55 protein-coding genes and 1 riboswitch (1 of these 56 running past the window's edge) are annotated in these 57,671 nt (G+C 67.7%); of the genes, 47 read left to right on the top strand and 8 right to left on the bottom strand.

Going from position 1 to position 57,671, the window contains the following annotated elements:
• From tig to clpX, 4 genes are all read left to right on the top strand, one after another.
• Positions 1-1,066: the 3' portion of a trigger factor gene (tig, locus tag ACFW3F_RS01435; protein WP_388053557.1), read on the top strand. 302 nt of this gene lie to the left of the window's left edge; only the last 1,066 of its 1,368 coding nucleotides appear in the window; the start codon falls outside the window, past its left edge; the stop codon is at positions 1,064-1,066.
• Between the two features lie 275 nt (positions 1,067-1,341).
• Positions 1,342-1,941 (top strand): ATP-dependent Clp protease proteolytic subunit, encoded by a 600-nt coding sequence (locus tag ACFW3F_RS01430; protein WP_388053555.1) that lies wholly within the window; start codon positions 1,342-1,344, stop codon positions 1,939-1,941.
• A 65-nt stretch (positions 1,942-2,006) separates the two neighbouring features.
• The gene (locus tag ACFW3F_RS01425; RefSeq protein ID WP_388053553.1) at positions 2,007-2,702 is read left to right on the top strand and encodes an ATP-dependent Clp protease proteolytic subunit; all 696 of its coding nucleotides are present in this window, start codon (positions 2,007-2,009) and stop codon (positions 2,700-2,702) included.
• A 209-nt stretch (positions 2,703-2,911) separates the two neighbouring features.
• Entirely contained in the window at positions 2,912-4,192 is a 1,281-nt protein-coding gene (gene clpX, locus ACFW3F_RS01420; protein ID WP_388053551.1) for an ATP-dependent Clp protease ATP-binding subunit ClpX, read from the top strand.
• Positions 4,193-4,267: 75 nt separating this feature from the next.
• Here clpX and ACFW3F_RS01415 read toward each other — a convergent pair whose 3' ends face one another.
• Positions 4,268-6,598 carry an FdhF/YdeP family oxidoreductase gene (locus tag ACFW3F_RS01415; protein ID WP_388053549.1) on the bottom strand — a complete coding sequence of 777 codons (2,331 nt, stop codon included), beginning with the start codon at positions 6,596-6,598 and terminating at the stop codon, positions 4,268-4,270.
• Between the two features lie 76 nt (positions 6,599-6,674).
• On the opposite strand from ACFW3F_RS01415, the gene ACFW3F_RS01410 reads away from it, so the two are divergent.
• Positions 6,675-7,292: a molybdenum cofactor guanylyltransferase gene (locus tag ACFW3F_RS01410; protein ID WP_388053694.1), complete on the top strand. Its 618-nt coding sequence runs from the start codon at positions 6,675-6,677 to the stop codon at positions 7,290-7,292.
• Here ACFW3F_RS01410 and ACFW3F_RS01405 read toward each other — a convergent pair.
• The gene (locus tag ACFW3F_RS01405) at positions 7,289-8,575 is read right to left on the bottom strand and encodes a VWA domain-containing protein (RefSeq protein ID WP_388053547.1); all 1,287 of its coding nucleotides are present in this window, start codon (positions 8,573-8,575) and stop codon (positions 7,289-7,291) included. The two genes, ACFW3F_RS01410 and ACFW3F_RS01405, sit on opposite strands and share 4 nt — an antisense overlap.
• A gap of 74 nt (positions 8,576-8,649) precedes the next feature.
• On the opposite strand from ACFW3F_RS01405, the gene ACFW3F_RS01400 reads away from it, so the two are divergent.
• The 14 genes from ACFW3F_RS01400 to ACFW3F_RS01335 all read left to right on the top strand — a co-directional run bounded on the left by ACFW3F_RS01400 (position 8,650) and on the right by ACFW3F_RS01335 (position 26,092).
• Entirely contained in the window at positions 8,650-11,340 is a 2,691-nt protein-coding gene (locus ACFW3F_RS01400) for a valine--tRNA ligase (protein WP_388053545.1), read from the top strand.
• Positions 11,337-12,884, top strand: a complete 1,548-nt coding sequence (locus ACFW3F_RS01395) for a bifunctional folylpolyglutamate synthase/dihydrofolate synthase (RefSeq protein WP_388053543.1) — start codon at positions 11,337-11,339, stop codon at positions 12,882-12,884. The genes ACFW3F_RS01400 and ACFW3F_RS01395 overlap by 4 nt, the downstream gene beginning before the upstream one ends.
• Positions 12,881-13,273: a DUF4233 domain-containing protein gene (locus ACFW3F_RS01390; RefSeq protein ID WP_388053541.1), complete on the top strand. Its 393-nt coding sequence runs from the start codon at positions 12,881-12,883 to the stop codon at positions 13,271-13,273. Before ACFW3F_RS01395 ends, ACFW3F_RS01390 begins: the two co-directional genes overlap by 4 nt.
• A 221-nt stretch (positions 13,274-13,494) precedes the next feature.
• Complete coding sequence (locus ACFW3F_RS01385; protein ID WP_388053539.1) at positions 13,495-13,956, top strand: hypothetical protein; 462 nt, start codon at positions 13,495-13,497, stop codon at positions 13,954-13,956.
• A gap of 38 nt (positions 13,957-13,994) precedes the next feature.
• Positions 13,995-14,411, top strand: coding sequence for a nucleoside-diphosphate kinase (gene ndk / locus ACFW3F_RS01380; protein WP_388053538.1), 417 nt, complete (start codon positions 13,995-13,997; stop codon positions 14,409-14,411).
• Between the two features lie 428 nt (positions 14,412-14,839).
• On the top strand, positions 14,840-18,409 hold the full coding sequence (locus tag ACFW3F_RS01375; RefSeq protein ID WP_388053536.1) for a translation initiation factor IF-2 N-terminal domain-containing protein: 3,570 nt from the start codon (positions 14,840-14,842) through the stop codon (positions 18,407-18,409).
• A gap of 275 nt (positions 18,410-18,684) precedes the next feature.
• Positions 18,685-18,996 carry a 50S ribosomal protein L21 gene (gene rplU, locus ACFW3F_RS01370; RefSeq protein WP_388053534.1) on the top strand — a complete coding sequence of 104 codons (312 nt, stop codon included), beginning with the start codon at positions 18,685-18,687 and terminating at the stop codon, positions 18,994-18,996.
• 37 nt (positions 18,997-19,033) lie between these two features.
• Positions 19,034-19,297 (top strand): 50S ribosomal protein L27, encoded by a 264-nt coding sequence (rpmA, locus tag ACFW3F_RS01365; RefSeq protein WP_004019626.1) that lies wholly within the window; start codon positions 19,034-19,036, stop codon positions 19,295-19,297.
• A gap of 98 nt (positions 19,298-19,395) precedes the next feature.
• Positions 19,396-20,865, top strand: a complete 1,470-nt coding sequence (obgE, locus tag ACFW3F_RS01360) for a GTPase ObgE (RefSeq protein WP_388053532.1) — start codon at positions 19,396-19,398, stop codon at positions 20,863-20,865.
• On the top strand, positions 20,862-22,013 hold the full coding sequence (gene proB, locus ACFW3F_RS01355; protein ID WP_388053530.1) for a glutamate 5-kinase: 1,152 nt from the start codon (positions 20,862-20,864) through the stop codon (positions 22,011-22,013). Before obgE ends, proB begins: the two co-directional genes overlap by 4 nt.
• A gap of 85 nt (positions 22,014-22,098) precedes the next feature.
• Positions 22,099-22,320, top strand: a riboswitch (cobalamin riboswitch).
• Positions 22,321-22,355: 35 nt separating this feature from the next.
• Complete coding sequence (locus ACFW3F_RS01350) at positions 22,356-23,462, top strand: ABC transporter substrate-binding protein (RefSeq protein WP_388053528.1); 1,107 nt, start codon at positions 22,356-22,358, stop codon at positions 23,460-23,462.
• Between the two features lie 59 nt (positions 23,463-23,521).
• The gene (locus tag ACFW3F_RS01345) at positions 23,522-24,523 is read left to right on the top strand and encodes a FecCD family ABC transporter permease (RefSeq protein WP_388053526.1); all 1,002 of its coding nucleotides are present in this window, start codon (positions 23,522-23,524) and stop codon (positions 24,521-24,523) included.
• A complete protein-coding gene (locus ACFW3F_RS01340; RefSeq protein ID WP_388053524.1) occupies positions 24,520-25,323 on the top strand; it encodes an ABC transporter ATP-binding protein in 804 nt (267 codons plus the stop codon). Before ACFW3F_RS01345 ends, ACFW3F_RS01340 begins: the two co-directional genes overlap by 4 nt.
• Positions 25,316-26,092 carry a hypothetical protein gene (locus tag ACFW3F_RS01335; protein WP_388053522.1) on the top strand — a complete coding sequence of 259 codons (777 nt, stop codon included), beginning with the start codon at positions 25,316-25,318 and terminating at the stop codon, positions 26,090-26,092. Before ACFW3F_RS01340 ends, ACFW3F_RS01335 begins: the two co-directional genes overlap by 8 nt.
• Before the next feature lie 35 nt (positions 26,093-26,127).
• Here ACFW3F_RS01335 and ACFW3F_RS01330 read toward each other — a convergent pair whose 3' ends face one another.
• Together ACFW3F_RS01330 and ACFW3F_RS01325 are read right to left on the bottom strand one after the other, a co-directional pair.
• Positions 26,128-27,006, bottom strand: a complete 879-nt coding sequence (locus tag ACFW3F_RS01330; protein WP_388053520.1) for a Sir2 family NAD-dependent protein deacetylase — start codon at positions 27,004-27,006, stop codon at positions 26,128-26,130.
• A 21-nt stretch (positions 27,007-27,027) separates the two neighbouring features.
• Complete coding sequence (locus tag ACFW3F_RS01325) at positions 27,028-27,645, bottom strand: TetR/AcrR family transcriptional regulator (RefSeq protein WP_388053518.1); 618 nt, start codon at positions 27,643-27,645, stop codon at positions 27,028-27,030.
• Positions 27,646-27,737: 92 nt separating this feature from the next.
• Between ACFW3F_RS01325 and ACFW3F_RS01320 the strand changes: the two genes are divergently transcribed.
• Positions 27,738-28,592, top strand: a complete 855-nt coding sequence (locus tag ACFW3F_RS01320) for an alpha/beta fold hydrolase (RefSeq protein WP_388053516.1) — start codon at positions 27,738-27,740, stop codon at positions 28,590-28,592.
• Between the two features lie 44 nt (positions 28,593-28,636).
• Here ACFW3F_RS01320 and ACFW3F_RS01315 read toward each other — a convergent pair whose 3' ends face one another.
• From ACFW3F_RS01315 to ectA, 3 genes are all read right to left on the bottom strand, one after another.
• Complete coding sequence (locus ACFW3F_RS01315) at positions 28,637-29,071, bottom strand: ectoine synthase (protein WP_388053514.1); 435 nt, start codon at positions 29,069-29,071, stop codon at positions 28,637-28,639.
• Positions 29,068-30,339 (bottom strand): diaminobutyrate--2-oxoglutarate transaminase, encoded by a 1,272-nt coding sequence (gene ectB, locus ACFW3F_RS01310; protein WP_388053512.1) that lies wholly within the window; start codon positions 30,337-30,339, stop codon positions 29,068-29,070. Before ectB ends, ACFW3F_RS01315 begins: the two co-directional genes overlap by 4 nt.
• A 237-nt stretch (positions 30,340-30,576) precedes the next feature.
• On the bottom strand, positions 30,577-31,104 hold the full coding sequence (ectA, locus tag ACFW3F_RS01305) for a diaminobutyrate acetyltransferase (protein WP_388053510.1): 528 nt from the start codon (positions 31,102-31,104) through the stop codon (positions 30,577-30,579).
• 164 nt (positions 31,105-31,268) lie between these two features.
• Here ectA and rsmD point away from each other — a divergent pair, with 164 nt between their 5' ends.
• From rsmD to ACFW3F_RS01170, 27 genes are all read left to right on the top strand, one after another.
• On the top strand, positions 31,269-31,820 hold the full coding sequence (gene rsmD, locus ACFW3F_RS01300) for a 16S rRNA (guanine(966)-N(2))-methyltransferase RsmD (RefSeq protein WP_388053508.1): 552 nt from the start codon (positions 31,269-31,271) through the stop codon (positions 31,818-31,820).
• A gap of 16 nt (positions 31,821-31,836) precedes the next feature.
• Positions 31,837-32,325 carry a pantetheine-phosphate adenylyltransferase gene (gene coaD, locus ACFW3F_RS01295; protein WP_388053506.1) on the top strand — a complete coding sequence of 163 codons (489 nt, stop codon included), beginning with the start codon at positions 31,837-31,839 and terminating at the stop codon, positions 32,323-32,325.
• 119 nt (positions 32,326-32,444) lie between these two features.
• Entirely contained in the window at positions 32,445-33,296 is an 852-nt protein-coding gene (locus ACFW3F_RS01290; RefSeq protein WP_388053504.1) for a DivIVA domain-containing protein, read from the top strand.
• A 93-nt stretch (positions 33,297-33,389) separates the two neighbouring features.
• Positions 33,390-34,031 (top strand): YceD family protein, encoded by a 642-nt coding sequence (locus tag ACFW3F_RS01285; protein ID WP_388053692.1) that lies wholly within the window; start codon positions 33,390-33,392, stop codon positions 34,029-34,031.
• Positions 34,024-34,749 carry a ribonuclease III gene (gene rnc / locus ACFW3F_RS01280; protein ID WP_388053502.1) on the top strand — a complete coding sequence of 242 codons (726 nt, stop codon included), beginning with the start codon at positions 34,024-34,026 and terminating at the stop codon, positions 34,747-34,749. Before ACFW3F_RS01285 ends, rnc begins: the two co-directional genes overlap by 8 nt.
• A 36-nt stretch (positions 34,750-34,785) precedes the next feature.
• A complete protein-coding gene (gene mutM / locus ACFW3F_RS01275; protein ID WP_388053500.1) occupies positions 34,786-35,703 on the top strand; it encodes a bifunctional DNA-formamidopyrimidine glycosylase/DNA-(apurinic or apyrimidinic site) lyase in 918 nt (305 codons plus the stop codon).
• Between the two features lie 171 nt (positions 35,704-35,874).
• Positions 35,875-36,333: an OsmC family protein gene (locus tag ACFW3F_RS01270; RefSeq protein WP_388053498.1), complete on the top strand. Its 459-nt coding sequence runs from the start codon at positions 35,875-35,877 to the stop codon at positions 36,331-36,333.
• Between the two features lie 4 nt (positions 36,334-36,337).
• Positions 36,338-36,640: an acylphosphatase gene (locus tag ACFW3F_RS01265; RefSeq protein WP_388053497.1), complete on the top strand. Its 303-nt coding sequence runs from the start codon at positions 36,338-36,340 to the stop codon at positions 36,638-36,640.
• Between the two features lie 45 nt (positions 36,641-36,685).
• Positions 36,686-40,294: a chromosome segregation protein SMC gene (gene smc / locus ACFW3F_RS01260; protein ID WP_388053495.1), complete on the top strand. Its 3,609-nt coding sequence runs from the start codon at positions 36,686-36,688 to the stop codon at positions 40,292-40,294.
• Positions 40,291-41,871, top strand: a complete 1,581-nt coding sequence (gene ftsY, locus ACFW3F_RS01255; RefSeq protein ID WP_388053493.1) for a signal recognition particle-docking protein FtsY — start codon at positions 40,291-40,293, stop codon at positions 41,869-41,871. Before smc ends, ftsY begins: the two co-directional genes overlap by 4 nt.
• Before the next feature lie 233 nt (positions 41,872-42,104).
• Complete coding sequence (locus ACFW3F_RS01250) at positions 42,105-43,454, top strand: ammonium transporter (RefSeq protein WP_388053491.1); 1,350 nt, start codon at positions 42,105-42,107, stop codon at positions 43,452-43,454.
• 49 nt (positions 43,455-43,503) lie between these two features.
• Positions 43,504-43,842 (top strand): P-II family nitrogen regulator, encoded by a 339-nt coding sequence (locus tag ACFW3F_RS01245; protein WP_004572306.1) that lies wholly within the window; start codon positions 43,504-43,506, stop codon positions 43,840-43,842.
• A gap of 29 nt (positions 43,843-43,871) precedes the next feature.
• Positions 43,872-46,493 carry a [protein-PII] uridylyltransferase gene (locus tag ACFW3F_RS01240; RefSeq protein ID WP_388053489.1) on the top strand — a complete coding sequence of 874 codons (2,622 nt, stop codon included), beginning with the start codon at positions 43,872-43,874 and terminating at the stop codon, positions 46,491-46,493.
• Positions 46,494-46,530: 37 nt separating this feature from the next.
• Positions 46,531-48,096 (top strand): signal recognition particle protein, encoded by a 1,566-nt coding sequence (ffh, locus tag ACFW3F_RS01235; protein WP_388053487.1) that lies wholly within the window; start codon positions 46,531-46,533, stop codon positions 48,094-48,096.
• A gap of 4 nt (positions 48,097-48,100) precedes the next feature.
• On the top strand, positions 48,101-49,198 hold the full coding sequence (locus tag ACFW3F_RS01230) for an amidohydrolase family protein (protein WP_388053485.1): 1,098 nt from the start codon (positions 48,101-48,103) through the stop codon (positions 49,196-49,198).
• A 505-nt stretch (positions 49,199-49,703) separates the two neighbouring features.
• Complete coding sequence (gene rpsP, locus ACFW3F_RS01225) at positions 49,704-50,141, top strand: 30S ribosomal protein S16 (RefSeq protein WP_388053483.1); 438 nt, start codon at positions 49,704-49,706, stop codon at positions 50,139-50,141.
• Positions 50,138-50,380: an RNA-binding protein gene (locus ACFW3F_RS01220; RefSeq protein WP_188329004.1), complete on the top strand. Its 243-nt coding sequence runs from the start codon at positions 50,138-50,140 to the stop codon at positions 50,378-50,380. Before rpsP ends, ACFW3F_RS01220 begins: the two co-directional genes overlap by 4 nt.
• 26 nt (positions 50,381-50,406) lie before the next feature.
• Complete coding sequence (gene rimM, locus ACFW3F_RS01215; RefSeq protein WP_388053481.1) at positions 50,407-50,940, top strand: ribosome maturation factor RimM; 534 nt, start codon at positions 50,407-50,409, stop codon at positions 50,938-50,940.
• A complete protein-coding gene (gene trmD, locus ACFW3F_RS01210) occupies positions 50,940-51,659 on the top strand; it encodes a tRNA (guanosine(37)-N1)-methyltransferase TrmD (RefSeq protein ID WP_388053479.1) in 720 nt (239 codons plus the stop codon). Before rimM ends, trmD begins: the two co-directional genes overlap by 1 nt.
• A 42-nt stretch (positions 51,660-51,701) precedes the next feature.
• Entirely contained in the window at positions 51,702-52,046 is a 345-nt protein-coding gene (locus ACFW3F_RS01205) for a YbaB/EbfC family nucleoid-associated protein (protein ID WP_388053477.1), read from the top strand.
• Positions 52,033-52,386 carry a hypothetical protein gene (locus ACFW3F_RS01200; RefSeq protein ID WP_388053475.1) on the top strand — a complete coding sequence of 118 codons (354 nt, stop codon included), beginning with the start codon at positions 52,033-52,035 and terminating at the stop codon, positions 52,384-52,386. Before ACFW3F_RS01205 ends, ACFW3F_RS01200 begins: the two co-directional genes overlap by 14 nt.
• Positions 52,386-53,357: a hypothetical protein gene (locus tag ACFW3F_RS01195; RefSeq protein WP_388053473.1), complete on the top strand. Its 972-nt coding sequence runs from the start codon at positions 52,386-52,388 to the stop codon at positions 53,355-53,357. Before ACFW3F_RS01200 ends, ACFW3F_RS01195 begins: the two co-directional genes overlap by 1 nt.
• A 192-nt stretch (positions 53,358-53,549) precedes the next feature.
• Positions 53,550-53,891, top strand: a complete 342-nt coding sequence (gene rplS / locus ACFW3F_RS01190; protein WP_388053471.1) for a 50S ribosomal protein L19 — start codon at positions 53,550-53,552, stop codon at positions 53,889-53,891.
• A gap of 18 nt (positions 53,892-53,909) precedes the next feature.
• Complete coding sequence (gene lepB, locus ACFW3F_RS01185) at positions 53,910-54,764, top strand: signal peptidase I (RefSeq protein ID WP_388053469.1); 855 nt, start codon at positions 53,910-53,912, stop codon at positions 54,762-54,764.
• 10 nt (positions 54,765-54,774) lie between these two features.
• Complete coding sequence (locus tag ACFW3F_RS01180; protein ID WP_388053467.1) at positions 54,775-55,464, top strand: ribonuclease HII; 690 nt, start codon at positions 54,775-54,777, stop codon at positions 55,462-55,464.
• Complete coding sequence (locus tag ACFW3F_RS01175) at positions 55,461-55,772, top strand: DUF2469 domain-containing protein (RefSeq protein ID WP_388053465.1); 312 nt, start codon at positions 55,461-55,463, stop codon at positions 55,770-55,772. Before ACFW3F_RS01180 ends, ACFW3F_RS01175 begins: the two co-directional genes overlap by 4 nt.
• Before the next feature lie 103 nt (positions 55,773-55,875).
• Positions 55,876-56,280: a YraN family protein gene (locus ACFW3F_RS01170; RefSeq protein WP_388053463.1), complete on the top strand. Its 405-nt coding sequence runs from the start codon at positions 55,876-55,878 to the stop codon at positions 56,278-56,280.
• A 6-nt stretch (positions 56,281-56,286) separates the two neighbouring features.
• On the opposite strand, the gene ACFW3F_RS01165 is transcribed toward ACFW3F_RS01170, so the two are convergent.
• Entirely contained in the window at positions 56,287-57,618 is a 1,332-nt protein-coding gene (locus tag ACFW3F_RS01165) for a DUF4185 domain-containing protein (protein WP_388053461.1), read from the bottom strand.
• Positions 57,619-57,671: the final 53 nt, after the last annotated feature.

Raw genomic sequence — 57,671 nt, 5'->3', positions numbered from 1 at the left:
CGAGTCGGTGACCTTCACCGCCGAGGTCGACGTCCGTCCCGAGATCAGCCTGCCCGACTACTCGACCCTGTCGGTCGAGGTCGACGCGATCGAGGTCGACGAGGCCGCGGTCGACGAGCAGCTCGAGGGGCTGCGCGCCCGGTTCGGCACCCTCAAGGGCGTCGAGCGCGGCGTGCAGGACGGCGATTTCGTCTCGATCGACCTGGCCGCGACCGTCGACGGCGAGCCCGTCGAGGAGGCCACCACCGAGGGTCTGTCCCACGAGGTCGGCTCCGGTCAGCTCATCGACGGACTCGACGAGGCACTCATCGGTCTGAAGGCCGGCGAGGACAAGGAGTTCACGACCAAGCTCGTCGCCGGCGATCACGCCGGTGAGGAAGCGCTCGTCAAGGTCACCGTGCAGTCGGTCAAGGAGCGCGAGCTGCCCGAGGTCGACGACGACTTCGCGCAGATGGCCAGCGAGTTCGACACCGTCGAGGAGCTGCGTGCCAGCCTCGCCGAGCGGGCCGAGCAGTCGGCGAAGCTGGAGCAGGCCAACAAGATCCGCGACGCAGTGCTCGAGAAGCTGCTCGAGACCGTCGAGATCCCGGTGCCCGAGAAGGTCGTCGACGAAGAGGTCGAGGGTCAGCAGCACCAGGTCATCCACGCCCTCGGTCACGATGACGAGCAGGTCGCCAAGTTCCTCGAGGCGCAGGGCAAGACGCGCGAGGAATGGGATGCGGAGTCCCGTGACGAGGCGGAGAAGTCGGTCAAGCAGCAGCTGCTGCTCGACGCGATCGCCGATCAGCAGGACACCGAGGTCAGCCAGGACGAGCTGACCCAGCAGATCATCTTCACCGCCCAGCGGTACGGCATGCAGCCGCAGGAGTTCATCCAGCAGCTGACCCAGGCCAACCAGGTCGGGGCCGTCTACGCCGACGTCCGTCGCGGTAAGTCGCTGGCGAGCATCGTCGGTGATGTGACCGTCACCGACACCAACGGCGCAGCCGTCGACACCGCCGAGTACTTCGGTGGGAAAGACGACGCCGAGGAGTCCGCGCCCGAGGAATCCGATTCCGACAACTGATCGGTCCACCGCGGCCCTGAGCGCCCCACCAGTTCGACGCACATCGCCGGTCCTCACGCACGAGGGCCGGCGATTGCCGTCGGTCCACCATGGCGCATGGACCGTTCACGGTGCCGAACGTGGTTCTGCTCTCAGCGAAGAGGCGTGTCCTCGGGAGTGTCCGCGGGTGTCGATTGGTTAGTGTCGGTGAGGACGTCATCAGACAGATCGGAACGTGTGCGACACCCGTTGCGGGTGACGCGCAGGACATGACAACAAGGCAAAGGTAGGAACCTGTGAGCGAGCCGACCATCCACACACCCACGATGAGCTCGGGTGTGGCTGGGTTGAACCTGTCCGATTCGGTATTCGAGCGTCTGCTGCGCGAACGCATCATCTTCCTGGGAACCCAGGTCGACGACGACATCGCCAACCGACTGTGCGCGCAGATCCTGCTGCTCGCCGCCGAGGATCCGCAGAAGGACATCCACCTCTACATCAACTCGCCCGGTGGCTCGGTCACAGCGGGTATGGCCATCTTCGACACCATGCAGCTCGCCCAGTGCGACGTCGCGACCTACGCGATGGGCATGGCGGCGTCGATGGGGCAGTTCCTGCTCGCAGCCGGCGCCAAGGGCAAGCGTCACGCGCTCCCGCACGCGCGGATCATGATGCACCAGCCGTCTGCCGGAATCGGTGGCACCGCCTCCGACATCGCCATCCAGGCCGAGCAGTTCGCGCTCACCAAGAAGGAGATGAACCGGCTCAACGCCGAGTTCAGTGGTCAGCCGCTCGAGAAGATCGAGGCCGACGCCGACCGCGACAAGTGGTTCACCGCGGAGCAGGCCCTGGAGTACGGCTTCGTCGACAAGGTGATCTCGCGTCCGGGTCAGTGACCGGCAGATCCGACGATCGCGCGATCCAGCCACCTTCGAGCCATACCTACTCATTGGAGCAACAGATGACCAATTCCCTTTCTCTGGACGGCATGTCGGCCGAGGTCGCCGCCGGTATCCCCGCGTCGGCGCTCGCGCTCAAGAACATCGAGGCGCGTTACATCCTGCCGTCGTTCATCGAGCACACCCCGAACGGCCAGCGTCAGTACGACCCGTACGCCAAGCTGTTCGAGGAGCGGATCGTGTTCGTCGGGACCCCGATCGACCAGGTGGTGTCCAACGACGTCATGGCGCAGCTGCTCGTGCTCGAGTCGCAGGATCCCGACCGCGACATCACGATGTACATCAACTCGCCCGGCGGCAGCGTGCCGGACATGCTGGCCATCTACGACACGATGCAGTACGTGCACTGCGACATCGTCACCGTCTGCCTCGGTGAGGCCGCATCGGCCGCGGCGATCCTGCTCGCCGGCGGAACGCCCGGCAAGCGTGCCGCGTTGCCGAACGCCACTGTCCTCATCCACCAGCCGCGCACCGGCGGCGCCTACCAGGGTCAGGTCTCCGATCTCGAGATCCAGGCCGCCGAGATCGAGCGCATCCGCGAACGTCTCGACGAGATCCTCGCCGGCCACACCGGCCAGGACAAAGACAAGATCCGCAAGGACACCGACCGCGACAACATCCTGACCGCCGCGGCGGCCAAGGAGTACGGAATCATCGACGAGGTCTTCGAGTACCGCAAGAAGTCCATGAAGAAGTAGTCGTGGTGAAGAAGTAGTTGTGGCAGTACACAAGTCCTGGTGATTTTCTGCCGCGACATTTGGCCTTATCGGTCGAAGTTCGGGCGGCACGCGGGTACCGTCGGGTTACTGGGCATTCGAGTGTCGATCAAATGACCCACGCCCGGCTGCGTGCGACGCGACGGACCAAACACGACAGTCCGGCAACGAGGAAGTAGGTACAGCGCGAGATGGCACGAATCGGAGACGGCGGCGATCTGCTCAAGTGCTCTTTCTGCGGCAAGAGCCAGAAGCAGGTGAAGAAGCTCATCGCCGGCCCCGGCGTGTATATCTGCGATGAGTGCATCGATCTGTGCAACGAGATCATCGAAGAGGAATTGGCGGAGAACGGCGACGTCAAGCTCGACGAGCTGCCCAAGCCGGCGGAGATCCGCGACTTCCTCGAGAAGTACGTCATCGGCCAGGACACGGCCAAGCGGACGCTGGCAGTTGCTGTGTACAACCACTACAAGCGCATCCAGGCTGGCGAGAAGAAGGACGCCCGGACGGGTGAGACCGTCGAGCTGATGAAGTCGAACATCCTCATGCTCGGCCCCACCGGATGTGGCAAGACGTATCTGGCACAGACGCTGGCGAAGATGCTGAACGTGCCGTTCGCGATCGCCGACGCGACCGCCCTCACCGAGGCCGGGTATGTCGGCGAAGACGTCGAGAACATCCTGCTGAAGCTGATCCAGGCCGCCGACTACGACGTGAAGCGCGCCGAGACCGGCATCATCTACATCGACGAGGTCGACAAGATCGCCCGCAAGAGCGAGAACCCGTCGATCACCCGCGATGTGTCGGGTGAGGGAGTCCAGCAGGCGCTCCTCAAGATCCTCGAGGGCACGCAGGCTTCGGTGCCGCCGCAGGGCGGCCGCAAGCACCCGCATCAGGAGTTCATCCAGATCGACACGACGAACGTGCTCTTCATCGTGGCCGGTGCCTTCGCCGGCCTGGAGAAGATCGTGTCCGAGCGAATCGGTAAGCGCGGCCTCGGTTTCGGCAACGAGGTGGCGAGCAAGGACGAGGCCGACACGTCGGATCAGTTCGCCGATGTCATGCCGGAGGACTTGATCAAGTTCGGCCTGATCCCGGAGTTCATCGGACGTCTACCGGTCGTCGCGTCGGTGACGAACCTGGACAAGGAATCGCTGGTCAGCATCCTCTCGGAGCCGAAGAACGCGCTGGTGAAGCAGTACACCCGGTTGTTCGACATGGACAACGTCGAGCTCGAGTTCACCAAGGACGCGCTCGAGGCCGTCGCCGACCAGGCAATCCACCGTGGCACGGGCGCTCGTGGTCTCCGGGCCATCATGGAAGAGGTCCTGCTGCCGGTGATGTACGACATCCCGAGCCGGGACGACGTCGAGAAGGTCGTCGTGACCGGGGAGACCGTCCGGGACAACGTGCTGCCGACGATCGTGCCTCGTAAGGCCTCCAGCGACGAGCGTCGCGACAAGAGCGCCTGATTCGCGAACACACCCCACACCCACGAGACCAGAGAGCCCCGCCCGGCCAGACCGGGCGGGGCTCTCTGCTGTTGTCTACCGGTCGGATCGGGTCGGTTCGAACCGGATGACCACGGCCTTGGACACCGGTGTGTTCGACTCTTTGGCCACCGAACCCAGCGGGACGAGCGGATTCGTCTCCGGGTAGTACGCGGCCGCGTTGCCGCGGGGTGTGTCGTAGGGAACGACCTCGAAGCCGCGGACCCGGCGCTCCTCGACGCCGTTGCCGCCGTCGAACTCGGAGACGATGTCGACGAGTTGTCCGGCGCGTAGACCGAGCGTGGTGATGTCGTCGGGATTGACCATCACGATGTGCCGGTTGCCGGAGATGCCGCGGTAGCGGTCGTCGTGCCCGTAGATGGTGGTGTTGTACTGATCGTGGCTGCGGAGCGTCTGCAGGATCAGACGGTCGCGCGGGATGGTCACCGACTCGAGCGGGTACGCCGCGAAGTTGGCCTTGCCGTTGGGGGTGTCGAACGATCGGGTGTCGCGCGGCGGGTGCGGCAGCACGAATCCGTCGCTGCGCCGGACGCGGATGTTGAAGTCGTCGAAGCCGGGAATCACCCGCTCGATCCGGTCGCGGATCAGGTCGTAGTCGCGCTTGAGTTCCTGCCAGGGAACCGGATGGCCGGTGCCGAGAACTCGGGTTGCCAGGTCACAGATGATCGCGACCTCGCTGCGCAGATGCGACGACACCGGTGGCAGGGATCCACGCGAGAGGTGCACGGCGGACATCGAGTCCTCGACCGAGACACGTTGCGCCACACCGTCGATCACGTCCCGGTCGGTGCGGCCCAGGGTCGGGAGGATGAGTGCGCCGCGGCCGGTGACCAGGTGGGACTCGTTGAGTTTGGTGGACACGTGCACGGTGAGTGCGCAGCGCCGGAGAGCGTCGGCCGTGGCGTCGGTGTCGGGCGAGGCCGACACGAAGTTGCCACCCATCCCGACGAAGACGCGAACCCTGCCCGCAGCCATCGCGGTGATGGCGGCGACGGTGTCGTACCCGTGCTCACGTGGGGACGTGATCCCGAATTCGGCGTCCTGCGCGGCGAGGAAGGACTCCGGCATCTTCTCGAAGATGCCCATCGTGCGGTCGCCCTGCACGTTGGAATGACCACGAACCGGGCAGAGCCCGGCGCCGACACGGCCGATCATGCCGCGCAGCAGCAACACGTTGGTGCCCTCGGCGATGGTTGCCACCCCGTGCCGGTGCTGGGTGAGTCCCATCGCCCAGCACAGGACGATGCGTTGGGAGGTCCGTACCGCGTCGGCGAGGTCGTGGATCTGCCCGGTGGACAGACCGGTGATCTCGGCGATGTGGTCGAGATCGACTTCGTCGAGGAGGTCGAGATACTCGTCGACGCCGGCACACGACTCGTCGAGGAACTCGTGATCGAAGACGGTTCCGGGGGCGGCTCGTTCGGCGTCGCGGAGCAGACGGGCGACGCCGCGGAAGAGCGCCATGTCCGAACCGAGCCTGACCTGGAGGAAATCGTCGGCGAGCTTGGTGCCCGCACCGACCACCCCGCCGACCTTCTGGGGGTCCTTGAAGCGCATCAGGCCCGCCTCGGGAAGCGGATTGATCGCGACGATCCTGGCGCCGTTGTGCTTGGCCTTCTCCAGGGTCGCGAGCATTCGCGGGTGGTTGGTGCCGGGATTCTGGCCGGCGATGAGGATCAGGTCGGCGGCCTCGAGATCGGGGACGGTCACCGAGCCCTTGCCGATACCGATCGATGCGCCGAGCGCGGCACCGGACGACTCATGGCACATGTTCGAGCAGTCGGGCAGGTTGTTCGTACCGAGGCTGCGAGCGAAGAGCTGGTACAGGAACGCGGCTTCGTTGCTCGTACGACCCGAGGTGTAGAAGACGGCTTCGTCGGGCGAATCCATCGCGGCGAACTCGTCGGCGATGATCGCGTTGGCCTGATCCCAACTCAGCGGGCGGTAGTGCGTGTCGCCGGGTGCGAGATACATCGGGTGGGCCAGGCGGCCCTGCTGGGAAAGCCAGTAACCGCTGCGTGAGCGGAGGTCCTCGACGCTGTGCGCGGCGAAGAAGTCGGGGGTCACCGCGCGCTTCGTGGCTTCCTCGGCGACGGCCTTGGCGCCGTTCTCACAGAACTCGGCGTGCTTGCGGTGCCCCGGTGTCTCGGGCCAGGCGCATCCGGGACAGTCGAAACCGTCGCGCTGATTGAGCTTGATCAGGGTCTGCGCGGTCCGAACCGCGCCCATCTGCTCGAGTCCGCGTTTGAGGGCGACCGCGACTGCGGGGACCCCGGCGGCATAGGACTTGGGGTGTGCGCGCCGGACCTCGCGTGGCTCGTCCACCGAGTGCGTCGTCGAGGAGTCGCCGTCGTGAGTGTTGCTCATGATGTCCATCTTGCCCCGCGGGTGTGCCGTATCGCGCACACTGGGCGATGTGACTCACGACGAACTGGATACATCGGTGCTCGCCGCTCTGGTGCTGGCGGGCGGGCGGTCCCGGCGGATGGGCAGCGACAAGGCAGCGCTGGACTGGGAGGGCGAACCGATGCTCGCCCGGGTGGTGCGGGTGGTGTCGCAGCGATGCGACCCGGTGCTGGTGGTCGCGGGTGAATCGTCTGCGGCGTTCCGCGGGGTCGAGGACATCCGCGACCGTGCGGCACCGGGGATCGATTCGTCGAAGGTGCGGTGGGTGACCGACGAGCAGGAGGGGACCGGCCCCCTGGGCGGGCTCGTCGCCGGACTGTCCGCCGCCGCCGCCGCGGGCGCCGAGCTCGCCTTCGTGTGCGCGACGGATATGCCCCTCATCGCGCCGGAGCTGATCGACGAGCTGCGACTGGGCATGACCGGCTCGACTCAGGCGGTCATCGCGCACGACGCACAGCGCGATCATCCGATGGCGGGGATCTACCGCACGGATGCGGCCGCGGTGATCGCCGACATCGTCGCGAGCGGCGAACGACGCATGCTGGGCGCGATCGAAGCGCTCAACACCCATCGGGTGGGGATCTCCGACCCGGACTGGCTCGTCAACGTCAACGCACCCGAGGACCTGCACAGATTGCGCGTGTCGGCGGGTTAACGGCGGGCCACGATGCCGAGGTCCATCGCGACCGCGATCCAGTCGGCGAACTCGCCGAGGAGTTCGACGTACAGCTGATCGTCCGAACGCTCGTCGATGTCGTCGACCTGAAAGAACCCGGCGTTGTCGATCACACGACCGGTCATAGTGTCCAGTGAGGCGAGCGTCCCGAAGTTGTTGTCGCCCAGACCGATGAATTGCCAGAACACGGGTTGCGCAGCGGCCTCGGCCATCAGCGCGCGAATGGCGGCGACCTTGGAGTGGAAACCGCCGTCGGTGAAGAACAGCACCAGCACGGGCTGGTCATCGTGCAGATCATCGAGGACGGCCTGCATGATGGGCAGTTCCTCGTTGGCACCGCCGATGTGCTTGTCGTAGTCGATCTCTTGGCACAGCGGCGGACCGTGGCGTCCCCGCAGATGCACGAAGGTCTCGATCCACAATTCGGCATTCGCCACGGTCACATCGGGAAGTTTCGCGAAACTGCGGGCGTACAAATAGGTTTCGAGATTGCCATCGCTGTCGAGCTGGGTGGCGACGGGGATCATGCGCTCGATGACCCGGTGTACGGTACGGCGGCGGTACAGCGCGCTCATCGAGAGCGTCTTGTCGATCACGACGATCACCCGGGCGTCTCGGCCCGCGACCCCCTTGGTGAGCAAGACCCGATGGACCGCCTTCTTGCGCAGGTCCAGGGTCTGGCGCTTGTGCAAGGAGAGCTTGTCCTCGCCGTCGACGGTTCGGATCGACGGACTCCGGTCGGGGCTGCCCGCCGGAACAGAGGTGGCGCCGGACGCGGGGTCGGAGTCCACGGTGACCCCGAGCGATCGCACGAGCGCCGGGAATCCGGCGTCCCAACCGGACGACTCGCTGCGCGCCTTCCACCAGCCGTTCCGCCGATAGATCTCGACCAGGACGGCGGCGTGTTCGGTGATGAGGCCATGGGCGGGGGAGTCGATCACGACGTCGCCCGCCCGGATTCGTGCGGTGAGCCCTGCCGAGCCGAGCGGCTGATCTGACGTGACGGCGACGGCGATCCGCTCGACGTCGTCGGGCACGGCATGCAGGTTGATCGTGATCTCGCCGCCGTCGACGAGAGTCACCGCACCCTCGGGCGATGAGGGCTGGTTGTAGAAGACGAAGTCACCGTCGTCGCGGACCCGGTTGCCGGTCGTGAGCTGGAACGCGAGCAGGTCGAGGCCGGTGTCGGAGACCGTGATCGTGACGACGTCCGTCGCGGGCAGGCCGGTGTTCTGGCCACGTGCCAGGGTGAGGGTCGCCACAACGTCCTTCGATGCCGCCGGGGAGGGAGGACCGCCGGCGAGGTCCGGCCCGGCGAAAACATAGAATAGCGCCCGTGACATCACCCGACCAGACATCCGCGTTGCCCGAGACGGCGTCGCCCCGGACTGCCGTACCCGAGACCGGGTTGCCCAAGTCGTGGGACCCCGCTGAGCACGAGGCGTCGCTCTACCAGGGCTGGGTGGACGCCGGGTACTTCACCGCGGACGCGACGAGCGACAAACCGCCGTTCTCCATCGTGATCCCGCCGCCGAACGTCAACGGTTCGCTGCACATGGGCCACGCCTACGAGCATGTGCTGATGGATGCGCTCTCGCGCCGGCGTCGTATGCAGGGCTACGAGGTGCTGTGGCTGCCCGGCATGGATCATGCGGCGATCGCGATGCAGACGATGGTCGAGCGCAAGCTCGCCGCCGAGGGCAAGACGCGCGACGACCTCGGCCGGGATGCGTTCATCGAACGCGTGTGGGCGGAGAAGGCCGAGATCAGCGGCAACATCGGCGAGCAGATGCGCCGGCTCGGCGACAGCGTCGACTGGACGCGCGAACGATTCACGATGGACGAGGGCCTCTCGCGCGCTGTGCACACGGTCTTCAAGAAGATGTTCGACGACGGGCTGATCTACCAGGCCGAGCGCCTGGTCAACTGGTCGCCGGTCCTCAAGACCGCCGTCAGCGACATCGAGGTGAGCTACGCCGACGTCGAGGGTGAGCTCGTCAGCTTCCGCTACGGGTCGCTCGACGACGCCGAACCCCACATCGTCGTCGCGACGACGCGGCTCGAGACGATGCTCGGCGACACCGCGATCGCGGTGCATCCCGACGACGAACGGTATGCCCGCCTCGTCGGCACCGAACTGCCGCATCCGTTTGTCGACCGGATGATCCCTATCGTCGCCGACGACTATGTCGACCCCGAATTCGGCAGCGGCGCAGTGAAGATCACCCCGGCGCACGATCCCAACGACTTCGCGCTCGGGCAACGGCACAATCTGCCGATGCCGACGATCATGGACGAATCGGCTCGGATCGCGGACACCGGAACGCAATTCGACGGCATGGATCGGTTCGAGGCGCGTGTCAAGGTGCGTGAGGCGCTGGCCGCGCAGGGTCGGATCGTCAAGGAGGTGCGTCCGTACCTGCACAGCGTCGGTCATTCCGAACGAACCGGTGAGCCGATCGAACCGCGACTGTCGATGCAATGGTGGGTGGCGGTCTCCACGCTCGCCGCGACAGCCGGCGACGCGGTGCGCGACGGGTCGACGGTGATCCACCCGAAGTCGATGGAACCGCGCTGGTTCAGCTGGGTCGACGACATGCACGACTGGTGCATCTCGCGACAGCTGTGGTGGGGTCACCGCATCCCGATCTGGTACGGACCCGACGGGGACGTGGTGTGCGTCGGACCGGACGAGCAGGCCCCCGAGGGGTATGTGCAGGAGACCGACGTCCTCGACACCTGGTTCTCCTCCGGGCTGTGGCCGTTCTCCACCATGGGGTGGCCCGATCAGACGGCGGACCTCGAAAAGTTCTATCCCACTTCGGTTCTCGTCACCGGGTACGACATCCTGTTCTTCTGGGTCGCGCGCATGATGATGTTCGGCACCTACGTCGGCAAGGACCTGGGGCCGGGCAACGAGATCCCGTTCCACAACCTGTTCCTGCACGGTCTGGTGCGCGACGAACACGGTCGCAAGATGTCGAAATCCAAGGGCAACGGCATCGACCCGCTCGACTGGGTGGAACGCTTCGGTGCCGACGCACTTCGCTTCACGCTCGCCCGCGGCGCCAACCCCGGGTCGGACATCTCGGTCGGCGAGGATCACGCCCAGTCGTCGCGCAACTTCGCGACCAAGCTCTACAACGCCACGAAGTTCGCGCTCATGAACGGCGCCAAGGTCGGCCGGCTGCCCGACGCGGAGACGCTCACCGACGCCGACCGATGGATACTCGGACGTCTCGACGAGGTGCTCGCCGAGATCGACGCCGGGTTCGAGTCCTACGAGTTCTCGAAGGCCTGCGAGGCGCTCTACCACTTCGCGTGGGATGAGGTCTGTGACTGGTACCTCGAACTGGCCAAGGTGCAGATCGCGGAGAACGACGAGAAGCGTTCGGAGACAACTGCACTCGTGCTCGGCGCGGTCCTCGACCCGCTGCTACGAGCGCTGTCGCCGGTGATGCCGTTCGTCACCGAGGTGCTGTGGAAGACGCTCACCGGTGGCGAATCCCTCGTGGTCGCCCCGTGGCCGACCACCTCCGGGCGCGAGTGGTCGTCGGATTCGGCGGCCCGCATCGACGACCTGCAGCGGCTGATCACCGAGGTGCGACGTTTCCGCAGCGATCAGGGTCTGCGTCCGGGGCAGCGCGTCGCCGTCCAGTTCGACGGACTCGGCGAGGCGGGGCTCGAACCGCTTCTGCCGTACGTGACCTCGCTCGCGCGCCTCGATCCGGCCGGACCCGACTTCGGTGCCACCGCAACCGTCGAGGTCCGTCTCAGCGTGGCGACCGTGGTCGTCGCGATCGACACCTCGGGCACCGTCGACGTCGCAGCCGAGCGCAAGCGCCTCACGAAGGACCTGGCAGTCGCCGAGAAGGAACTGTCGACGACCTCGGCGAAGCTCGGCAACGAGCAGTTCTTGGCCAAGGCGCCCGACCAGGTGGTCGCGAAGATCAGGGACCGTCAGCGCATCGCGACCGAAGAGGTCGAGCGGCTGAACGCGAAGCTGGCGAGTCTGGCCGGCGCGTGAGCGACGAGACGGGTTTCCCCGAAGAAGATCCCGCGGTCCTGGGCATGGATGCGGCGGGTGACCCCCTGGGTCTGGGGGCGATCCTGAACGAGGACGAACCCGACCCCGACGCCGAGCCGGCGTCGCTGCGTGTGACAGACAGTGCCGACGACCTCGCCGAACTCGCCGAGGTCGAGGCCGAGCTGGACACCCGGTGGCCCGAGACGAAGATCGAGCCGTCGCTGACCCGGATCTCCACACTGGTGGACCTGCTCGGTTCCCCGCAGCACGGGTACCCGTCGATCCACATCGCCGGCACCAACGGCAAGACGTCGGTCACCCGTATGGTCGACGCCCTGCTGTCGGCGTTGCACCGGCGAACCGGCCGCATCACCAGTCCACACCTGCAGCGGGTCACCGAGCGGATCTCCGTGGATGGCACACCGATTCCGGCGCGCACCTACGTCGACACGTATCGGGAGCTCGAGCCGTACATCACCATGGTCGACGATTCGTCGACGGCTGCGGGTGGACCACGGATGAGCAAGTTCGAGGTGCTCACGGCGATGGCCTACGCGGTGTTCGCCGAGGCGCCGGTCGACGTCGCCGTCGTGGAGACCGGCATGGGCGGGCGATGGGACGCGACCAACGTCATCAACGGCACGGTCTCGGTCATCACACCGATCGCGATGGACCACGCCGACTATCTCGGGGACACTCTGACCGCCATCGCGGGGGAGAAGGCGGGCATCATCAAGTCCGCCGAACCGGATGGCTATGAACCCGACGGGGCCGGGGCCGTAGACCCCGTCACGGTCATCGCCGAACAGAGTCCCGAGGTCATGGACGTCCTGCTGCGGGCGGCCGTCGAAGCGGGCACCATCGTCGCCCGGCAGGGGTCGGAGTTCACGGTCCTCGACGCGGTCATCGCCGTCGGCGGGCAGATGCTCACCATCCAGGGACTCGGCGGTGTCTACGACGAGATCTTCGTACCATTGCACGGCGCGCATCAGGCGGCGAACGCCGCGGTGGCCCTCGCGGCGGTGGAGGCGTTCTTCGGCGCGGGTGCCGACCGCCAGCTCGACATCGATGCCGTCCGTGCGGGTTTCGCCTCGGTCGGCAACCCCGGGCGGCTCGAACGTCTGCGCAGCGCGCCGACGGTGTTCGCCGACGCGGCGCACAATCCGCACGGTGCTGCCGCGCTCGCGCAAGCCCTGGCCGAGGAGTTCGACTTCCGTCGTCTCATCGGCGTCGTCGGCGTGCTCGGCGACAAGGACGCCCGCGGAGTCCTCGAAGCGCTGGAGCCTGTGCTCGACGCGGTCGTCGTCACCGACAACGGCTCCCCGCGTGCGCTCGACCCCGAGACGCTCGCGGAATATGCGCGGGAGGTGTTCGGTGAGGACCGAGTGGTCATCAAACCCTTCCTGCCCGACGCCGTCGAAGAGGCCATCGCACTGGCCGAGGAGGCCGACGGCGAGCGTGTGTCGGGCGCCGGCGTGGTCATCACCGGTTCCGTCGTGACCGCCGGTGCCGCGCGGACCCTCTTCGGTAAGGAACCCTCATGACGACCCGGTACACCCCGCCCACCAACGATCCCTGGAAGGGGTTGCGCGGCGTGATGGCCGGCACGATGATCCTCGAGGTCATCGTGGTGATCCTGGCGTTCCCGATCGTGTGGCGCCTGGGCGACGGGCTGACCTGGTTGTCGGGCGGTTACCTCACGCTGGTCGTCATCGCGATGATCCTGGCCGCGGGCATGCAGGGGAGGCCATACGCGATCAACCTCGATCTCGGCCTGCAGGTCGTCGTGATCGCCGGAGGGATCTTCCACTGGTCGATCGCGGTGGTGGGGGTCGTCTTCGGGTCGGTCTGGCTCTACATCCGGTACATCAAGGCCGACGTGGAGAAACGCGTCGAACGCGGGATGCTTCCCGGCCAGGAACCGATCGAGTAGCGATCCGGCCCGAGCGTCGCGGTCCGTGTCACCTGACCAGCCGTGTTCTCGTTGCTCAGGCCGGGGTTTGGTGGCCGCAAGACCTGTGGCCGGACCGTTATCGCCGAACCGGGACGGTGCCGGGGGCTTGCTGCGACAATGTCCCAAGCCGCGGGGGCGACAGGTCGTTCCTCGCAGCCTGTGCAATCCCACCCCCCCGATCACCTGATGTGAGGACATACGTGCAGTTCCAGCTCTCCCGGACCGCCATCTCCGACCGCACCCGCCGCTCTGCGCCGGCGTCGGTTCTCCTTGCCGCCGCCGCTCTCGCGCTCACCGTCCCGGCGACGGCCGCTGCCGCTCCCGAGGACGAGCAGGCCCCGACCGCGATCGCGAACTTCACGGGGACGCCGGTCGCTGACGCGCCCGTGCCCGTCGGGCCAGGGGAGTACAGCTATGTGGCCACCCATGCGATCACCAAGCGTGCCGCGTCGATGAAGGCGCCCGAGGCGATCGCCAGCCTGCCGGTGCCGGCCCAGTACCGGCCTGCGAATCTCGGTCTGGCGCAGCAGTTCGATCTCGCGCTCGCAGGTGCGCTCGCGTCGCCCGGTGGCTGCGTTCAGGTGGTCGTCGATCCGCGTTCGCGTACCGGCAGCCTGTTCAATTACGGCTTCTTTCCGGTCGCGGGTGAGTACTGCTCCTGAGCGGTGCGCTTCCGCAGCCGGTCGATAGGGTGTGAGTCGTGACTGAACGCACTCTCGTACTCATCAAGCCCGACGGCGTCGAACGCGGCCTCGTCGGCGACATCATCAGCCGCATCGAGCGCAAGGGCCTGACCCTGGTGGCTCTCGAGCTCAAGACCGCAGGCGACGAGGTCGCCCGCGGGCACTATGCCGAGCACGAGGGCAAGCCGTTCTATCCCTCGCTGCTCGAGTTCATCACGTCGGGTCCGCTGGTCGCCGCGGTACTCGAGGGACCCCGCGCGGTGGCCGCGTTCCGCCAGATCGCCGGCGGCACCGATCCCGTCGAGAAGGCGGTGCCGGGGACCATCCGCGCCGACTTCGCGCTCAACACCCAGTACAACCTGGTGCACGGGTCCGATTCGCCCGAATCGGCGCAGCGTGAGATCGCTCTCTGGTTCCCCGAACTCGACGTCTGAATCGGGCCTCCTCAACTCGACGCGCGCCGTCAAACGCTCATCCTTTGCGGTCATCGGACCGCAGTGTGGGATACTTGTTCAGTTATCGCCGACACACTTTGTCGACGACAACCGGATGACGCGCCCTGGTACCGGCGCGTCGCGGTGCGGCACCAACGCACCGCGACGCCACGGCACCGCAGCTGACCCCACCGAGTTCGCACTGCTGCCAGCAGCCGAACACTCAGGTTCTCCCTGTGCCCGGTGGCGTGGAAAGCGTCCGGGGACGCGGTCATCGACACAGCAAGAGCGTCGTCGGGCGACCCGCGAGACGGACCGCCACGACGACGCGCAGACCACACAACACCGGTCCGCTTCGGGCCGGGACACAGAGCAGACCCTCGCGTGGCCGCGTCAGCCCGACGCGCCCGGGGGTTCGAGGAGACTGAGTGACCGACAACGGGTCGCCGGCTGACGCGAACGCAGCGTCGGAATCGGCGGAAGAATTTCCCAGCAAACTTCGTGTGCACGCACTGGCCCGCTTTCTGGGCCTGACGAGTCGCCAGGTGCTGGCTCACCTGGCCGATCTCGGCGTGCAGACCCGCAGCCCACAGTCCAGCGTCGACCGCGACCTGGCGAAATCTGTGGCCGAGCGGGTGCGCGCAGGCGTCGACGAGAACGGCGCCACTTCGGCGCCGGCCGAGGACGCCCCCACAGCGACGTCGGCGGCTGAGGCGTCGGCCATCGAGGCCGAGTCTCCAGTGGCCGAAACCACCGAGGCGACGACCACGCCCACTGACGACACGCCCGCGGCCGAGGTCCCGACGCTGTTCTCGGCGGCGTCGGCTCAGTACGACGCGCCGGTGACGACTCCGGCCGATGAGGCAGATGCGTCCGCGGGCGCGCAGCCGCTGTTCCTGCAGCCGCAGGCGCCGGCCGAGAAGCCACGCACCGCACGGTCGGGGCGTGCGAAGCCCAAGGCCGACGCGGACGCCAAGAGCCAACGGGACACCACGGACCAGTCGCGCGTCGAGGAGGTGTCGGCTGACGACACGACTCCTGCGGTCGCGACATCCGACTCAGCGGACGCGCCCACCGGCGTGTCCGGCACCAAGGCCCCGGCAGACGGCAAGTCGGATGCCGGCAGGTCGGATGCCGACAGGTCCAAGACCGACGAGGCGAAGGCCGGCGATTCGACCACCGCCGACTCCTCGGACGACACCGACGAGTCCATCGGCGATGACTCCGCCGACGACTCGAACGCCGACGACTCGAACGCCGACGACTCGAACGCCGACGATTCGGGTTCGGGTCGCAACCGCCGACGTCGGCGCGGGCGTCGCGGACGAGGGCGCGGCCGGGGAGACCAGGGTGGAGACGGCGAGTCGGACACCGACGAGTCGGATGCCGGAGAATCGGACACCAACGAGTCCGACTCCAGCGATTCCGACACCAGCGAGCCGGGCTCCGGGGACCCGGATGCCGAGGAGTCGGGCAACGAGGGACCCCGTGACGCCGCCGCCGGCACCGCCGAGGCGGATTCCGAGGACACCTCGTCCGATGCCGAGTCGGCCGACGACTCGCAGTCGGAGGGCGGCCGACCGTCGGGCAAGCGGACCCGGCGCCGCAGCCGCCGCTCGGGATCGGACAAGTCAGATGACTCGGAGTCCACCTCCGGAGCATCGAGCGACCGCGCCGGTGAGTCCGGCGACGACTCCGAGACCGCCGACGGTGCAGACGACGACGCATCCGGCGACGACGACTCGGGCGATTCGTCGTCGACCCGCCGCCGGCGTCGCCGTCGCCGGCGCAAGGGTGGGGGCGACGGTGACGAGGCATCTCCGGACGATCCGCCGAACACCGTGGTGCATGAGCGCGAGCCGCGCAGCAAGCGGGCCCGCGACGAGGTGCAGGGGATCTCGGGATCGACCCGGTTGGAGGCGAAGCGCCAGCGCCGTCGCGACGGACGCGACGCGGGCCGGCGACGGCCGCCGATCCTGACCGAGTCCGAATTCCTGGCGCGCCGCGAGGCCGTCGACCGTGTGATGGTCGTCCGCGAGCGCAGTGCCAACAGCCGCATCTCCGGCAACGATGGACACGAGCACGCCGCGGTGGAGGACTACACGCAGGTCGCGGTGCTGGAAGACGGCGTCCTCGTCGAACATTTCGTGACGACCGCGACGTCGTCGTCGATGGTCGGCAACATCTATCTCGGCCGTGTCCAGAACGTCCTGCCGGGCATGGAGGCCGCGTTCGTCGACATCGGTCGCGGACGCAACGGCGTGCTGTACGCGGGCGAGGTCAACTGGGATGCCGCCGGACTCGACGGCGGTTCGCGCAAGATCGAGCAGGCGCTCAAGCCCGGCGACAACGTGCTCGTGCAGGTCAGCAAGGACCCGGTGGGACACAAAGGTGCCCGCCTCACGACGCAGATCTCGCTGGCCGGCCGATACCTGGTGTACGTGCCGGGTGGATCGTCGACCGGGATCAGCCGCAAGCTGCCCGACGTCGAGCGCAAGCGACTCAAGCAGATCCTGGCGAAACTCGTCCCCGACGAGGCCGGGGTGATCATCCGCACCGCGTCGGAGGGAGTCAGCGCCGAGGAACTCGGTGCCGACATCGCACGCCTCGAGGCGCAGTGGAAGACCATCGACGAGTCCGTCACGCAGGCCAAGAAGGGCGGGTCGTCGAACCCCAAGCCCCTGTACGAGGAGCCCGATCTCCTGGTGCGAGTGGTCCGTGACCTGTTCAACGAGGACTTCAAGAAGCTCGTCGTCGAGGGCGACAAGGCGTGGAACCTGGTCGAGGGTTACGTCAGTTCCGTGGCCTCGGATCTGATGGAACGGATCGAGAAATTCGACAAGCCGCATGCCGATGCGCCGGACTCGTTCGTGGTGCACCGCATCGACGAGCAGCTCGCGAAGGCGCTCGACCGCAAGGTGTGGCTGCCCTCCGGCGGCACGCTGATCATCGAGCACACCGAGGCGATGACGGTCGTCGACGTCAACACCGGCAAGTTCACCGGGTCCGGCGGCAACCTCGAGGAGACGGTGACGCGCAACAACCTCGAGGCCGCCGAGGAGATCGTGCGGCAGATGCGGTTGCGCGACATCGGCGGCATGATCATCGTCGACTTCATCGACATGGTGCTCGAGTCCAACCGGGATCTGGTGCTGCGCAGGCTCACCGAGGCCCTCGCACGTGATCGCACCCGCCATCAGGTGTCCGAGGTGACCTCGCTCGGTCTCGTCCAGATGACCCGTAAGCGCCTCGGAACCGGTCTGCTCGAAGCATTCTCGACCACCTGCACCGCGTGCAGTGGTCGCGGCATCATCGTGCACGCCAATCCCGTCGAGGTGAGGTCCGACGATTCCGCTCGCGCCGAGGGTTCCGGGTCGAAGCGGTCCCGTCGGGGCAAGAAGAAAGCCGACGCGCAGCCGGAGACAGTCGCACCGGCCGTCGCACCCGCCCACAAGCCGGCCGAGCACCCGATGTTCCGGGCGATGGCGGCGCACGCCCACGACGACGACGAACATGGCGAGGAATCGGGCGCGGCGCATCACGACGGGGACACCGAGCATCGTTCCGATGACACAGCGGTGCCGACCGTCGAGGTGTCGTCCCAGCAATCGGTCACCGGCACCGCGATCGACACCACGACCGCTGCTGCGGCCGAGACGTCGGCAGAGCTCGTCGCATCCGAGCCGGTGGCATCCGAACCGGTCGCAACGGAATCGGCCGCGAAGTCGGCACCGGTCGAGCCTGCCGGTTCGGGCTCCGAGGGGCAGGCGCCGGCAGCCGCACGGCGACGGCGTCGGGTCGTCCGGCGTCCTGCGCAGACGACCACAGCGCCGGAGAACGTCGTGATGACGGCGGTGGTGGATGTGGTTCCGGACACCCCGACGACGACCTCCGGTCCGGTCTCCTCCGGGTCCGGGGAGGCGGCGGTCGCGGTACGACGCAGACCGCGCAAGCGAAGCGCCGGGCGGCCCGCGGGACCGCCCCCGGCCGACGACTGACACCGGGGGACGGGCCGGGAGTCGGACGAGTTTGACCCGACGACCGGCGTTCCCGTAACCTTGGAAAGTCGCCTCCCGCGGAGGGTCTGCGCTGTTCTGCCCGCTTCGGCACGGCAACGGTGCGAATCCCGTCGGCAGGCCCTCTGGTGCGAACCGCAGCTTCCCCGGCCCACGTGACCGGGTGCCCTGCGGCCCGCCCCGGCACGCACAACACAAACGCCCCAGAAGCGCCCGCGCTTCGAGGGTCCGAGTAGACGAGTAAGAGGAATACTTCGATGGCAACGTACGCGATCGTCAAGACCGGCGGAAAGCAGTACAAGGTCGCTGAGGGCGACACTGTCAAGGTCGAGAAGATCGACGGAGCGGTCGGCACCACGGTGAGCCTGCCGGTCGCGTTGGTCGTCGACGGGTCGGACCTCACCACCGATGCCGACAAGCTGGCCAAGATCTCCGTCACCGGCGAGGTCGTGGAGCACGTCAAGGGCCCCAAGATCCGCATCCACAAGTTCAAGAACAAGACCGGCTACCACAAGCGCCAGGGTCACCGTCAGAAGCTGACGGTCCTCAAGGTCACCGGCATCAAGTAGTTCGACAGCTTCGAGAAGACCTCAGGAGGACTGACACATGGCACACAAGAAGGGCGCGTCCAGCTCGCGCAACGGTCGCGATTCCAACGCCCAGCGGCTCGGTGTGAAGCGCTTCGGCGGCCAGCAGGTGAGCGCGGGCGAGATCCTGGTCCGCCAGCGCGGCACCAAGTTCCACCCCGGCGTGAACGTCGGACGCGGCGGCGACGACACCCTGTTCGCGCTGGCTGCCGGCGCGGTGGAGTTCGGCTCCAAGCGTGGCCGCAAGACGGTCAACATCGTCCCGGAAACCGCTTCGGTCTGACCTGAGCAACCGGCACGACAAGCCTTTTCACAGGGCGGGCAGGGTCATCACGTACCCCGCCCGCCCTGTTTTGTTTTATTGAACGGAAGAAGGATTCGATGTCACGGTTCGTCGACCGCGTGACCATTCATGTCGCGGCGGGCAACGGCGGCCACGGCTGCGCCTCGGTGCACCGGGAGAAGTTCAAGCCGCTCGGTGGACCGGACGGCGGCAACGGCGGCAACGGCGGGTCGGTGCGACTCGTCGTGGACCCCCAGGTGCACACGCTGCTCGACTTCCACTTCCACCCACATGCCAAGGCGGGCAACGGTAGACCCGGAGCGGGTGACAACCGCGACGGCGCCACCGGCGAGGACCTCGTCCTCAAGGTCCCCGACGGTACCGTCATCCTCGACGATCACGGAGCGATCCTGGCCGACCTCGTCGGTGAAGGTACGACCTTCGACGCTGCGCAGGGTGGCCGCGGGGGGCTCGGCAACGCGTCGCTGGCATCCCGGGCCCGCAAGGCTCCCGGGTTCGCACTGCTCGGCGAGGAAGGGCAACAGCGCTCGCTCGTCCTCGAACTCAAGTCCGTGGCCGACGTGGGTCTCGTCGGGTTCCCGTCGGCGGGCAAGTCCTCGCTGGTGTCGGTGCTCTCGGCGGCCAAGCCGAAGATCGCGGACTACCCCTTCACCACCCTCGTCCCGAACCTCGGGGTCGTGCAGACCGCGGGCGATGTGTTCACCATCGCCGACGTCCCCGGTCTCATACCGGGAGCCTCGACCGGCCGCGGCCTCGGACTCGAGTTCCTCCGTCACCTCGAGCGCTGTGCGGTGCTCGCGCATGTGGTCGACTGCGCCACACTGGAACCCGGGCGCGATCCGATCTCCGACATCGACGCGCTCGAGGCCGAGCTGGCCGCCTACGTGCCGGCACTCGACGAGGACCACGGACTCGGCGATCTCGCATCCCGCCCCCGCGTGGTGATCCTCAACAAGCTGGACGTTCCAGACGCCGCCGAGCTCGCCGATCTGATCGAACCCGAACTGGCAGAACGCGGGTGGCCGGTGTTCCGGATCTCGGCCGTCGCCCACGAAGGTTTGCGTGAGCTCACGTTCGCGCTCGCTCGGATGGTGCGCGAGTACCGGGAAGCGCAGCCCGCCAAGGTCGCTCGGCGCGCGATCATCCGGCCCAAGGCCGTCGACGACACCGGCTTCACGATCGAGGCAGATCCGGACAACGAGGGCGGCTTCATCGTCCGGGGTACGCGCCCGGAGCGCTGGATCGCGCAGACGCAGTTCGACAACGACGAGGCCGTGGGTTACCTGGCCGACCGGCTCAACCGGCTCGGCGTCGAGGACGAACTGGTGCGCCGTGGTGCCGAACCGGGCGCTCCCGTCACGATCGGGGCCGTCACCTTCGACTGGGAACCGTCGACCCCGATGGGCGACGACGTCCCGGTCACCGGCCGCGGCACCGACATCCGACTCGACCGCTCCGACCGGGTGGGCGCTGCCGAGCGCAAACAGGCTCGGCGGCTGCGGCGCGGTCTACCGGACGAGGACGGCGGGGAACGGGACCTCCCGTGACCGCCGGGTTCGCCGACCAGGTCCACGACGGGTCGGTGCGCGACCGGATCGCACACGCGCGCAGTGTCGTCGTGAAGATCGGGTCGTCGGCGCTGACCGATCTCGCCGAGGGACTCGACCGCAATCGCCTCGACGCCCTGGCCGACGCTCTCGAGGCGCGGATGCGGGCCGGGTCGGACGTGATCGTCGTGTCGTCCGGGGCCATCGGCGCCGGTATCGCACCCCTCGGACTCAAACGACGCCCGACCGACCTCGCCACGAAGCAGGCAGCAGCCAGCGTAGGACAATTGGCCCTCGCGCATGCGTGGGGCACGTCGTTCGCGCGGTACGGCCGTACGGTGGGTCAGGTCCTGCTCACCGCCGACGACATCTCCAACCGCAGTCACCACGCGAATGCGCAACGCACACTTGATCGTCTGCGTTCACTCGGTGCGGTCGCGGTGGTGAACGAGAACGACACGGTGGCCACCAACGAGATCCGCTTCGGCGACAACGACCGACTGGCCGCGCTCGTCGCCCACCTGTCGGGAGCCGACGCGCTCATCCTGCTCTCCGATGTCGACGGCCTCTACGACGGTGACCCACGCAAGGTCGATGTCGACGGCCGTCGCGCCCGCCTCATCCCGGAGGTCAACGGCCCCGAGGACCTCGACGGGGTGATCGCCGGTTCCGGCGGTGCGCTCGGGACCGGTGGGATGGCATCCAAACTGGCCGCCGCGCGACTGTCGGCCGATGCGGGTGTGCCCGTGTTGCTGGCCGCGGCATCGTCCGCGGCACAGGCGCTGGCCGACGCGTCGGTCGGAACGGTGTTCGCCGCGCGCGCCGAGCGGTTGTCCGCTCGACGCTTCTGGGTGCGTCACGCCGCGGATGCCCGCGGACGGATCGTGCTCGACGACGGTGCGGTGGACGCGGTGTCCCGCAGGCGGCGTTCGCTGCTCGCCGCGGGGATCGTCGGGGTCACCGGCAAGTTCTTCGAGGGTGACGTCGTCGAACTGGTCGACCAGTACGACACCGTGCGGGCCAGGGGAGTCGCGGCCTACGGGATCGACGACGTGACGTCGATGGTCGGCCGTTCCACGCGCGACCTCCCACCCGAGCTGCAGCGTGCGGTGGTCCACGCCGACGACCTGGTGGTCGTGTCGCGCTGACGCGCGAATCACCGGCACCCGGCGACGCGACGAGATCGTGCACGGGTACCCTTCCACGTGCCGGTCCAACGATGGCCGATCCGAGCGAACCGTGTCCTGCACGGGTCGCCGACTTCGACCTCGTGGGCGCAAGAGGGAATCCGGTGCGAATCCGGAACTGTCCCGCAGCGGTGAGAGGGAACGACGCCGTCATCAAGCACTGGGCATGAGCCCGGGAAGCGACGGCGGAGGCCACCCTCGGCGGACGTCCATCCGTCGATGAGGAATGCCCCGAGTCCGAATACCTGCCGGCCGCCTGTGCATCAGCGCAGACGCGACACACGTGGCCGAGGAGCCGGACAAATGAAGAACGACATGAACTGGCGCGTGCTCGCGCGCCGGTGGGTAGCCGCGACCGCGGTGGCCATCGCACTGATCACCGCGGGCTGCTCGGCGCCGGCCTCGACCGGAGAGAGCCCGGGATCGGACCCGATCACGATCGTCGACGATGCGGGTCGCACCGTGACACTCGACGGCCCGATCGACACGGCGGTCGTCGCCAATCGGTACAACAGTGAGCTCATCCGTGCCATGGGTTCGATCGACAAGGTCGTCGCCGTCGACACCAACACCGCACAGGATCGCGCCTATTGGAGCCGATTCGACCCGGACCAGGTGATCGGCAAGGGCCAGAGCGAGCTCAACCTCGAGAAGATCATCGAGCTCGACCCCGACGTACTCATCCTTCCCCGGAACGGCAGGGTCGAGGAGTACGCGCAGAAGCTGACGCCCGCGGGTATCAACGTCCTGACCGTGACCGGATGGGACAACGAGAACATCGTGGGTCAGGTCGACATCCTGGGTACGGCGTTCGGCAATCCCGACGGCGCGCGGAAGGTCATCGACTTCTTCACCACCACACAGGCTTCCGTGGATGATCGGATCGGTGGGATCGCCCCGCGCAAACGGGTCTACTGGGAGTATGGTGACCCCTACACCACGGCTGTCCCGGGCACCTCGAACGATGGATGGCACAACATGATCGTCTCGGCGGGTGGGGTGAACATCTTCGGCGATCCGGGATTCCAGGGCGACACGGTCGACCCCGAGCAGATCCTGCGTGCCGACCCCGACCTGATTCTGAAGACGACATCCGGTGGTGCGCTGAAGAACACGGGCGTCTACACACCGCCGCCGGCCGGCGAGTTCGCCAGGATCGGTCGCGAGATGGTCGACCGGCCCGGCTGGGGTGACCTGGCCGCGGTCCGTGGTGGCAACGTCCATCTCATGACCGGTTTCGCCGGCGGCGGCCTCGGCAAGGTCATCGGGACGGTCTACCTCGCGAAGGCTCTCTATCCGGCCCAGATGGCCGATGTCGACGCCGACGCGGTGTTTGCCGACTGGATGGCGATGCAGGGTATGGCCCCGGTCGACGGACACTTCCACACCGTCGCCCCGGGTCGGGCCTGATCGTCGAGACGGCGCCTCCGGCAACGATTCTGGCGGGTGCGCGCCGTCGTCGCCGGGTGGTGACCGCCGCCTCGGTGCTGGTGACCGCGGTGCTGGCCTGGGCGGGGATCGTCAACGGGGTCACCGACATCGATTCGGCGCGGTTGCTGGCGACCCTTCTCCCGGCCGGAGAGCACGTCGCCGACCCTCTCGACCGGGCCGAGTGGGTCGCCCTCGTCCAGCTGCGCCTCCCACGGATCGTGATGGCCGTCGTCGCGGGAGTCGGCCTCGCACTGTGCGGCGCGACGATGCAGATCATCACCGGCAACCCGATGGCCAGCCCGTTCACCACCGGAATCTCGAACGCGGCCGCCTTCGGCGCGTCGCTGGCGATCCTGGGCGGGCTCACCGTGGCCGGGTCCACGATGCTGGGGACCGTGTTGTGTGCGTTCGTCGGCGCGGTCCTGTGCTCGCTGCTGGTGCTCGCCATCGCCGGTGTCACCAGGATGGGACCCACGGTCCTCATCCTGGCGGGCATCGCCCTGAGCTATTTGTTCGCCGCACTGGCCGCGAGCGTGCAGTACGTCGCCGACGAGCAACAACTCGCATCGATCATCCACTGGACGTTCGGTGATCTCGGCCGGGCGTCATGGCCGCAGATCGCGGGTGCGTCGGTCGTCGTGTGCGCCGCCGCGGTGCACACGCTCAGCAATGCGCGCAACTACACACGTCTGGTCGCCGGCGACGAGGTGGCGCGTTCGCTCGGAGTGCCGGTGGGACGCCTACGTGTCGAAGTGGGCGTGATCGTCACGGTGGTCGCCGCGACGATCATCAGCATCACCGGTGTCATCGGCTTCGTCGGGCTGGTCGCGCCGCACATCGCTGCGATGCTCGTCGGCAGCGACGAGCGGTATCGGCTGCCACTGGCCGCACTGGTCGGCGCGGCCCTCCTACTGGCCGCCGACCTGGTCGGACGGCTCGTGCTGAGTCCGGTGATCATCCCGGTCGGGATCGTCGTGTCGCTGGTCGGTGTCCCGCTGTTCGTCTGGCTCATCCTCCGCGAAGGACGGTGGGCCCGGTGACCGGTCATCTCGTCGAAGGCCGCGCCCTGGAGGTTCGAGGACTCGTCGCGGCATACCGTCGCCGCGGTGCCCCGGTGCTTCGCGGCGTCGACGTCGATGTCCGGCGCGGTGAGGTCGTCGGTGTCCTGGGTCCCAACGGATGCGGCAAGTCGACGCTGGTCAAGTCGGTGTGTGGGGTACTCACCCCGCGCGCGGGGACGGTAGTCGCCGACGGCGTGGACGTGATGCGTCTCCGGCCGTCGCGACGAGCCGGGATGCTCGGATACGTTCCGCAGCAGGAGTTCTCGACGGGCGCACTCACGGTCGCAGATTCCCTGTCTCTCGGGTTGGATCGTCGAACACTCGGTGCCGCCGCGGTCGCCGACGTCGTCCTGGGGGTCGCATCCCGGCTCGACCTGTCCGATCTACTTCTCCGCCGTGTGGTGGAACTCAGTGGGGGACAACGGCAACGAGTCCTCATCGGCCGTTCCCTGGCCATCGGGACCCCGTATCTGCTCCTCGACGAGCCGGTCAGCAGTCTCGACCTCCGCTATCAGCTGGAGATCATGCAGACAGCCGGTGATCTGGCGCGTGCGGAGGGCGTCGGTGTGCTCGTCGTCCTGCACGACCTCAACCTCGCGGCCGCTTTCTGCGATCGGGTGGTCGTGCTGGACAGGGGGCGTGTCCACGCCGAGGGCGCGACGCGTGAGGTTGTCACCGAAGCCCTCGTTCATGAACTCTACGGACCGGTCGCCGACGTCGTGGAACTCCGCGGCGAGCGTTTCGTCTTACCCAGAACGGAGGGATACCGACGTGTCTGAACGGAGCGGGATGGACCTCGACGGCATGGTGGCGGACCTGAGTCGCCTGGGCCCGCCGTTTCGCGTGCGGGGTCGCGGCGACGACGCGGCTCCGGGCGCGGATCAGGAGGTCTTCGAGGCGGCGCGGCTTGCCGATCCCGCGGACGGCGAGGCTGATCGGATGGTGCGGCGGCATGCAGCTGCCCGCGGAATGGCGGTCGGCAGACACGTCGGATCGCTTGTGTTCCAGCGGTATTGCCATCGGGTGTGCGGCGTGGCCGTCGCGGCGTGGGTGCGGCATGACGCGATTCTCGATCTCACCGCACCGAACACCGCGATGGTCTTCGTCGACGGAACCCCCGACGTCGTCCAACTACACGCCGTGGCAGGCCGGCCGGAGGCCACGGCAGAGGACGTCGTCGAGACCGTGGTCGACGGGCACCTGCTTCTCGTGGCGCGGTCGGTGAGTGCCGGTACCGGACCCGGACTCGGGAATCTGTGGGGCAACATCGCAGCCGGTTTCGCCGGGGCGTTTCGCACGCTGTCGCGATTCCACGATGCCGAGATGCTCCGTGGTCGCGCGGAGGAGCTCGCGGCGACCCATGCGGAACTCGATCGAGGCGGGACCTATCGGAGTCTGTCCGGCCCCCGTGGGACGCGACTGCACTACGACCGCCGCAGTTGTTGCCACTGGTACGCCGCGCCGGACGGAAAGTTCTGCTCGTGGTGCTGCCGACTCGACGCCGCCGAGCGTACGGCGCGGTTCCGCGACAGCATGGCCGCGGAATGATCCTCGGGAGCCGACGGCCGGAATACCACGACGGGTCAGAACGTCGCCAGCGCGGGGAGTACGAAACCGGCTTCGTGATCGATCTTGAGCGTCGCGAGCTCGTCGGCGCGGGTCGCGCCGCGGTTGACGATGACCAGCGGCTTGCCGGCGCGGTGCGCGCGCCGCGCGAATCGCAGGCCGGACATCACGGTGAGCGAGGACCCCACCACCACTAGCGCATCGGCGTCGTCGACAACCGAATACGCTTCGTCGACAACATCTCTGGTCACCGTCTCGCCGAAGTAGACGATGTCGGGCTTGAGGATTCCGCCGCAGTTCGGGCAGTCGATCATCACGAAGTCCGAGGTGTCGGAGAGAGTGGCATCGGCGTCCGGGGCAACCTCGATGGCACCGTGTCCGCGAACCCGACTCGCGAACTCGCTGTTGACCTCCTCGAGCTCCTCGGCGAGCCGGTGCCGAGAGATCCGCCAGTCGCAGTTCAGACAACGAACGCGGCCGTAACACCCGTGGAGTTCGATGACACCGCGCGTGCCGGCCTTGGTGTGCAGCATGTCGACGTTCTGCGTGAGGACCCGGGACATCCAGCCGCGCTGCTGGAGCTCGGTGAGTGTCGCATGGGCGCGGTTGGGGACGGCGGCGTCCATGTGCCGCCAGCCGAGGTGATTGCGGGCCCAATAGTGGCGCCGGAAGTCGGCGGAGGACAGGAACATCTCGAGGGTCATCGGCGTCCGCGGCGGTGACCCGGGACTCCGGTAGTCGGGGATGCCGGAGTCGGTGGAGATCCCGGCACCGGTCAGCACCGCGAAACGGCGACCGGCGAGGATGTCGGCGGCCAGCGCGATCCGGTCCGCGACGTCGTCGTCGAGGGGTGTGTGCTCGGCCGGGGTGGAGCCGAGCTGAAGACGAGTACGCACCCTGCCCAGGATAGGCCCGACTCAGACCGCGTCGGCCCGGGCGATCGTCGTTGCGGTGTGCGCGATGAACCACTGCTCCCATCGGTCGGCACTCCAGCCGCGCTCCCGGACGAGACGGAGCCACAGGGTCCTGGAGGCGAGCATCCACATCGAATCGACCGTGACATCGTCCGGCTCTCGGTCGAGCACGAGCGTGAGCGCCCAGCGGACCTCGTTCCAGCGGGTCTGCTCGCGCGCGTCGCGGAGTGCGGCCGCCTCGCTGTCGGTGACCGCGGCTTCGTCGAGAACGTGCTGGATGGCTGCCGAGCGGAGGTGGGCATCGCGCAGCCATGATGCGGCGGCCTGAATGCGTGCGGGCCGCTCACCGCGTCCCATGGCCTGGTAGCCGACACTGTCGCGAACCGGGACATCCTCGTCTCGCCGCAGGGCCGAGACGATACAGGCGTCGAGCAGATCGAGCTTGTTGTCGAACTGTCGGTAGACGGTCGGACGGGTGAGTCCGGCGCGGGTCGCCACCCCCGACATGGTCGTCGCCACCCACCCGTCTTCGCAGAACATCTCGGTGGCGGTGTCGAGGACGAGAGTGCGGTTCTCGCGGGCACGTTCCGTTCGGAGTTCCGATGAGTAGGACCTGGCCACGACGATGAGTCTAGACAAAATTCAAAAGACACTGTGTACTTTGAATTGCTGGTGGCCCGACTCGGGTGCCACCACTTCGGGCGGGAGCAACGATGAATCACTTCCAGGTACCGACGAAGCTGGGGCGCATAGACGTCCGGAGCGTGGGTGACGGACCTCCGGCGGTGCTGTGGCACAGCATGTTCGTCGATTCGGGGGCCTGGGACCGCGTCGTCCCAGGGCTGGCAGCGCACCGACGTCTGTTCCTCGTCGATGCGCCGTGGTGTGGGGAGAGTGACAAGTCGGCCGAGCCAGCTGACATCGCGGCATGCGTGGACGCCGCGCTCGCGGTCATCGCGAGGATTCGGGAGATGACGGGTTCGGCGGCGGTGGACTGGGTCGGCAACGCCTGGGGAGGGCATGTCGGCATGCACCTGGCCGCGGTCGAGCCGGCGCTGGTCAACACCCTGGTGGCGATGAGCGCGCCGACCGGTCCGATCGATCGGGACCTACGACGCCGGATCCGGCTCCTGCTGCCGATCTACCGGGTCATCGGAGCACGCGGACCGGTGTGGTCGGCGATGGCGACGACACTGTTCACCGACCACACACGCCGCGACGATCCCGAGGCGATCGACATGCTGCGACGTTCGGTCCGGGTCTCCGGTCGGTCGATGATCCCGGCCATCAGGACCGCCATTCTGCACCGCACCGACCTGACCTGGGCGGCCGAGGCGATCTCGTGTCCGGTCCTGTTCGTGACGACCGATGATCGGGGCGAGTGGACGCCCGACGAGGCGCGTGCGGTGGCGCGCACCATGCATGATGCGCGCGAGGTCACCGTCCGCGGGGCCCGGGTGATTCCGGCGGTCGAGCAACCCGCCCAGACCGTCGACGCGGTGCTGGCCTTCTGGAAGGCAAGCGAACGACAATCGCCACCTCCGAGGGCAATCGCAGAGAACATCTAGCGACTGCCACTCGGGGTGGCGATTGGGGAACGCGCGTCAGTCGATCAGGAGGACACGGCCTCGTCGGCGTGCTTGCCGGTCGGCTGCGGCACCGTCACCAACGGGTACACCCCGTTCTCGTCGTGGACCTCGGTGCCGACGACCGGGGGATTGAACACACACAGCATGCGCAGTTCGGTCTCCGCGGTCACTGTGTGACGCTCATGGCCGTCGAGCAGATACATCGTGCCAGGGGCCAGTGGGTAGGTCTCGCCGGTCTCCCGGTCGAGCAGGGTGCCGGTACCCTCGACGAGCCACACGGCCTCCACGTGATTGGCGTAGTGGAATTCGTTGACACTGCCCGCAGCGATGGTCGTCTCGTGGAATGAGAAGCCCACCCGGTCGCCACCGAGGACGATGCGCTTGGAGCGCCAGTTGCCCTTCGGGTCGGCGACGTCGCGGTCGGTACCGGTGATTTCGGCTGTGGTTCGGACGATCATCCGATCACCTCCTTGACTGCATCGGACAGGATGGACAGGCCGCGGTCGAGGTCTTCGCGGGAGATGGTCAGCGGCGGGAGCAGCTTCACCACCTCGTCGGACGGGCCGGACGTCTCGGCGAGCAGTCCCGCCCCGAAGGCCTGCGCGCAGACCTTGCCAGCTGCGGTGTGGTCGTCGAACGCGAGTCCGCGGACCATGCCGCGACCGCGGGTCGAGATGCCGTCGTAGCGGCTGCACAGGTCGGTGAAGACCTCATAAATACGCTCACCCTTGGCGTGGATCTCGCGGGTCAGGGCGTCGTCGGCCCAGTAGGTCTCGATGGCCTTGGCCGCGGTCACGAAGGCCGGGTTGTTGCCGCGGAAGGTGCCGTTGTGCTCGCCGGGGGTCCACACGTCGAGCTCCGGCTTGAACAGGGTCAGTGCGAACGGCAGCCCGTAACCGCTGATCGACTTCGACAGGGTGACGATGTCGGGCTTGATACCGGCTTCCTCGAACGAGAAGAACTCCCCGGTGCGGCCGCAACCCATCTGCACGTCGTCGACGATCAGCAGGATGTCGCGACGCTCACAGAGCTCGGACAGCGCACGCAGCCACTCGGCGCGGGCGACGTTCACGCCGCCCTCACCCTGAACCGTCTCCACGATGACCGCGGCCGGACGGTTCAGGCCGCTGCCCGAGTCGTCGAGCACGCGCTCGAACCAGTGGAAGTCCTCCATGACGCCGTCGAAGTAGTTGTCGAACGGCATCGGGGTTGCGTGGACGAGGGGGATGCCGGCGCCGGCGCGCTTCATCGAGTTGCCGGTCACCGACAACGACCCGAGGGTCATGCCGTGAAAAGCGTTGGTGAAGCTGATGATCGAGGTACGTCCGGTCACCTTGCGGGCGAGCTTCAACGCTGACTCGACCGCGTTCGTACCCGTCGGCCCGGGGAACTGGATCTTGTAGTCCAGTCCACGCGGCTCGAGGATGTGGCTGGTGAACTTCTCGATGAAGTTCCCCTTGGCGACGGTCGCCATGTCGAGGCCGTGTGTGATGCCGTCAGCCTCGATGTACTCGAGGAGCGCCTTCTTCAGGACCGGATTGTTGTGGCCGTAGTTCAGCGAACCGGCGCCGGCGAAGAAGTCGAGGTACTCACGACCATCCTGGTCCTTGATGTACGAGCCCTTGGCGGTGGTGAACACAGCAGGCCAGTTACGGCAGTAGCTGCGCACCTCCGACTCATGGGTGGTGAAGATGGAGTCGTCGATCTGGGTGTCGAGAAGTTGCATTTCTTGTGCTTCCTTCTGGTGTGACAGCGTGGGGCTTGAGGTGTGCCCGGCTCGAATTCGCTTCGTTGCGATCGCCGGGTCGGACTGGTCCCCACGGGGCGGGGTCGGCCGATGATCGAGATGTCATCGGGGACAATCGATCACGGGGTCTGTGTCCGATAAATGGTGTGCGGGCTGGAGTCCCGGACGCACAGCGCCCACCTGCGATCGGCGCAGGCGGACCCAGTGCTCAAAACCTCAGGGCTCGGGGATCTCCGGCTCGAGCATGTAGAGGTCCTCCGGCTCGTGTGAGTCGGGGAAAGTGTTGGCTGCGAACAGGTCTCGACGCTCGAAACGGAGTCCGCGGGACTTCGCCACCGACTCGAAGAGGCGCTGCGACGGAACGTTGTCCGGGCTGATGGTCGTGTGCATGGCCACCATGCCGTGCCGGTTGACGCGGTCGAACAGCTGATGCAGCATCGTCGCGGCGATGCCGTGTCCACGGACCTCGTCGTCGACGGCGACCTGCCAGACCATCAGGGTGGAGGGGTCGCTCTGCCGACGGTAACCGGTGACGAAACCGACTGCGCGGCCGTCCACTTCGGCAACAATTGAGGTAGTGGCGAAATCGTGGCACCACAGGACGTAGGAGTAGCTCGAGTTGACGTCGAGAACCTTTGAGTCCGAAGCGATTTCCCAGAGGCGGGTGCCGTCGTCGACCGTTGGTGTGCGGTAGTCGACGGCAAGGGTGGTTGTCGGGGCCGATCTTGTGTGGGAAGGGCTCATAACGCATTCGACGTTAACAACGCGTGTCGGGGAAGTCATGTACCAGCGGAAATTGGTCCGCTGAACTCCTACCTTGTCCCTGATCAGACGTGCAATGTGAAGTGGGTCACAAAGACGTGATTCACGATTGGTTCGGGCGGCTCCCCGGGTTGCAGAATGGCTCCATGACGAGGATCATCGCCGGCCGGCTGGGCGGCCGTCGGCTGCGTGTCCCGGGAGAGGGCACTCGGCCCACATCCGACCGGGTTCGAGAGTCGGTGTTCAACATGCTCGCCGCGAGATCCGATCTGGACGGGGTCTGGGTGCTCGACCTGTATGCCGGATCGGGGGCGCTGGGCTTGGAGGCGATCTCGCGTGGAGCGGAGGGTGCAACCTTCATCGACTCCGGGCGTCGGGCCGCCGCCACGATCGCCGCGAACGTCAATGCCTGTGGTGTGGCCTCGACCACCACCGTACATACGCGTCCCGTGTCCGCCTACCTCGCCGGCGCACCGGAGCGACGGTTCGGGCTGGTCTTCTCCGACCCGCCGTACGACCTCGGTGCCGACCGGGTCGCCGAGGATCTCGCCCTGCTGACCACTCACCTGGCCGACGACGCTCTGGTGGTCCTCGAGCGCTCGGCGCGATCGACCGGAGAGGTCTGGCCGCCGGAGTACGAGGTGGTCGTCGGCAAGTCCTACGGCGACACCCGGGTGGAGATCGCACGCCTGGTCTGACCGGTAAGTTCGGGCCATGACGACGGCAGTGTGTCCCGGTTCCTTCGATCCCTTCACCCTCGGTCACCGATACGTGGTCGAACGCGCCGCAGCGTGTTTCGACGAGGTCGTGATCACCGTGGTGGTCAATCCCAACAAGCGCGGCATGTTCGGCGTCGACGAGCGGATAGAACTCATCGCCGAGGACTGTTCGGACCTGGCGAACGTGCGCGTCGACCGGTGGGAGGGGCTGCTCGTCGACTATCTGCGTCAGGAGTCGATCCACACGATCGTGAAGGGTCTGCGCTCCGCGGTCGACTTCGACTACGAGGTACCGATGGCGCAGATGAACCGCGAGCTCGCCGACGTGGAGACGGTCTTCCTCCTCACCGACCCGCGATTCGCCCACGTGTCCAGTTCGTTGGTCAAAGAGGTGGCGAAGTTGGGTGGCGACGTCACGCCGTTCCTGTCCGGACATGTGCACGACCGCCTGATGGGCCGACTGTCGGGAGAGCGGTCGGCTTGACCCGGGACGCGGATCGCGACACACCCCACGCGCTTCACGAGTCACAGGCGCATCATTCGGCACAATAGTCACAGATTCACCAATTGTTGCAACCAGGCAAGCGCCGGATTGGGGTGGCTGTGTACCGGGTATTTGAGGCTCTCGACGAGCTGGTGGCGATCGTCGAAGAGGCACGGAGCGTGCCGATGACCGCGGGCTGCGTCGTTCCGCGCGGCGATGTGCTCGAACTCCTCGACGACATCAAGGACTCCATCCCCGGCGAGCTCGACGACGCACAGGACGTCCTCGATCAGCGCGACACGCTGATCGGCGATGCGCGCGAGCACGCCGAGACAACGGTGTCGAAGGCGGACTCGGAGTCCGAGGCGGTGCTCGCGCACGCCCGCGCCGAGGCCGACCGGATCCTCTCCGAGGCCAAGGCGCAGGCCGACCGGATGGTCGACGAGGCGAGCGCACACTCCGGTTCGCTCGTCGAGGATGCTTCGGAGGAAGCCCATCGCCTGCAGACGAGTGCGGCGCGGGAGTTCGAGGCGGTCACCGGTCGTGCACGAGCCGAGGCGCAGCGCACCATCGACGCGGCCAACAACTCCTACGACAAGTCCGTGGCCGACGGCATCGCCGAGCAGCAGCGCCTCGTCTCCGAGACCGAGGTGGTCGGCGCGGCGAAGTCCGAGGCCGAGCGGATCATCGATGCCGCACATGCCGAGGCGGATCGTCTGCGGGGAGACTGCGACGTCTATGTCGACGAGAAGCTCGCCCAGTTCGAAGAGGTCCTGACCGGCACGCTGCGTTCGGTGAACCGGGGTCGGCATCAGCTGCGCACCGGCGCCGGGATGCACGACTATGTCGAGTACCCGCGGGGCGTCGACGAGTCCGGGCGGTCCGAGGGTCGAGGCGACGGTTCACGATCGCGCGAGACGTCGACCCGCCACACCTACGACCGTGACCACGGTTCGCCGCTCGCGGTGTGACACGCTCGGCGACCCGGCTTTCCACACACCGTCGGCGTCGGTCGATCATTCCGGGGCGCGAGCGTATGGTGGGCGTCTGTGGCTGATCATGCTGTGACATCAGAGCCGTCGCACGGTCCCGGTTCGAACCCGAAGCGCGAGCCGTTCGTGCTGGATGTGCGTTCGATGGGACGCCGCCCGGGCACCATGTCCGAGGTGCATCGCACCGCCCGGACACCCGCGCGACTCGGCGTCGAGATGGTCGGGATTCCCGCGGATTCCGATGTCGATCTCGATCTCCGCCTCGAGGCGGTGTCCGAGGGAATCCTGGTGACCGGGACGGTGTGTGGTGAGACGGTCGGTCAGTGCTCGCGCTGTCTCGAGCCGGTCGACGGGACGGTGACGGTTTTCCTCACCGAGCTGTTCGCCTACCCGGACAGCGCCACCGAGCAGACGACCGACGCAGACGACATCCACCGCATCGCCGACGACCGCATCGATCTCGAGCAATCGATCATCGACGCCGTGGCGCTCGAACTGCCGATGTCACCGCTGTGCTCACCGGACTGCCAGGGCCTGTGTCAGGTCTGCGGAGTCCGTCTCGCGATCGCCGAACCCGGCCACGCCCATGAGCTCATCGACCCGCGCTGGGCCGGCCTCGCGAACAAGTTCGCCGACCTCGAGACGAACGATCCGGCTCCGGAAGGCGATGCCGCCGAGACCGCAGATCCCGACCGGAAACGACATCGTGACTGAGGCCGTACGCGAGGACGGTCCGCGTTCCGCACTGCTCGACGCCCTGGACACCGACATCCCCGACGATCTCCTCACCCTGGCGCTGACCCACCGGTCCTACGCGTACGAGCACGGTGGGCTGCCCACCAACGAGCGCCTGGAGTTCCTCGGCGATTCGGTGCTCGGTGTCGTCATCACCCAGCGTCTGTATCTGCGATATCCCGATCGGCCCGAGGGTGAACTCGCGAAGATTCGGGCCAGCGTCGTCAACATGCACGCACTCGCCGATGTCGCGCGCGGTCTCGGGGACGAGGGCGGACTGGGCAAGTATCTGTTCCTCGGCCGCGGTGAGGAGATGACCGGCGGTCGTGACAAGGACTCGATCCTGGCCGACGGCCTGGAGTCGCTGTTCGGCGCGGTGTTCCTCAGCCACGGACTCGAGACGTCACAGCGCGTCATCTTGCGCCTGTTCGACGAGCGACTGGACCATGCCGGCCGACTCGGCGCGGGGTTGGACTGGAAGACCTCGCTCCAAGAACTGAGCTCCGAGCGCGGGTTCGGGCCGCCGCAGTATCAGATCAGTGCGACCGGGCCCGACCACAACAAGGAGTTCACCGCCACCGCGCTGGTCGCCGGCGAGAGTCTGGGCGAGGGTGTCGGCCGGACGAAGAAGGAAGCGGAGCAGCAGGCCGCTGCGCACGCCTGGAAAGTGCTCACCGAGCGCGCTTCCGCATCGTGAACTCCTGCCCAGTGCACCGGCTGACCGCGGCGCGGCATGCCTGAACTACCTGAGGTCGAGACCGTCCGTAGCGGTCTCGAGTCCCATCTCGTCGGTCGCGCGGTCACCTCGACGGAAGTGCTGCATCCGCGTGCGATCCGTCGTCACATCGGCGGTGAGCCGGATCTGATCGGTCGACTGGCCGGTAAGCAGGTGACCGGGGTCCGTCGGCGAGGCAAGTATCTGTGGATCGACCTCGCCGACGGCGCCGACCGGGCGGCGCTCGTGGTCCACCTCGGGATGAGCGGCCAGATGCTGATCGCACGGGCCGGTACGCCCGACCACACCCATCTGCGGGTCCGTGCGGTTCTCGACGACGAGAACGAACTCCGCTTCGTCGACCAACGGACCTTCGGCGGTTGGCATCTCGACGATTACACCCCGGATGTGTATGCGCTGCCGGGTGATCCGAGCACAGGCGACCCGGCGACCGCCGACGTCCCGGTGTCGGTGGCGCACATCGCGACCGACCCCTTCGACCCGGCCTTCGACGTCGAACGGGTCGTGAACCGTATGCGCGCCAAGCACTCCGAGATCAAGCGCGTCCTCCTGGACCAGACGGTGATCTCCGGGGTGGGCAACATCTACGCCGACGAGGCGCTGTGGCGGGCACGCCTGCACGGGGCCCGGATCGCGGAGACGATCAGCCGCAAGAAACTGCGCGAACTGATCGACGCCGTCACCGACGTGATGGCGGCGGCGCTGAAGGTCGGCGGCACCTCTTTCGATGCCCTCTACGTGAATGTCAACGGACAGTCCGGGTACTTCGAGCGCTCCCTGAACGCCTACGGGCGGGCAGGGGAGCCGTGCCGACGCTGCGGGGCGATCATGCGCCGGGAACAGTTCATGAACCGCAGCTCGTTCTTCTGTCCGCGGTGCCAGCGGCCACCGAGTGCACGATCGGACGCGCGCTGACCCATCCGACTGTCGCTCACTGTTTCCGTTCCTGCTCAGACTTTTTCGGTGAGCGGGAACGGAAGCCGTGAGCGGTGGTGCGGCACCGGGAACAATCTCTGAACCGCAGCTCTTACTATTGGTCGCGGTATCAGCGCCGCCTGCCGGAGAATTTTGAGAGGACCGCCTTCGATGACCACCGAAGCAACTGCCCCCACGTCCGGGGCCCCCGCCGATCAGGTCCACACCGACCTCTGGGTCGAGCGCACCGGCACCCGCCGGTACACCGGACGCAGTTCGCGCGGGGGCGAGGTGCTGATCGGCTCGCAGGATGTCGAGGGTGTCTTCACCCCGGGTGAACTGCTCAAGATCGCACTGGCCGCATGCACCGGCATGTCGTCGGACCGGCCGTTGGCGCGTCGCCTCGGTGACGACTACGACGCGACGATCCGGGTGAGCGGCGACGCAGACCGCGACAACGAGGTCTACCCGCGCATCGAGGAGATCCTCGAGATCGACCTGTCCGAACTCGAACCCGATGCCGCGGCCCGCCTGCTCGTCGTCGTCGAGCGCGCCATCGACGCGGTGTGCACCGTCGGACGCACTGTGAAGGCCGGCGCCGAGGTGGATCTGCGGATTCAGACGGACTGACGCCATGACAGACGAGACCCGGAGCGAGGGCGCCGACCGCATTCGGCTCACCGCGCATGTCCACGGACATGTGCAGGGCGTGGGGTTCCGGTGGTGGACCAGGTCGCGCGCTCTCGAACTCGGTCTCGTCGGCTATGCCTCGAATCAGGCCGATGGGCGGGTGCTGGTCGTCGCGGAGGGGCCACGGGACTCCGCTGTCGCTCTGCTCGATGCGCTGCGGTCCGGCGCCACTCCGGGACGGGTCGACCTGGTGGTCGAGCGTGTGGATGAACCGCGCGGGGACCTCGAGGGCTTCGTCGAACGGTGAGCGGGGCGGAGAAACACGTCACGATGGTGAGTAGTCTGTACCGTCGTGCACCTCAAGAGCCTGACCCTGAAGGGCTTCAAGTCGTTTGCCTCGGCGACGACCCTGCGCTTCGAGCCGGGTATCACGTGCGTCGTCGGGCCCAACGGCTCCGGTAAGTCCAACGTCGTCGACGCCCTGACCTGGGTGATGGGCGAGCAGGGAGCCAAAGCGCTGCGCGGCGGAAAGATGCAGGACGTCATCTTCGCGGGGACGTCCGGCCGCCCGCCGCTGGGCCGCGCCGAGGTGACTCTCACCATCGACAACGCCGACGGCGCGCTACCGATCGAGTACTCCGAGGTGTCGATCACGCGCCGGATGTTCCGCGACGGTGCCGGTGAGTACGAGATCAACGGCAGTTCGTGCCGACTCATGGACGTGCAGGAGCTGCTGTCGGATTCGGGCATCGGGCGTGAGATGCACGTCATCGTCGGCCAGGGCCGCTTGTCGGCGATCCTCGAGTCCCGGCCCGAGGACCGTCGCGCGTTCATCGAAGAGGCGGCGGGTGTCCTCAAGCACCGCAAGCGCAAGGAAAAGGCGGTTCGCAAGCTCGATGCGATGCAGGCGAATCTGGCGCGCCTGACCGACCTGACCGCCGAACTCCGTCGTCAGCTCAAGCCGCTGGGCCGCCAGGCCGAGGTGGCACGCCGCGCCCAGACCGTGCAGGCCGACCTCCGCGATGCCCGGTTGCGCCTGGCCGCCGACGATCTCGTCACCCGCCGGACGGAGATGGCCGAGCACGCCGCCGTCGAGGACGAGGTCCGCCGCAGGCAGGACGAAGTGGCCGCCGAACTGGACCGTGCGAACGCGGAGGTGGCCGCACACGAACAGCATCTCGCGGAGATCACACCGGCCGCGGCCGCCGCGAACCGCGCGTGGTTCCGGTTGTCGGCGCTGGCCGAGCGCGTCGACGCCACCCGCCGGGTGGCCGCCGAACGCAGTAGATATCTCAGCGAACCGTCGAGCGAGGCGTCCGGGCCCGATCCGGACGAACTCGACGAGCAGGCCCTCGAGGCCGCCGAACTCGAAGCAGAGCTGACCGAGAGCGTCGAGATCGCCGCCGAGCAGCTCGAGAGCGCTCGCGAAGTGCTCGGCGAGCGCGAGTCGATCGCGGAGGCGGCCGAGGCCGCTCACCTGGCGGCTGTCCGAGCCATCGCCGACCGTCGTGAGGGGCTGGCGCGCCTCGAAGGGCAGGTGGACAACCTGCGGACGCGCGCGGAGTCGGTCGACACCGAGTCGCAGCGCCTCACCGACGCGATCTCCGTCGCCACGGAGCGCGCCGAAGCTGCGGTGACGCAACAGGACTCGGCGGCCGGCGAACTGGCGCAACTGGAGGCTGCCGAGCGTGCCCTCGACGAGCACCACGAACGCTGCGTCGCCGCTCTGAATCTGTCCAACGAACGTGTGGCGACCCTGCAGGCCGCGCACCGCGAGGCCGAGCACGCCATCGCCTCGTTGTCGGCGCGAGTGGACGCGCTCGCCATGGGACTCGAACGAGGCGACGGCGGCGCGTGGCTGCTGGAAAACGCATCCGACGGCCTGCTGGGACCGATGTCGGAGCTGGTCACGGTCGAATCGGGATTCGAGACGGCCATCGCCGGGGCACTCGGGCCGGCGGTCGACGGCATCGTCACCGTGGACGGGATCGCCGCGGTGCGGGCCTTGGCGGCCCTCAAGTCCGGCGACGGGGGACGGGCCGCGCTGATCTGTGGCGGGCTCACGAGCCCGGTTCGGCAGGACGACACCGCACTACCCGACGGCGCGAGGTGGGCGGCCTCGGTGGTCGACACCCGGCCGGAGATCCGCGGCGCCATCGACACCGTCTTGTTCGACACCGTGATCGTCGACGACCCGGCGCAGGGACTCGAGCTCGCCCGCCGTCTCGGAGTGCGCGCGGTGACCCCCGCCGGTGACCGCATCTCGGCGGCGTCGGTCGAGGGTGGTTCGTCGCGGCGCCCCTCCACACTGGAGGTGCAGTCGGCCATCGACGCGGCGACCGCAGAGCTCACCGCGACGCGCCGCCGCGTCGAAGAACTCGAGGCGGCGCTCGACGGTGCGCTCACCGAACAGCACGAACGCCGGGAGGCGGCCGAAGAGGCGCTGGCCGGGCTGCACGAATCCGACGCCGGCGTCGGGGCCGCGTACGAGCAGATGGCGCGGCTGGGTCAGGAGATCCGGACGTCGCGGGCCGAGGCCGACAAACTGACGCGACAGCGGAACCTCCTCGAGAAAGGTCGTGCGGAGACCCTCCAATCGCTGCACGAGCTCACCGAGCGGCTTCGGCTCGCCCGGGACGAGTCCGAGGTGGGCACCGATGTGTCGGCCGACGACACCGATCGCGCGAACGCCGCGACAGCCGTCGGCGTGGCTCGCAGCGCCGAGATGGAGGCGCGTCTGACGTTGCGGACCGCGGAGGAACGACTCGCCTCGGTCCGGGGCAAGGCGGACTCGCTCCGTCGCGCCGCGCAGCGGGAACGGGAGGCGCGTGAGCGGGCACGCCGCCAAGACGAGATCCGCCGACAGGCGGCCGGTGTCGCCGCAGCCGTCGAACGTGCCGGCGCCCAGGTGAGCGAGCGACTGGCCGCCGCGGTGGCCTCGGCACAGGCCGGACGCGACGAGCTCGAGGAGATCCGTGTCGCGCGAACCGCGACCCTGGACGAACTCCGGGTGCGCGCCGGGGAGCTGACGAGCACGCTGAACTCGTTGCGCGACACCGTTCATCGCGACGAGGTGGCGCGAGCCCAGGTCGCGCTGCGGATCGAGCAGCTCGAAGAGCAGGTCCTCGAGACCTTCGCGATGGCCCCGGACGATCTGATCGCCGAATACGGTCCCGACGTGCCGATGCCGCCGTCGGCGCTCGAGATGGCCGAGTACGAGCAGGCCAGGGACCGTGGCGAGCAGGTCGTCGCCCCGGCCCCGATGCCCTACAACCGGGCGACCCAGGAGGCCCGCGCGAAGAAGGCGCAGAAGGACCTGAACACGCTCGGCAAGGTCAACCCCCTCGCGCTCGAGGAGTTCGCCGCGCTCGAGGAGAGGTACAACTTCCTGTCGTCGCAGCTCGAGGACGTCAAGGCGGCGCGCAAGGATCTGCTCGACGTGGTCGAGGACGTCGACGCGCGCATCCTGCAGGTGTTCACCGAGGCCTATGCCGACGTGGAGCGGGAGTTCGGCCAGGTCTTTCAGACCCTGTTCCCCGGCGGCGAGGGCCGCCTCGTCCTCACCGACCCCGGCGACATGCTCACGACGGGCATCGAGGTCGAGGCGCGTCCGCCGGGTAAGAAGGTCAAGCGGCTCTCGCTGCTGTCCGGTGGGGAGAAGTCGCTGACCGCGGTCGCGATGCTGGTGGCGATCTTCCGCGCGCGGCCCTCGCCGTTCTACGTCATGGACGAGGTCGAGGCCGCACTCGACGACACCAACCTGAGGCGACTCATCACACTGTTCGCACAGCTGCGGGAGAAGTCCCAGCTCATCGTCATCACCCACCAGAAGCCCACGATGGAGGTCGCGGATGCGCTCTACGGGGTCAGCATGCGCGGCGACGGCATCACAACGGTCATCTCGCAACGCATGCGCGGAGTGAACATGCCCGTCGGTCAACAGGAGGACACCAGCCAGTGAACACCGGAATCATCATCGGCATCGTCGTCGCGGTTCTCGTCGTGATCGCGTTGATCGTGCTCGGTCTGGTGCTGACGCGCCGCCGCCGCATCTCGCTGACCGACGAGCGCCAGCCGGAAGTCGTCGACGGCACGACCCGCCAGGTCGACCGGTCCGGGGGATACCAGGCCGGATCGGGTTTCAGCTTCAGCCGCGGTGAGGCCGGGGGCGACACCGCCCTGGCCGAACCGCCACGACGCAAGCCGGAAACCGAGACACCCCGGATCACCGAACCCCAGGCACCGGCACCCCAGACGCCCGCGCCCGAGGTGGTGCGACCGCCGGGAGATCGCACCGACGTCGACGGACAGCCGGGTGTCGGCGACGACGCGGCGGTGCCGCGGGATTCGATCCGGCGTGGCGTCACGGAGGTGTCGCTGCCCGAGCCGGACATCGCCGAACCCGAGACGGTAGAGCCCGAGACGGTAGTACCCGAGACTGCGGAGCCGGAGGTCGTCGAGCCCGAGGTCGTCGAGCCCGACGTCGTCGAACCCGAGGTCGTCGAACCCGAGGTCGTCGAACCCGAGGTCGTCGAACCCGAACCCGCGACCGCCGAACCGCAGACGCAGGTGCCCGACGACGTCGCGGAGGCGACGACGGCGGCACCGCTGGACGAGATCGCGCCGACGGCGGGACGGATCGGTCGTCTGCGCGGCCGGCTGTCCCGGTCCCAGGGCGCGATCGGCAAGGGCGTGCTGGGGCTCCTCGGAGCCGGCGACCTCGACGAGGACAGCTGGGAGGAGATCGAGGACACGTTGGTGATGGCCGACCTCGGCGCCTCGACCACGGCCACCGTCGTCGAGACGTTGCGCACCGAACTCGCGGCCAACCCGGTCCGTACCGCCGGCGAGGCCCGGGCGTTGCTCAAACGGGTTCTGGTCGATCAGCTCGACCCCACACTCGACCGGTCGATCCGAGCCCTTCCGCACGCAGGCCGGCCCGCCGTCGTGCTCGTGGTCGGGGTCAACGGCACCGGCAAGACGACCACGACCGGAAAGCTCGCACGAGTGCTCGTCGCGGACGGCCGTCGCGTCCTGCTCGGAGCGGCCGACACCTTCCGTGCGGCCGCCGCCGACCAGTTGCAGACCTGGGGCGAGCGCGTCGGCGCCGAGATCGTGCGCGGCAAGGAGCAGGCCGATCCCGCGGCGGTCGCGTTCGACGCGGTCGACCGCGGTATCGAGACCGGTGTCGACGTGGTCATGATCGACACGGCGGGTCGGCTACACACCAAGACCGGTCTGATGGACGAACTGGGCAAGGTCAAGCGCGTCGTCGAGAAGAAGGCGCCGGTGGACGAGGTGCTGCTGGTCCTCGACGCGACCGTCGGACAGAACGGGTTGATGCAGGCCCGGGTGTTCGCCGAAGTCGTCAACATCACCGGCGTGGTGCTCACCAAGCTCGACGGCACGGCCAAGGGTGGCATCGTGTTCCACGTGCAGAAGGAACTCGGCGTGCCGGTCAAGCTCGTCGGGCTGGGGGAGGGTGCGGACGATCTCGCGCCGTTCGAACCCGACGCATTCGTCGACGCCCTCCTGTGAACTTCGCGAGGACGCTGGCGTGAAGTCCGGATCTGCGATCGGAAATGTCGGGTTAGACGTCGGTCGAGGAGTCTGAGAGACCGCTCAGAGCCGAACTGGGACGTTACATGTGCGCAATACAAACCGCTCAGGGGGTTACGCGCCGGAAACGTCGGGGCACCACAGCTGAAACCGAGTGCCGACAATCTCTTTGGAGGCGCCGAGCCGTCGGCGCATCCTGAGGAGGTTTCGTAGTGGATTTGGCTCAGTTGCCAAACGAATCGTTTGGCCCGATCGACACGGGCAACACGGCATTCATGCTCGTGTCGGCCGCGCTCGTGTTGCTGATGACCCCAGGCCTCGCCTTCTTCTACGGGGGGTTGGCGCGAGGCAAGTCCGTCCTGAACATGATGATGATGTCTTTCGGCGCCCTGGCGTCGATCAGCGTCGTCTACGTGCTGTGGGGCTTCTCGATGTCGTTCAGCGACGGGATCACCGGTAACAGCGACATCGCCGGGATCTTCGCGAATCCGTTCGCGCTGTTCGGCTCCGACCAGCTGATGAGCACCATCGGCGAGGGCGACACCGAGCAGTACGTGACCGGCGGCCTGTCGATCCCCGCGATCGTCTTCATGGGATTCCAGCTGACCTTCGCGGTCATCACCGTCGCCCTCATCAGCGGTGCGCTTGCCGAACGCGTGAAGTTCTCCACCTGGATGGTCTTCACCGTCCTGTGGGCGACGATCGTGTACTTCCCGCTCTCGCACATGGTCTGGGGAGGACTGGTCGGTGGCGGCGGCCTCCTCGGCGCAGGTGAGGACGGTCTGGCGGCCAAGATGTTCGGCACCACGGACGGCGAAGCCAACGTCGCGCCGATCGATTTCGCCGGCGGCACAGTCGTCCACATCAACGCCGGCATCGCGGCGCTGGTCCTGGTTCTCATCATCGGCAAGCGGGTCGGCTTCGGTCGCACCGCGTACCGTCCGCACAACATCCCGTTCGTCATGCTGGGCGCAGCACTCCTCTGGTTCGGCTGGTTCGGGTTCAACGTCGGTTCCGAGCTGGGCGCCGATCTGCTCGCCGGTCAGGTGTGGGTCAACACGACCGCTGCGACGGCCGCGGCGATCATCGGCTGGCTCGCGGTGGAACTCATCCGCGACAAGCACGCCACCAGCGTCGGCGCCGCCTCCGGTGTGGTAGCCGGTCTGGTCGCCATCACCCCCGCGTGTGGTTCGCTGACCCCGGTCGGCTCGCTGATCCTCGGCGTCATCGCCGGCGCTCTGGCCGCCCTCGCGATCGGCCTGAAGAACAAGTTCGGCTACGACGACTCGCTCGACGTCGTCGGCGTCCACCTCGTTGCCGGCCTCTGGGGCACCGTGGCCATCGGCCTGATCGGCGAGGACGTGGGCCTGTTCTGGGGCGGCGATTACAAGCAGCTGGTGGTCCAGATCGTCATCGCATTGTTCGCGCTCGTGTTCACCGGTGTCCTCACCGCGATCATCGCCTTCGTGCTCAAGCCGCTGGGTTGGCGGGTCAGCGATGAGGACGAGAAGACCGGCATCGACGAGGCCGAACACGCCGAGACGGCCTATGAGCTGGCATGACGCTCGAGCCATTCGCTACTACGCTGACTCCTGTGGAGAGGGATAACAAATGAAGCTGATCACTGCAATCGTGAAGCCGTTCACGCTCGAGGACGTCAAGGCCGGGTTGGAGCAGGCCGGAATCCTGGGCATGACCGTCAGTGAGGTCCAGGGCTACGGGCGTCAGAAGGGCCACACCGAGGTCTACCGCGGCGCCGAGTACTCGGTCGACTTCGTACCCAAGGTCCGCGTCGAGGTCGTGGTGGACGACGCCGCCGTCGACAAGGTCGTCGACGTGATCGTCGAGGCCGCCCGCACCGGCAAGATCGGTGACGGCAAGGTGTGGGTGTCGCCGGTGGAGTCCGTGGTTCGCGTCCGCACCGGCGAGCGTGGCGGCGACGCTCTGTAGCGAGCCCGTGCTGCGTTGACGAACTCCCGGTGAACGGCCCCGTGCCCGACGACCCGTCGGGCGCGGGGCCGTACCATTCGTCAGCTCGAATCGTTTCTCTCCCACACACTTTGGAGGCAGTCGTAAGCGCCGCAGACCTGGCCAAGACCCGACGGCAACTCACCGAATCCGGCCGATCGGGAAAACTCGATGCACCGGCACTGCGCCAGGTGCTCGTCGACCTGCACGAGTTCTGGCTGACCAGCAAGGGCGCCGAGCTCGGCATCAAGCCGCACAGCGGTTTCGCGATCGTCGCCGTGGGCGGACTCGGCCGCGGTGAGATGCTCCCGTATTCCGATCTCGACCTGATCCTGGTGCACGACGACATGCCCGCCGAGCGGGTGTCCGAGGTCGCCGACGGCCTCTGGTATCCGTTGTGGGACGCCAACATTCCGCTCGACCACAGCGTGCGGACGGTGCCGCAGGCGCTGCAGGTCGCGGGCGACGACGTCACCGCGGCGCTCGGCCTGCTCGAGGCCCGGCACATCGCCGGCGACGAGGATCTCTCCACCCTTCTGATCGGCGGCGTCCGCCAGCAGTGGCGCAACGACATCCGAACCCGGTTCCCCGAGGTGGTCTCGCACGCGCAGGACCGCTGGCGGCGTGCCGGCGACATCGCGCACCGCGCCGAGCCGGATCTCAAGAGCGGCCGCGGAGGCCTGCGCGATGTGCAGCTCCTGGGAGCCCTGGCGATTGCGCAGCTCACCAGCGGGATGGCGAGCCTGCGCCCCGATTCGCCCGGTGCCGGACCGCAGGTCGCCTACACACGGCTGCTCGACATCCGTACCGAACTGCATCGCATCGCCGGCCGCCCGCGTGAGCACGTGCAGGCCCAGGATGCCGACGAGATCGGTGCGGCCCTTCGGATCGGCGATCGGTTCGATCTCGCGCGGGTCATCAGTGATTCCGCCCGCACCATCAGCTACTCGATCGACGCCGGCCTGCGGACCGCGGGCAACGCCCTGCCGCGCCGAGGACTGGCCAAGTTGCGGCGTTCGCCGTTGCGCCGGCCCCTCGACGAGGGCGTGGTCGAGCACAGTGGCGAAATCGTGTTGGCACGCAACGCGATCCCGAGCAAGGACCCGGGGCTCATCCTGCGGGTGGCGGCGGCGTCGGCGCGAACCGGCCTGCCGATCAGCGCGTCGACACTGAGCAGGCTGGCCGACTACGCGCCGGAACTGCGCGAGCCGTGGCCGGCCGAGGCGCGCAGTGACCTGCTGGTCCTGCTCAGCTCGGGACACCACATGGTCGACCCGATCGAGGCACTCGATCGCACCGGTCTGTGGGGTCGGCTGCTTCCGGAGTGGGGAGCCGTCCGCGACCTGCCGCCGCGCGACGCCATCCACACCTGGACCGTCGACCGGCACCTCGTGGAGACCGCGGCATACGCCAGTGCGATGACGACGCGGGTGTCCCGGCCCGACCTCCTCGTCCTCGGTGCGCTCATCCACGACCTCGGCAAGGGGCGGGGTGCCGACCACAGCATCGTCGGCGCCGATCTGGCCGTTCAGGTCGGCAACCGGTTCGGGCTCTGGCCGCAGGACGTGGCGATCCTGTCCGACATGGTGCGGCACCACCTGTTGCTGCCGCAGGTCGCGACCCGCCGCGACCTCGACGACCCGGCCACCGCCGAATCCGTCGTCGAGACCCTCGGACACAACCGGGTGTTGCTGGAACTGCTCGCCGCACTGGCCGAGGCGGATTCGCTGGCCACCGGTCCGGGGGTGTGGGGGGAGTGGAAGGCCTCGCTCATCCACGACCTCGTCCGCCGGTCGATGCGACTCATCGACGGGGAGGAGCCGAGTGCGCCCGAACCGCTGACCGCCGAGCAGCTCGCCACGGCTGCCGAGGGGGACTACGCGGTCCGGCTCGTCCGGGCCGACGGTCAGCACACCTACCGCGTCACCATGGTCGCGCCCGATCAACCCGGGCTGCTGTCGAAGATGGCCGGAGTGCTCGCACTCGGCGGGTTGCGGTCCCATTCGGCCTGTGCGCAGGGTGCCGGCGGCAAGGCGATCAACTCGTTCCTGGTGGTGCCGATGTTCGGCAGCCCGCCCGACGCCGGCCTGCTCCGTCAGCAGCTCATCGCCGCGGTCGACGGGAAGATCGACGTCCTCGCGCGGCTCGACGCCCGGGAACGGGACTCGCCGATCCCGACGATCGGCACCGTCACCACCATCCCCGGCACCGTCGTGACCCTCGGGGCCAGCGCCGGCAGCACCGACCCAGAGGTGGACGGGGCCGGGCATCCGAAGAACGCAGTGCCCGCGCTGTTCGCCGTCGCGCCCCCGCGGGTCACGTGGCTGGAGGCGCAGGCAGGTGAGGTGGTGCTGGAGGTGCGTTCGGATGACCGCATCGGCCTGCTCAGCCGGATCAGCGCCGTGCTGGAGCGCCACGGCGCCGACATCCGCTGGGCCAAGGTCGAGACCCTGGGGGCCACCGGCGTGGACATCTTCGGGCTGCGGCTGGCGACCGACACCGACGACGCGCGGGCCGCGCTCACCGACGCCATCGTCGCGGTCTGCCCGCCCCCGCAGCCGGCCCGCGAGGAGGACGGCGACGGGCCGCAGTCCTACGGCGGGACCGGGCGGTCGGGAGTGCCGATCTCCTAGATGTTCCGTTGCGGGACCCGCATGGAAGGATGGGACCATGTTCGATTCCCTCTCCGACCGGTTGACCGGTGCCCTGAAGGATCTGCGTGGCAAGGGGCGGCTCTCCGACGCCGACATCGACCGGACCTGCCGGGAGATCCGGCTCGCCCTGCTCGAGGCGGACGTCTCGCTCGCGGTGGTCCGGTCCTTCATCGCCCGGATCAAGGAGCGCGCCAAGGGAGCCGAGGTCTCCGCGGCGCTGAATCCGGCCCAGACGGTCGTCAAGATCGTCAACGAGGAACTCGTCGGCATCCTCGGTGGCGAGACCCGGCGCGTGCGGTTCGCCAAGAACCCGCCGACCGTCATCATGCTGGCCGGCCTGCAGGGTGCCGGTAAGACGACGCTGGCCGGGAAGCTGGGCAACTGGCTCAAGCAGCAGGGTCACACCCCGCTGCTCGTCGCCTGTGACCTGCAGCGTCCGGGTGCTGTCTCCCAGCTGCAGATCGTCGGCGAACGTGCCGGGGTACCGGTGTTCGCGCCGCATCCGGGCACGAGCGTCGGCGGCGACGGTGTGCTCGGTGTGACCTCGGGCGATCCGGTCTCGGTCGCCCGGGCCGGCGTGGACGAGGCGCGTAACAAGCACTACGACGTCGTGGTCATCGACACCGCCGGCCGCCTCGGTATCGACGCGGAGCTGATGAAGCAGGCGTCCGACATCCGGGACGCGACCTCACCCGACGAGACGCTGTTCGTCGTCGACGCGATGATCGGCCAGGACGCCGTGACGACCGCCGAGGCCTTCGCCGACGGCGTGGGGTTCACCGGCGTCGTGCTGACCAAGCTCGACGGTGACGCTCGAGGTGGTGCGGCGCTGTCGGTGCGCGAGGTGACCGGCCAGCCGATCATGTTCGCGTCCTCGGGCGAGAAGCTCGAGGACTTCGACGTCTTCCACCCCGACCGGATGGCCAGCCGCATCCTCGGCATGGGCGATGTGCTGTCGCTCATCGAGCAGGCCGAACAACATTGGGACGCCGAACAGGCCGAGGCGGCGGCCGCCAAGATCACGCAGGGCGAGCTGACCCTCGAGGACTTCCTCGACCAGATGCTGATGATCCGCAAGATGGGTCCCATCGGCAACATCCTGGGCATGTTGCCCGGCGCCGGCCAGATGAAGGACGTGTTGTCACAGGTCGACGACAAACAGCTCGACCGCGTGCAGGCCATCATCCGCGGCATGACCCCCGCCGAACGCGACAACCCGAAGATCATCAACGCCTCGCGGCGCATCCGTATCGCGAACGGGTCGGGTGTGACGGTGAGCGAGGTCAACCAGCTCGTCGACCGGTTCTTCGAGGCCCGGAAGATGATGGCGCAGATGTCGGGTCGCATGGGCATGGGCGCGATGAACCGCAAGACCAACCGCAAGAAGGGCAAGGGCAAGAAGGGAAAGGGGCGCGGACCCACCCCGCCGAAGGGGGCGCGCGGTGGCTTCCCGGGCATGCCCGGAGGCATGCCCGCGGGATTCCCGGACCTGTCGAACATGCCGGCCGGCCTCGACCAACTGCCGCCGGGGCTCGAGGGTCTCGACGTGTCGCAGTTCCAGCAGCCGAAGAAGAAGAAATAGTCGCGTGGGCGGAAGTAGGGACCAGCCACCGACGCCGACGCACTATCGGGGCACCGACCCGCTGACCGCGGAGCCCGTCGAGTTCTGGGTCAGTGGTGACACCATCAGTGCCACACCGGTTCCCGGCGCCGAGACGGCGATCGACGGCGGCTGGTTCCTGCCCGGACTCGTCGACGCCCACAACCACGTGGGCATTGCGCCCGGTTTGGGCGTCGACATCGAGCAGGCGCGCGGATACGCCTATGCCGATGCGCGCGCCGGCACCCTGCTGATCCGCGAGGTCGGATCGCCGCTCGACACCCACCCCCTCGACGACGATCCCGCGTGTCCCCGCTTCATCCGTTCCGGCAAGCACATCGCCCGGCCGAAGCGTTACCTGCGCGACTACGGCGTCGACCTCGACGATCCGGACGAACTGGCGGCCGAAGTGGCCCGGCAGGCGCAGGCCGGCGACGGCTGGGTGAAGATCGTCGGGGACTGGATCGACCGCGAGGTCGGGGACCTGGCTCCGCTGTGGACCCGCGCGCAGATCGAGTCGGCGGTCGCGGTGGCTCACGAGCACGGTGCACGGATCACCGCGCACGTCTTCGGGACCGACGCGCTTGTCGACCTGATCGGCGCGGGTGTCGACTGCATCGAACACGGCACCGGATTGACCGGCGATCTCGTCGATCAGCTCGTCGATCGCTCGATCGCCTTGGTGCCCACCATGATCCAGGTCGAGAACTTTCCCGGTATCGCCGATGGCGCCGAGCGCTTCCCGACCTACGCCGCACACATGCGCGCTCTGCACGCCGGTGCGCCGGCGGTGTTCGAGGCGGCGCGGGAGGCCGGGGTGCAGATCTATGCCGGGACCGATGCCGGTGGATTCGTCGAGCACGGTCGCATCGTCGACGAGATCGAGGCGCTCTCCGAGATCGGCCTGGGTCCCGCAGGTGCCATTGCGGCGGCGTCGACGAATGCCCGGCGCTGGCTCGGCGCCGACGTCCTGGAGGACGGGCATCGCGCCGACTTCGTGGTGTACGGGGACAACCCGCGCGACGACCTGGCCGCGTTGCGACACCCGGTAGCAGTGGTGTCCTCGGGCCGCCACCTCGTGTGAGCAACAACACAAGTTGGCATCTGGTTGCCCTTCTTACCGCCGCGTAACGTAGCAACGGCGTTGCAATGGTTCGGCATATGAACGCCGCCGATCAGTCCACGCCGGATCCTTGACAGCCCGGACCCGGTGACGCGGAACCGTCGGAGCCGGGGGTCGAGGGAGGCTCCGGCGGTATTGCGAGCTCGGACGCCGATGAGCCGACACCGATCAGTGACGGAGAAGCGACGCGCGGCATGTGGTCGTCCTCGCGGGGTGGGTGACCACATGCCGGTCCATCGGTCCTCCGTCTCCGCCCCCGCCCCCGCCTCCGCCCCCGACTCCGACTCCGATCGCCGACCCTGTCGTCGGATTCGGTGTCCGCCGTCCGGTCTGGCACAATGGCTCGCTGGTTCGTCGGATCCGGTCACGGCCGCCCGACGGTCACACCGATACAGACGCAAAACCGGGTCCGCCATTCGGGGCGGACTGCTGAATTGCGCAGTGACCACACGAAAGAGAAGTAGACATGGCTGTCAAGATCAAGCTCACGCGGCTCGGCAAGATCCGCAACCCCCAGTACCGCATCGTCGTCGCCGACGCCCGCACCCGCCGCAACGGCCGGGTCATCGAGACCATCGGCAAGTACCACCCGAAGGAAGAGCCCTCGCTGATCGAGGTCGATTCCGAGCGCGCCCAGTACTGGCTGGGTGTCGGCGCGCAGCCGACCGAGCCCGTGGCCGCGATCCTCAAGGTGACCGGTGACTGGCAGAAGTTCAAGGGCCTGCCGGGCGCCGAGGGCACCCTGAAGACGGCCGAGGCCAAGACCTCGAAGCTCGACCTGTTCAACGCCGCGCTCGCAGCTGCCGACAACGAGCCCGTCGCCGCCGCGACCACCCCGAAGAAGAAGGCCGCCAAGAAGGACGACGAGGCCGCTGAGGCTCCCGCCACCGAGGGTGACGCGTGAGCGCAGTCGTCGCCGACGCGGTCGAGCACCTGGTCCGCGGAATCGTCTCCAACCCCGATGACGTCCAGGTCGATCTCGTCACCGGCCGCCGCGGCCGTCTCGTCGAGGTCCATGTGAACCCGGACGATCTCGGCAAGGTGATCGGGCGCAACGGTCGTACCGCGACCGCCCTGCGCACCCTGGTCGCCGGGATCGGTGGACGCGGGATGCGCGTCGACATCGTCGACACCGACCGCTGACCGAGAACCCGAACACCGAGCGCATCGTGGATCTCGTCGTCGGCCGTGTGGTCAAGTCACATGGAATCCGTGGCGAGGTCGTCGTGGACGTCCGCACGGACGAGCCCGAGATGCGTTTCGCCCCGAACTCGGTGCTGCGTGGCCGTCTGCCGCGTGGTGCCGGGGAACGGGACTTCACCGTGACAGCCGCCCGGGAACATTCCGGGCGGCTGTTGGTGTCCCTGGCGGACGTCGCGGACCGTGATTCGGCCGACGCCCTGCGCGGCACGCTGTTCCTCATCGACACATCGCAGGTGGAGCCGTCCGACGACCCGGACGAGTTCTACGACCACGAACTCGAAGGGGTGCCGGTCCAACTCGCCGACGGCGCCGCGGTCGGCGTCGTCGAATCGGTTCTGCACCTCCCCGGAGGTGAATTGCTGTCGGTGCGGACCGCCGACGGCCGTGACGTGCTCGTGCCGTTCGTGCGCGAGATCGTGCCGAGCGTCAGTCGCGAGCTCATCGTGATCGAGCCACCGGAGGGATTGCTGGACCCGGATTCGCTCGACGAGGCGCCCTGATGCGCCTCGACATCGTATCGATCTTTCCCGAATATCTCGATCCACTGCGGGTTGCGTTGCTGGGCAAGGCAATCGACGCGGGGCGTATCAGTGTCGAGGTCCACGATCTGCGCGCGTGGACGCACGACGTGCACCGCAGCGTCGATGACTCGCCCTACGGTGGCGGACCCGGCATGGTCATGAAACCCGACGTCTGGGGGCCGTGTCTCGACGACGTGTGCCCCGACGATGCGCTGCTGGTGGTACCGACCCCCGCAGGTGTTCCGTTCACCCAGGAGACCGCACGCCGGTGGAGCGCCGAGAAGCACCTGGTGTTCGCGTGCGGGCGATATGAGGGCATCGACCAGCGTGTCTTCGACGACGCGGCCCGCCGCGTGCGCGTCGAAGAGGTCTCCCTGGGGGATTTCGTCCTCATCGGGGGAGAGGTCGCGGTCATGGCCATGATCGAGGCGACGGTGCGTCTCCTCGACGGCGTCCTCGGCAATCCCCGTTCACATCAGGAGGATTCGTTCTCCGACGGCCTGCTCGAAGGTCCGAGCTACACCCGGCCGGTGACCTGGCGCGGACTCGACGTCCCGCCGGTCCTCCTCAGTGGCGACCACGCGAAGGTGGCCCGGTGGCGTGTCGAACAGGCTCTCGAGCGCACGCGCGCACGTCGACCCGATCTCCTCCCGGGCGCTGTGGACTCCTCCGCGGATCATCCCCCCGATTCCGGCTAGGATCTCGCCAGGGATGTCGACTCGCAGGGGGTTCGGGGGACGATGCAGGGGTATTCGGCCATGGTCGACGAACTCGACCGGCAGCGCGCCGAACTCGAACGCGTCCGAAAGGCGTTGTCGCAACTGACCTCTCGGGCCACCAGTCACGATAAACTCGTCGCGGTGACGGTCGATGCACGTGGCCTCGCGGTGGACATCACGATCGAACCCGCCGCACTGCGACGCTACCGTGCGGATCAGTTGTCGGCCCTGCTCACGACGCTGATCGCCGAAGCGGACACCGCGCTGCGCACCAGGTCCGCCGAAGTGCTCGCCGGCGTACCGGATCTGCCCATCGACTACGCGGACGCCCGCCTCGAGAGTGTGGTGGCCGATGGCAATTCCTGATCTGCGATCAGTGGCAGCGGCCGACACCCCGCGGATCGCCGCGGACACCGGCGCCGCCGCCGACCTGGCGGCGCGCCTGACAGAGGCGAGCGCGGGAGTCGCGGCCGTGCGAGTTGAACTCTCCGCACTGCTCCTCGACATCGAAGCGGCGGTGGGCGACGGTGCTGCCGCCGTGGCCTTCCGGGAGGGCTTCTCGCCTGCGGGTGCAGCGAGCGCCGAGTGCCTGCGCGAGTCGGAGAACCGCCTCGCCGAGCACCGGCGCGATCTCGTCGCCGGCGTCGATGCCCTCGTCGGCACGGACGTCGAGGTGTCGGCGTCGATCGATCGGACGGACACGTGATGACACCGGACGAGGCCGAGCGGATCTCCGGCGAGTTGGCCCCCGGTGTATGGCCGACCGCCGATGCCGCGGCCCTGCACGACTCGGCGCGGCGTGCTCGTGCGCTCGCCGAGACCGTGGACGGATTGGCCGCGGTGGTGGCGTCGGCGACCGACTCGTACACGGCGCAGGACGCGTCCGCGGGCCGGTTCCACCAGGCTGTCGCCGATGGGCTCGGGCAGACCGCTGGGACCGATCTGCCCGGGGTGGCGGAACGACTCCGGGCATTGGGGACGTCGCTGGAGGCGTACGCCCGGACGGTCACCGACACCCAGCAGCAGATGTCGGTGGTCGCCCTGATCGCCGACCGCGACGCGCTGCGCGCCGAGGTGAACGCCACGATCGGCGACGACACCTGGCGGGTCGACGCCGCGAGCACCGGCCGGATGGCGCTCACCGCCGCGGGCGACGACCACACCGAACGATCGGGTGAGGCCGGTCAGGCCGCGGGTGCGCCCGCGGCGACGAGCGGCATGATGCCGATGATGCCGCTCGGTGCGATGGGTGCGATGGGCGCCGCGGCCGCGGGGCTCGGGGGACTGGCCGGCGCGCGGGGGCGCACCGACCGAGAGGGGCTCGGCGCGACAGACCTGACCTGGCTGCGGGCGCGAGCCGAGCGGTTGCAGACGACGGTTCCGACGTCGATCGCCGGGTGGTTCCGGACGGCGGTGGGGGTGGGGACCGGTGACCGCGGTGCGCGGGTGGTCGTCGTGGGGACCAACGACCCGCAGCCGTACCAGCGGGCCGGGGTCGAACTCGCCGACGACGAGGCGCTCACCGCCAACGGCCGGGCGCCGGAACTCGCGATCATCGATCACATGGCGCACGCCGGTGTCACCCCGAGAGCAGTCGCCACGGCGACCCCGATGGACCCCGCCACCATCTCCGCCTTGCACGCCGCCGACATCGTGGTCTTGGGCCCGCGACCGTAGCGTCACGGCGATTTCGTCGGACCGGGTTGTCTCTGGCACAATAGTCGGGTTGCCTGCCGACGATGCCCCGTCTCCGGGGCCGTCAGTGACGCCGTCGGCAGTGACGCCAACGACTCGGAGCACGAACCGGTCGAGCCCCCGGGCCGCCAGGTTCCTCTGCTCAACGTTTCCGCCAGACAAGGACCACGACATATGAACACACTCGACTTCCTCGACAAGCAGTCCCTCCGCGACGATGTGCCGGACTTCGGCGCAGGCGACACCCTCGACGTCCACGTGAAGGTCATCGAGGGCAGCAAGGAGCGCGTCCAGGTGTTCAAGGGTGTCGTCATCCGTCGTCAGGGTGGCGGCGTGCGCGAGACCTTCACCGTCCGCAAGGTGTCCTTCGGCGTCGGCGTCGAGCGCACCTTCCCTGTGCACAGCCCGAACATCGCCAAGATCGATGTCCTCACCCGCGGTGACGTCCGTCGCGCCAAGCTCTACTACCTGCGCGATCTGCGCGGCAAGGCAGCCAAGATCAAGGAAAAGCGCTGACGCGTCTAACCTGACGAGGTGGCCGACACACAGCGACCCCACGACGCCCCCGACGGCGATCGCGACTCTGACGCCAAACGTCCATGGCGGTTGAAGACCGACCGGGACGACCCCGCCGATGAGCGGGGTGAGCGTAAATCCGGATCTGGTTCGCTCTTGCGCGAGGTCGTGATCATCGTGGGGTGCGTCTTGCTCCTCACCTGGGTTCTGCAGACCTTCATCGGTCGGCAGTATGTGATCCCGTCGGAGTCGATGGAGTCGACCCTCATCGGCTGCGACGGTTGCACGAACGACCGCATCGTGATCGACAAGCTCACGTACCGTTTCGGTGATCCGCACCCCGGCGACGTCGTCGTCTTCAAGGGACCGTCGGAGTCGTGGAACGGCGCATGGGTGTCACCGCGCTCGACGAACCCGGTGATGCACAAGGTGCAGGACGGGCTCTCGTGGTTCGGCTTCGCGCCACCCGACGAGAACAATCTCGTCAAGCGGGTCATCGCGACCGGCGGTCAGACCGTCGAATGCCGCAACGACGAAGGCGTCGGCGTCAAGGTCGATGGCCGTCCGCTCCGCGAGCCCTATATCGACATGAAGCTCCAGGAGGCGACGGTCGCATCGTTCGGGCCCGGCGTGGCCGGTCCCGGTGATCAGGTGCCCCCTTGTCTCGGTCCGGACTTCGGTCCGATCAAGGTTCCCGAGGGCAATGTGTGGGTGATGGGCGACAACCGCCTGAACTCGCAGGACTCGCGCTACCACGTCGAAGACCAGTACCAGGGCACCGTTCCGGTGAGCGACATCCGCGGCAAGGTCCGTTCCATCATCTATCCCTTCTCGCGGATCGGTGGTGTCGGGTCGTTCAATCCGCAGCAATGATGAGACCGCTGTGACGACTCGATGGCCACCACGTTCTCCCGTCCGCCGCGCCGCGGGGCTGCGGACGTTCGAATTCGCATTGCATCGGCAGGGTCTCGGACCCGTCGCGGGGGTCGACGAAGCCGGCCGCGGGGCCTGCGCCGGGCCGCTCGTGGTGGCCGCGTGCGTGCTCAAACCCACCCAGCTGGTCTCGCTCGCCGAACTCGATGACTCGAAGCGTCTCACCGAGCGCACCCGGGACGGGCTGTACCGCTCGGTGACCCGCTACGCGCAGAGCTGGAGTGCGGTGGTGATCGAGGCCGCGGAGATCGACCGCATCGGAATCCACGTCGCCAACATCGAGGGCATGCGGCGAGCGGTGGCGGCGCTCGACGTCAAGCCGGGGTACGTCCTGTCGGACGGTTTCGCCGTGCCCGGGCTGACCGCGCCGTCCTTGCCGGTGATCGGGGGCGACGGGGCAGCCGCGTGCATCGCCGCCGCCAGCATCATCGCGAAGGTCACCCGGGATCGGATCATGGTCGCGATGGACGACGACCTGCCCGGGTACGACTTCGCCATCCACAAGGGCTACAGCACGGCGCTGCACATGTCGCGCATCGACGCCGCAGGGCCCTCACCACAACACCGCATGTCGTACCGTAATGTCGCGGCACGTGTGGTCACCAGCGCAAACGACAACAGGGATAGGCTGACAGGATGAGTGCTGAGGATCTCGAGAAGTACGAAACCGAGATGGAACTCTCTCTGTACCGCGAGTACAAGGACATCGTCGGACAGTTCACCTACGTGGTGGAGACAGAGCGGCGCTTCTACCTGGCCAACTCGGTAGAGATGATCCCACGCAACACCGACGGTGAGGTCTACTTCGAACTACGGATGAGCGACGCGTGGGTGTGGGACATGTACCGCCCGGCGCGCTTCGTCAAGCAGGTCCGCGTGATCACGTTCAAGGACGTCAACATCGAAGAGCTCGAGAAGGCCGAACTGCGCCTGCCCGACGAGCCCTGATCGCGCGCGGGCACTTGTTGACAACGCGCCCATCGTCCACAGATCGGGGCTGGCAGCTCGCTCACACGGTTGTCGAAAGCGGTTCTGCGCGACGCTGATCGGTATGAGCACCGAACCGCGCGGACATCCTCGCCCCGATCGACGTGGCCATATCGGCCGACTCGGTGAGGATGTGGCGGCGGATTACGCGATTTCGCTGGGTTGGACTGTCCTGGAACGCAATTGGCGTACCCGCTACGGCGAGCTCGATCTCGTGGCCGCCGACGGTTCCATCCTGGTGATCGTCGAGGTCAAGACCCGTGCGAGCCGAACGTACGACGATCCGGTCATGGCGGTCACGCCGACGAAGCTCACGCGGATGCGTCGCCTCGCCCGGTTGTGGCTTGCCGGGCAGGACCGCCGGTGGTCGCAGATCCGGTTCGACGTCGTCAGCGTGCGGCTCGATCAAGCCGCGCCCGATGACCTGGATCGTGCGCGGGTGCGACATCACCGAGGCGTGTACGTGTGAGGCCGGTCAGAGTTTGCTGAGGTCGGTGCGGATCAGCATCACGTTGTAGTCGCTCCACCGTGATGCATTGAAATACAGATCTTTCGAATCACCCTGCAATGCAGGGGAGTTGGGCAGGATCATCGGACCGTACAGCACCAGTGCCCCGCGGGGCACGATGGTTTTCGGTGCGCTCCACGGACCTTCGGGATGGTCGGCGGTGCGCAGCGTGATGTCGTTGTCGCCGTCGAGCATGATGTACTTCTCGAGGTAGGGACTCCAGGCGACCGAGAGTTCGGTGACCGGCTGCCGGGCGACGATCGCCGAGCCGTCATCGGGGATGGCGGCGATATCGTCCACCCAACCCCGATCCTTCCCCGCCCAGTAGTCGTACGCGTCGAGCTTCAGGATGTCGGCCGGTTTGAATCGGGCCAGGAATGCGGCGCCGAAGCGCCCGTTCGGCGTTCCGTATTGGTAGACGTAGTCCGCCTCGGGCGTACCGGGCCGGCCGCGCACGTAGGCGTTCTGCTGGAACTTGCCGTTGTTGAACTCGACCGGACGGAGCTCGCCGGGCAGTCGGAGTGAGACCGGCGCATTGATGAGGATGGTGTCCTGGTCGGTGATCCAGGTCTGTCCGTTGTCGTCGGAATGGGCGATCGCCGAGAAGTTCGTGACCCAGTTGCCCGCCGAACCCCACGATCGCACCGACATGTAATTGATGTACTGGCGGAAACCGTCTCCATGGGGGAGGGAGATGGCCGCGGTGGGGATGGTGGTGACCTCGACATTGGAGAGGCCGACCGACGGGATCAGTTCCTGCGCGTAGTTCGGTTGGCCCGGCGCGATCACCGTTCCCGACGTCACGTCGCCGACGCGACCGTCGGGAACGGACAGCCCGTTGGCGAGGTTGTCGTCGTCGGTGCGGAGCAGCACATTGTGTCGCCACTGCTGACCCGGTGCGTTGCAGTTGCCGAAGGTGTCCCCGAAGGCCATCAGTGTCTGGCCGCGACCGTTGTCCCAGGCGACGCCGAGGTCGGTGCCGCCGATGCCGAACCGACTGAACGTGCGGTTGGTGCTGTGCGGCCCGGTCACCCAGCCGACCGTGCGGGACTTGGACCCGACATAGGGCACCAGCGGCGCCTGCGGACCCGGGTTCGGGATGTTCGAGCTGCCCGAGGAACCCTCCGACCCGCTGGAACCGCTCGAGCCGAACCCCAGAAAGCTGGACCCGGTGCTCGAATTGCCGCACGGCGCGGCATTCGCGACGCCGGCGCCGTTGGTCAAGGCGATGGCGGTCCCGCTGAAAGCGATGACCCCGGCGAGCGCCAGCCGGACACTCGTGGTGAGACGGCTCGACACGCGCGTCCTCCATTAACTGTTGTGACAGATGTTAATGACGTGACTATTGTTAC

This window comes from Gordonia sp. NPDC058843, assembly GCF_042743165.1.
Lineage (GTDB): Bacteria > Actinomycetota > Actinomycetes > Mycobacteriales > Mycobacteriaceae > Gordonia.
The sequence above is the reverse complement of the archived record's forward strand: the minus strand, read 5'-3'. Positions and strand labels throughout refer to the sequence as shown.

What these genes read in the sequence shown, in the direction of transcription:
- ACFW3F_RS01425 (WP_388053553.1), top strand. Translation starts at nt 2,007, where the DNA reads ATGACCAATTCCCTTTCTCTGGACGGCATGTCGGCCGAGGTCGCCGCC.
- clpX (WP_388053551.1), top strand. Translation starts at nt 2,912, where the DNA reads ATGGCACGAATCGGAGACGGCGGCGATCTGCTCAAGTGCTCTTTCTGC.
- ACFW3F_RS01415 (WP_388053549.1), bottom strand. Translation starts at nt 6,598, where the DNA reads ATGAGCAACACTCACGACGGCGACTCCTCGACGACGCACTCGGTGGAC.
- ACFW3F_RS01390 (WP_388053541.1), top strand. Translation starts at nt 12,881, where the DNA reads ATGACGACCCGGTACACCCCGCCCACCAACGATCCCTGGAAGGGGTTG.
- rplU (WP_388053534.1), top strand. Translation starts at nt 18,685, where the DNA reads ATGGCAACGTACGCGATCGTCAAGACCGGCGGAAAGCAGTACAAGGTC.
- rpmA (WP_004019626.1), top strand. Translation starts at nt 19,034, where the DNA reads ATGGCACACAAGAAGGGCGCGTCCAGCTCGCGCAACGGTCGCGATTCC.
- obgE (WP_388053532.1), top strand. Translation starts at nt 19,396, where the DNA reads ATGTCACGGTTCGTCGACCGCGTGACCATTCATGTCGCGGCGGGCAAC.
- ACFW3F_RS01350 (WP_388053528.1), top strand. Translation starts at nt 22,356, where the DNA reads ATGAAGAACGACATGAACTGGCGCGTGCTCGCGCGCCGGTGGGTAGCC.
- ACFW3F_RS01320 (WP_388053516.1), top strand. Translation starts at nt 27,738, where the DNA reads ATGAATCACTTCCAGGTACCGACGAAGCTGGGGCGCATAGACGTCCGG.
- ACFW3F_RS01315 (WP_388053514.1), bottom strand. Translation starts at nt 29,071, where the DNA reads ATGATCGTCCGAACCACAGCCGAAATCACCGGTACCGACCGCGACGTC.
- ectB (WP_388053512.1), bottom strand. Translation starts at nt 30,339, where the DNA reads ATGCAACTTCTCGACACCCAGATCGACGACTCCATCTTCACCACCCAT.
- ectA (WP_388053510.1), bottom strand. Translation starts at nt 31,104, where the DNA reads ATGAGCCCTTCCCACACAAGATCGGCCCCGACAACCACCCTTGCCGTC.
- rsmD (WP_388053508.1), top strand. Translation starts at nt 31,269, where the DNA reads ATGACGAGGATCATCGCCGGCCGGCTGGGCGGCCGTCGGCTGCGTGTC.
- coaD (WP_388053506.1), top strand. Translation starts at nt 31,837, where the DNA reads ATGACGACGGCAGTGTGTCCCGGTTCCTTCGATCCCTTCACCCTCGGT.
- mutM (WP_388053500.1), top strand. Translation starts at nt 34,786, where the DNA reads ATGCCTGAACTACCTGAGGTCGAGACCGTCCGTAGCGGTCTCGAGTCC.
- ACFW3F_RS01270 (WP_388053498.1), top strand. Translation starts at nt 35,875, where the DNA reads ATGACCACCGAAGCAACTGCCCCCACGTCCGGGGCCCCCGCCGATCAG.
- ACFW3F_RS01265 (WP_388053497.1), top strand. Translation starts at nt 36,338, where the DNA reads ATGACAGACGAGACCCGGAGCGAGGGCGCCGACCGCATTCGGCTCACC.
- ACFW3F_RS01245 (WP_004572306.1), top strand. Translation starts at nt 43,504, where the DNA reads ATGAAGCTGATCACTGCAATCGTGAAGCCGTTCACGCTCGAGGACGTC.
- ffh (WP_388053487.1), top strand. Translation starts at nt 46,531, where the DNA reads ATGTTCGATTCCCTCTCCGACCGGTTGACCGGTGCCCTGAAGGATCTG.
- rpsP (WP_388053483.1), top strand. Translation starts at nt 49,704, where the DNA reads ATGGCTGTCAAGATCAAGCTCACGCGGCTCGGCAAGATCCGCAACCCC.
- trmD (WP_388053479.1), top strand. Translation starts at nt 50,940, where the DNA reads ATGCGCCTCGACATCGTATCGATCTTTCCCGAATATCTCGATCCACTG.
- ACFW3F_RS01205 (WP_388053477.1), top strand. Translation starts at nt 51,702, where the DNA reads ATGCAGGGGTATTCGGCCATGGTCGACGAACTCGACCGGCAGCGCGCC.
- ACFW3F_RS01200 (WP_388053475.1), top strand. Translation starts at nt 52,033, where the DNA reads ATGGCAATTCCTGATCTGCGATCAGTGGCAGCGGCCGACACCCCGCGG.
- ACFW3F_RS01195 (WP_388053473.1), top strand. Translation starts at nt 52,386, where the DNA reads ATGACACCGGACGAGGCCGAGCGGATCTCCGGCGAGTTGGCCCCCGGT.
- rplS (WP_388053471.1), top strand. Translation starts at nt 53,550, where the DNA reads ATGAACACACTCGACTTCCTCGACAAGCAGTCCCTCCGCGACGATGTG.
- ACFW3F_RS01175 (WP_388053465.1), top strand. Translation starts at nt 55,461, where the DNA reads ATGAGTGCTGAGGATCTCGAGAAGTACGAAACCGAGATGGAACTCTCT.
- ACFW3F_RS01170 (WP_388053463.1), top strand. Translation starts at nt 55,876, where the DNA reads ATGAGCACCGAACCGCGCGGACATCCTCGCCCCGATCGACGTGGCCAT.